Origin of the sequence: Catellatospora chokoriensis, from assembly GCF_011297315.1 — a bacterium.
Classification (GTDB): domain Bacteria; phylum Actinomycetota; class Actinomycetes; order Mycobacteriales; family Micromonosporaceae; genus Catellatospora; species Catellatospora citrea.
Genome location: NZ_JAAOTI010000013.1, coordinates 194,280 through 251,198 on the forward strand (window position 1 = coordinate 194,280; position 56,919 = coordinate 251,198).

Consider the following 56,919-nt stretch of genomic DNA (forward strand, 5'->3'; position numbering starts at 1 on the left):
CGTCACGTGCCTGAGCTGACCCGTGCCGCATGATTCCCTCGCCACGCTCGGTCATGCCCACCCCTCGTTCCGGTTCTGCCGCCCGCTCATGCCGGCGTCTCCTTCGGCTCCTTCGGCGAGGTGACCGCCATGGTCAGCCTGACCTCGGTGCCCTCGCCGACCTCGCTGCGGATCTCCGCGTGGCCGCCGTGCCGCGACATGCGCCCGATGATCGAACCACGGACGCCGTGCCGCCGCTCCTCGACACCGTTGAGGTCGAACCCCGTGCCCCGGTCGCGGACGAACACGCTCAGCATGGTCGGTTCCGCCTCGGCGTACAACGACACGGTCTTGACCTTGGCATGGCGGGCCGCGTTGACCAGCGCCTCGCGCGCTGCGGCCACGATCGCGGACACCTTGTCGTCCACGAGGCGGTCACCGACCACCACCGCCTCCACGGCGATGCCGTAGGTGTCCTCCACCTCCGCGGCGGCCTGCTGGAGCGCCGCGGCGAAATGCTCGGTCGGTGAGCCGGTGGGCTGGTAGAGCCAGTTGCGCAGGCTGCGCTCCTGGCCCCGGGCGATGCGCTGCACGGCGGCCGGATCGCCGGCGTTGCGCTGGATCAGCGCCAGCGTGTGCAGCACCTGGTCGTGCACCATCGCGGCGAGCTCCGCGCGCTCCTGCTCGCGGATGCGGCCCTCGCGCTCGGCGCGCAGCGCGGTCAGCGTGCGCCACAGCACGGGCGCCGCCACGAGGCCGACGCCGGCGAGCGCGACCAGCGCGAACGCGATCGCCCGCCACATGTCGGCCCAGGAGACGTTGGCGACCGGGGAGTAGAGGAAGACCAGGCCGAGGATGCCCACCGCGACCAGCACCCCGCCGGCCAGGAAGCGCAGCAGGTAGATCCGGCGGTCCCCGTCGGAGAGGGCGGCCAGCCAGGGGGCCGACGGCGACTCGTCGGACCAGCGCTGGCGGCGGTCCGGGTCGCTCTGGTGCCAGATGATGCCCGCGCCGACGGCGACCAGGGCGACCAGCCAGCCGACGGTCATCCCGATGCCGCCGTTGTGGTTGATCAGCGTGCTGACCGTCATCAGCGCCAGCCCGGCCAGCACGAAGGGAGCCAGCCGCCACAGCGAGCGGGGACGGGTCTCCCCCGGCCCGGCCGGCAGCACGGCCCAGAACGCGGCATAGAGGAGCGCGCCGAGGCCGTTGATGGGCAGCAGCAGTACGAAGGCGATCCGGATCAGCGTCGGTGACAGCCGTACGTTCGCGGCGATGCCCCCAGCCACCCCGGCGACCAGGCGGTCGGAACGGGAGCGGGTCAGGCGGGGGGAGTCGGGCACGGAGGGCTGCACAGGGTCGATGGTTTCACGAGGTGGACGCCATCGCCCACGGGTGAGGCCCCGGAGATGGGCCGCCGCACATTCTCAGGGTCCGCTCAGGGTCGCCGCCTGAGGCAGGTCAGGCCTGCTCAGCGGGAATATCGACGGCATGAGCGATGAGACCCCGACGCCGCCCGGCGCGGCACCCTCCGGGCAGGCCCCGCCCGCGGCACAGGCTCCGCCCCCTCCACCCCCTCCCCAGGGCGAGTCGTCCCCCTACGTCTCCTGGGCCGCGCCGTACGGCCTGATCCGGCCGCGCCACGGCCGCTACCTGGCCGGCGTGTGCGGCGCGCTGGGCCGCGCCACCAAGACCGACCCGCTGCTGTGGCGGGTGCTGATCGGCGTGCTCGCCGTGTTCGGCGTGGGCATCGTCGTCTACCTGGCGGCCTGGCTGCTCACCCCGGCCGAGGGCGACAGCTCGTCGCCGGTCGAGGCACTGTTCGGCCGCGGCTACTCGGGCACCTCGTCCACGCTGACGCTGGTGATCGGCGTACTCACCGTGATCATGATCGGGGCGGTGACCAACAGCTTCGAGGTCGCCGTCATCGCCGCGATCGGGCTGGTCATCGCCGCGCTCGTGGTGAGCCGCAACGCGGCCGGCGGCCAGCCGCCGCGCAGCCGACCCGGCGCGACCTACCTGCCCCCGGACTACGCCGCGGCGCCGGTCACCGTGCCGGCCGCCGCGCCGATGCCCAGCGGGGTGACGGTGCCCGTGCCGCCGGTGGAGCCCACCGGTTACCGGCCCCCGTTCGCCCCGCACGGCCCGTACGCACCCGCGGCCCCGCCGCCCCCGCCGCCTCCGCTCAAGGCGCCGAAGGTGAAGCGGGAGCCGTCGCGGCTCGGCCGATTGATCTTCGGGTTGGCCATGGTCGCGCTCGGCGGTCTCGCGATGGCCGACATGGCCGGCGTCTCCGTGCCGGGCAGCACGTACGTCGCCGCCGCGCTGGGCGTGGTGGGCCTCGGGCTGGTCATCGGCGCCTGGTTCGGCCGGGCGCGCGGCTACATCCTGATCGGCATCGTGCTCGCCCTGGTGCTGCCGATGGTCGCCGCGACCGGTGACTGGAGCCGGGAGCGCACCCAGGCCGGCAGCGTGACCTGGATGCCGACCTCGCTGGAGGAGCTGCACGACCGGTACGAGCACCGCTTCGGCGAGGCCACGCTCGACCTGACCGGGCTCGACCTGACCGGCCAGGACGTCGAGGTGTCCGCGCAGATCACCGGCGGCGACCTGAAGGTCATCGTGCCGCCGGACGTCGACGTCACCGTCGTCGCGCAGGTCAACCTCGCCGACGCCGACGTCTTCGGCCGCAGCATCAGCGGGGCCGGGCAGCGCGACACCCAGACCAGCCTCGGCGACGACGGCAAGGCGGGCCCCGGCAAGCTGCTCCTCAAACTCGACGTCAACCTCGGTCACGCGGAGGTGATCCGGTGAAGAACCACCGCACCGACTCGGTCTCGCTGTTCTTCGGCCTCGTCTTCCTGCTCGTGGCGGGCGCCTTCCTGGTCGGCGAGGTGACCGACGTCGAGCTGCCCTCGCTTGGCTGGTTCATCGCCGGCGGCCTGATCATCCTGGGCGTGCTGGCCGTGCTCGGGGCGCTGTCGCCCCGGCGGGGCGGCGACCCGGCCGCGGTCGAGCCCGCCCCGGAGGCGGCCGCGACCACCGCCGAGCCGGAGCCCGAACGCGTCGACTGAGCACCGACCCCACCGAGCGCCCCTCACCGCGCGAGTCCGCGGTGAGGGGCGCTCTATGCTGACCGGTGAACCACCGGTCGACGACGACGAGGAGCACCTCCCATGAGCGAGCGTTTCATGAGGCTCAGTCCGGGTCGTGCCGCCGACAAGCGCAGCGAGGAGAAGGCATGAGCCAGCACCCGACCGATCGTCCCGGCACACCGGCGCTGGGCCCGCTCGGCCAGATCCGCATCGGCGACCGCGCCGCCCGCACCCTGACCACCGAGCTGGCCCGCCACGCCGGCCCCAAGACGGCCCTGCTGGTCGGCGCGTCGGCGGACTCGCTGGTGCTGGCCGAGGCGCTGGACGCGCTGCTGCCCGGTGACAAGCTCACCGTGGTCGCGGCCGACGCGAGCGTCGCGGGCCACCTGGCCACCCTGGGCAGCTTCCTGGCCGAGCGGGTCAAGGTCGTCGACGACCTCGCCGCGGCCGAGGCCGCCGAGCTGGTGATCGTCGCCGAGCCGGTGGTCGGCTCCGGCGAGGAGGCGCGCAACACCGTCGAGCAGCTGAGCAAGTACGTCGCCGAGGGCGGTCTGCTGATCATCGCCGCGGTGGCGCTGCCGGGCCTGTCCGGCGGCGCGACCGACGAGCTCGACCGCATCGCGGCCCGCCAGGGCGTCGGCTCCGACCTGGTGCTGCGCAACACCCCGCCGGTGCGCGTGCACCGCCTGCGCTTCACCGACGTCGACCCGGCCGTGGCCGCCAAGCTCAGCCCCGCCTTCCGCCCGTCCAGCGTGCCGCTCTACGGCACGATGAACATCGACTCCAACGGCGTCGCGGCGGCCGGCATCGCGCTGGGCGCGGCCGCGTTCCTCAAGGCCACCCGGCCCAAGTCGAAGGCGTGGGTGCTCCCGGCGCTGCTGGCCGCCCCCGTGGCCGCCTTCTTCCGCGACCCCGAGCGCGAGGTGCCCGCCGACCCGACCGCGGTCGTCGCCTCGGCTGACGGCCGGGTCCTCAGCGTGGAGCACATCTACGACGAGCGTTTCGCCGACGAGGAGTTCCTGCGCATCGCGGTGTTCCTGTCGGTGTTCGACGTGCACGTCAACCGGGCACCGGTGGCCGGCAAGGTCGTCGACTACTTCGTCGAGGACGGCGGGTACGCCAACGCCATGAAGCCGGAGGCGGAGCACAACGTGGCGGCGTACACCGTGCTGGAGACGCCGGACCGCAACCGGGTCGTGGTCGCCCAGCGGACCGGTCTGATCGCCCGGCGCATCGTGCAGCGGGCCCCGATCGGCGCGCTGCTGGCCAAGGGCGAGCGGTTCGGCCTGATCCGCTTCGGCTCCCGCACCGACGTCTACCTGCCCGCCGACAAGGCCGAGGCCCTGGTCGCCCCCGGCGACCGCGTCTCCGGCGGCTCCACGGTCATCGCCCGCCTGCGCTGACCCGCCACCACCCGCACTCCCCCGGACCGGGGCCGACCGCATCACGCGGAGCGGCCCCGGTCCGTTTTTCATAGACGGTGGCCTATTACATCGACTGCACGTAGATCGAACTCGACGTAATAGGCCACCGTCTATGCAGGACAGGCGCGGCGGACCGCCGTGAACGGCGGGCGGGAAGCGGGGTGACCGACCCCGGTGGAACGGGCGGCACACAGAGCGCCGCCCCGGTCCAGTGGACCGGGGCGGCGCTCTGTGGATCTGTGGTCAGGCGATGCGGGCGGCCGTCCGGCGCTGGCGGGCCCAGATGACCGGGCCGCTCAGCAGGTAGACCAGCACCAGCAGGCCGAAGGTGACCTGCGTGTTCCAGACCAGGCCGACCAGCGGCAGCAGGAACAGCGTCGGCGGCAGCTTGACCACCTTCGCGAGCTTGGCGTACGGGAAGCTGGAGACCATCGCGATGGCCAGCAGCACCACCCCGAACACCATCGCCCCGGCCGGCAGCGCGCTGCTCATCGTGGTCTTCAGCAGCACGGTCACCGCCAGCACGGTCGCCGCCATGGTGGTCGGCACGCCGCAGAAGAATCGGCCGTCCTTCGGCGAGACGTTGAACCGGGCCAGCCGGATGGCCGCGCAGCAGGCGACCATGGCGCAGGCCGCGATCAGCACCGGCGTGGGCACGGAGCCCTTCAGCGTGGCGAACACGACGACGGGTGCGGCGATGCCGAACGACGTCATGTCGCCCAGCGAGTCCATCTGCACGCCGAACGGGCTGGCCACGCCGAACTTGCGGGCCAGGGCGCCGTCGAGGCCGTCGAAGGTGATGCAGGCGAGCAGGCACAGTGCGCCGTACATCGGGTTCTGCTGGGTGACCGCGAGGAAGATCGCGGTCATGCCGAGCAGCAGGCTGCTCAGCGTGCAGGCCTGTACCAGGGCGAACTTGATGCGGCGGTCGAGCGTGCGCTCGCCCGGCAGCAGCGGGATCGTCGTCGGGGTCGGCTGCTCCACCGGCTCGGCCGTGGCGGCCTGCTCGATGGCGCGCAGTTCGACCGGGTCAAGGCCAGGCAGCGCGGTGCTCGTCGCAACGGAGTGATCAGCCTTGCGCAGGCGGCCCACCGGCACCAGCAGCATCTGCCGGGCGAAGGAGCCACCGGCACGCAAGCGGCCGGTCCACTGGCGGCCCGCAGGGCGCGGGCTGTCCGTCAAGCGACGCCGACGCCATAAGGCTCTCGGCACGTGTCGTCCCTCCATACCGGTTTCGGTTCCTTTCCGCCGCCTCAGCGGACCGACCGGCTTTTGCGGCCTACACCATCGCACACGTCCGTGTGCCTTGGCGATACCCGGCGCGATCTTCACGCGCCGTCCCTGCTGACGGGGGCAATCCGCCCGTCGGAGGGCAGCAGCGCTCCGGGGGCTGTTCGTCTTGTCAGCGTCCGAGTCTACCCGACAGCGGCAATCAGGAAATATGTCGCAATTCTCGGTGCGCCGACTCGGTCAGCGGAATATCGACCAGCTCATCAGGGGTGAACCAGCGGGCCTGCGCGGTGGACCCGCCGGCCGCCTCGGTGACGGACGGCACTGTGGGCTCCGGCACCACCACCCGGTACACGGCGCGCACGACGTACCAGTCGTAGGGCTCGCCCTCGGGGCCCATCGCGGCGGGGTTGTGCGTCGAGTTGACCCGGATCAGCTCGGTCACCTCGCCGACCTGCCCCGACTCCTCGAAGACCTCGCGGGCCAGGCCGATCGGCGGGGTCTCGCCGAAGTCGGTGCCGCCGCCGGGCAGGTGCCACTTGCCCGCGCCCGGGTAGTTCTCCGCGATCAGCGACAGCAGCACCCGGCCGGCCGGGTCGGTGACCACTCCGTACGCCCCGAAGCGGGCGACCTTGCGGGCGCCGCCGAGGTCACGCCCGTCCGGGCCCATCTCCCCCGCCTCGTCGGGCGACGCCGGACGCAGGCCGCTCGCGGGACCGGTGACGTCCAGGCCCAGCGTGCGAGCCGCGAACGGGATGAGATCCAGCGAGCCCAGCCGGGCCGGCTCGATCCAGGCCGGCAGGTCGGAGGTGCCGTCGGTCTCCACCGTGAGCTCGCCGTCGGTGATCGCCATGTCGTAGATGATGCGGTCGTGGTGCAGCAGCACCCCGCGCCACGGGAACTCGACCAGGTCGGAGGTCACCTCACGCAGGCCCGTGATCCGGGCGGTCAGCCCGGTCTCCTCGCGGAACTCGCGGACCACGGCCGCCGCCGGGTCCTCGCCGTGCTCCAGGCCCCCGCCGGGCAGGAACCAGACACCCGGGAAGTTGGACCTGGCCGACGAGCGGACCAGCAGCAGCCGGCCCTGCTCGTCGTGCGCCACGCCGTAGGCCCCGATACGCCGCCGCTTCTGCATGCCTTCTCCTCGCCGGCGCTCGTCGGCGGCATGACCGAACGTCATGATTCGCTCGCTGCGCTCGCTCACCACGACAGGCTATCGGGCGCCCACGACCCGGCCGTGCTCCTGGTCAGGCCGGTGGCTTCGTCAGCAGGGCCGCCTTCAGGGCCTCGGCGGTGACCTCGGTGACGTCCTCCGGCCCGAGCCCGACCAGCTCGTCCTTGGTGACCCAGCGGGCCTCGGCGGTCGAGCCGCCGACGTCGTACACCTTGGGCTTGGTGGCCCGGTCGACGCGGACCCGGTAGAAGGCCCGCACGCCGTGCCAGTCGATGGGGTAGCCCTCCGGGCCCAGCGAGGCCGGGTCGCGGTGGCTGGCCACCCCGAGCAGCTCGCCGAGCCGGCCGCGCTGGCCCGTCTCCTCGACCAGCTCCCGGATCAGGGCGACGCCGGGCTGCTCGCCGTAGTCGGTGCCGCCGCCGGGCAGGTGCCACTTGCCCGCGCCCGGGTAGTTGGCCGCGATCCGGGTCAGCAGCACCCGCTGCAGGCGGTCGGTGACCACGGCGTACGCCGCGAAGCGCTGCGCGCGGTGCAGCCCGTCCGGGCCCGGTGCGGCGAAGAAGGACGGGAAGTCGGGCACCTCGTCGGGCAGCAGGTCGATCGCCGCCTCGGTGATGCCCAGCGCGCCCGCCGTGAAGGGCCGCAGCGGCAGTTTCGCCGCCTCGTCGGGGGTGAGCCAGCGCACCAGGTCGGTGGGCTGGTCGACGCGCTCCCGCAGCGCGCCGCCGCGAACCCGGGCCGCGTAGATCACGCGGTCGGTGTGGATGGTGACGCCGCGGTGCGGCAGCGCCCGGATGTCGGCAAGGACGTCGCGCAGGCCGGTCACGGCCACGCTCAACCCGGTCTCTGCGGCGGTCTCCCTGACGACGGTGTCATTGGGATGCTCGCCGTGGTCCACTGCCCCGCCAGGCAGGGACCACACGCCCGGCGTACCGGACTGCATGGAGGCCCGGACCAGAAGCACCTGGTCGGCCTCGTTGGTGATGACGGCGTAGGCGGCGATCCGCCGCAACGGCTCCAGCGCGGTGGTCACGAGAAACCATTCTCCCCCGGCGAGAAGATCACGACAAGATGTCCGATTTTACGATCATGTTTCCACCGCTATGCAATAGTTTGCACCGGCCGTTCGGCCTACCCCAGAAGTGATCAAAGGCCCCACCCGGTAAGGGTGAGGCCTCGATCAGCAGATAGCGGGATTCACTCCCATTCGATGGTGCCCGGCGGCTTGCTCGTCACGTCCAGGGTGACCCGGTTGATCTCCCGCACCTCGTTGGTGATCCGGGTCGAGATCCGGGCGATGAGGTCGTACGGCAGGCGCGACCAGTCGGCGGTCATCGCGTCCTCGCTGGAGACCGGGCGCAGCACCACCGGGTGGCCGTAGGTGCGGCCGTCGCCCTGCACGCCGACCGAGCGCACGTCGGCCAGCAGCACCACCGGGAACTGCCACACGTCGCGGTCCAGCCCCGACGCGGTGAGCTCCTGGCGGGCGATCAGGTCGGCCGCGCGCAGGATGTCGAGGTTGTGCCGGTTGACCTCGCCGATGATGCGGATGGCCAGGCCCGGACCCGGGAACGGGTGCCGCCAGACCATCTCCTCGGGCAGGCCCAGGCTCGCGCCGAGTGCCCGCACCTCGTCCTTGAACAGCATGCGCAGCGGCTCGACCAGGTCGAACTTGAGATCGTCGGGCAGCCCGCCCACGTTGTGGTGGCTCTTGATGTTGGCGGTGCCGGTGCCGCCGCCGGACTCCACCACGTCCGGGTAGAGCGTGCCCTGGACCAGGAAGCGCACGTCGCCCGCGGTGGCGATCTCGCGGGCCGCCGCCTCGAAGACCCGGATGAACTCCCGGCCGATGATCTTGCGCTTGGCCTCCGGGTCGGTGACCCCGGCCAGCGCGCCCAGGAAGCGCTCGGTCGCGTCGACCACCTTGAGCTTGATGCCGGTCGCGGCGACGTAGTCCCGCTCGACCTGCTCCGCCTCACCCGCGCGCAGCAGGCCGTGGTCGACGAAGACGCAGGTCAGCTGGTCGCCCACGGCCTTGTGCACGAGCGCCGCGGCCACCGCCGAGTCGACGCCGCCGGACAGGCCGCAGATCACCTCGGCGTCGCCGACCTGGGCGCGGATCGCGGCCACCTGGTCGTCGATGACGTTGCCCATGGTCCACACCGGCTCGATGCCGGCGACCTCGTGCAGGAACTTCTCCAGCAGGCGCTGGCCGTACGGGGTGTGCGCGACCTCGGGGTGGAACTGCACCCCGGCGAAACCGCGGCTGACGTCCTCGAACGCGGCCACCGGCGCGCCCGCCGAGGCGGCGGTGACGGTGAAGCCGGCCGGGGCGGCGCTGACGCAGTCGCCGTGGCTCATCCACACGTCCTGGCGCGCGGGCAGCCCGGCGAACAGCACGCCCGCCTCGGGCTGCGCGTCGACCACGGTGCCGCCGAACTCGCGCAGGCCGGTGTGGCTGACCGTGCCGCCCAGCGCCGCGGCCATCGCCTGGAAGCCGTAGCAGATGCCGAACACCGGCACGCCCTGCTCGAACAGCGTGGCGTCGACCTGCGGCGCGCCCTGCTCGTACACGCTGGACGGGCCGCCGGACAGGATGACCGCGGCCGGGTTCTTCCGCATCATCTCCTCGACCGGCATGGAGTGCGGCACGATCTCGGAGTAGACCCGCGCCTCCCGCACCCGACGGGCGATCAGCTGGGCGTACTGGGCACCGTAGTCAACCACCAGGACGGGGCGAGGCGTCGTCATGACCTCAATCTTAGGGTGCGACGCAGGTCACCCCACGTAGTGGACCCCGTCCGGGTACGGGTACGGGTTGGGCTTGCAGCCCTGCAGCTCCTTGGTCTGCTGCTGCATCACCGGCGCGAGCCTGCCCTTGCCGGGGCAGTTGACGTGCCCGTGCCCGAGGAAGTGACCGACCTCATGGTTGATGACCATGTTGCGGTACACGTCCATGTCGGTGAACCCCTCCGCGCCGTTCGTCCAGCGGCGCAGGTTGATCACCACGTTGTCCCCGTACCGGCAGGAGAAGATGCCGTTGGTCTGCAGCCCGGCCTTGGCGCAGAGCCGGTCCGTGGTGCCGGGGGTGGACAGCATGATGCGGAAGTTCGCCGACGCGCCCGGAGCGACCCGCTGGAAGCGCCACTTCTTGGAGGCGATCCAGCTGTGCTCGTCGGACAGCACCTGCTCGACCACGGCCGCGAACCCGTCCGCGTCGAACGCGGTGATGCCCTCCTCCACCTGCACCTGATACCGCCGCAGGGTGCCGGCGTCGCCGACCACCGGCGAGCTGCCCGCGGCCGTGGTGAAGGTGCCCTCACCGCGCTCCAGCACGGTGGCGTTCCTGGTCGGCTGCGGCGATGGCTCCGTCGAGGGCGACGGTGACGGCTCGGCGGGCGACGGCTCCGCCGAAGGCATCGGCTGCGGCGACGCGGCCTGCTGGAACTGAGGCTGCTCAGGCGTGCCGCCGCAGCCCGCCAGGGCCAGCGCCAGCACCGCGACCGTCGTCATACGAGCGGCGAAGATCCTCCCCATGGCGATCACCTTATGCGGACGGGTGTCGCCGGCGGTCACGCCTCGGCGATTTTGCGGTACGGCTCGCCCAGCGGCGGCCGCCGGTCCGGCTCCCCCTTGACCGGCCACGCCGCGAAAGCCCGTTCGGCCTGCGCGGTGATGGTCAGCGACGGGTTCACGCCCAGGTTGGCCGCGACCGCCGCGCCGTCGGCGACATGCAGCCCCGGATGCCCGAAGACCCGCTGGTACGGGTCCACGACCCCGTGTTCCGCGTCCGCCCCGATCACGGCCCCGCCGAGGATGTGCGCCGTCAGCGGGATGTCGAGCACCTCCGGCAGCGCCCCGCCGGGCAGCCCGCCGATCTCCTCCGCCAGCAGCCGCACCGCCTCGTTGCCCGCCGGGATCCAGGTCGGGTTCGGCGCGCCGTGGCCCTGCGTCGAGCGCAGCCCGCCGCGCCGCAGCCGCACCGTCAGCGAGTTGTCCGCCGACTGCATGACCAGCGCGATGATGGTGCGATTGGACCAGTCCCGCACCGACATGGCCCGCAGGTAGGCGAACGGCCACCGGAACATCGCCTTCGCCCAGCGCCGCCCGCGCCCCGGCCCGCCGTCGGTCAGCGCCGACTGCAGCAGCCCCATCGAGTTGGAGCCCTTGCCGTAGCGCACCGGCTCGATGTGGGTCCGCTCGTCCGGATGGAAGGAACTCGTGATCGCCACGCCCTCGGTGTACTTCAGCCCCTGCTTGCGGGCCTGTCCGGGCAGCACCGTCGCGCCGACCAGCGACTCGGAGTTGGTCCGGGTCAGCGCGCCGACCCGGTCCGACAGCCGCGGCAGGTCGCCGGAGGCCTTCATGGCGTGCAGCAGCCGCTGGGTGCCGAGCGCGCCTGCCGCGAACACCACCTGACCGGCCTCGATCACCCCGCCGCCGGCCGCCCGCCGCCGACGCCCGAACCGCGCCCCGGTCCTGACCACCTCGACCCGGTAGCCGGCCCCCTCGACCGGCTTGACGGCGGTGACCGTCGACATCGGGAAGATCTGCGCCCCGGCCCGCTCGGCGAGCCACAGATAGTTCTTGACCAGGGTGTTCTTCGCGTTGTGGCGGCAGCCGGTCATGCACTCGCCGCAGTGCAGGCAGCCCGCCCGCTCGGGCCCCGCGCCGTCGAAGTACGGGTCCGGCACGGACTGGCCGGGCATCCCGAGGAAGACGCCGACCGGGGTGGGGTGGAACGTGTCGCCGACGCCCATGCGCTCGGCGACCTTGCGCATCGCCTCGTCGGCGGGGGTGGTCCGGTCGTACACGGTCACCCCGAGCATGCGCTCCGCGGTGTCGTAGTGCGGGGCCAGCTCGGCCTTCCAGTCGGTGATGTCGCGCCACTGCGGGTCGGTGTAGAACGGGTCCAGCGGGCGGTACAGCGTGTTGGCGTACACCAGCGAGCCGCCGCCGACGCCCGCGCCCGACAGCACCAGCACGCCCGCGCCCTGGTGCCCCTTGTCCGGGCGCAGCAGGGTGATCCGCTGGATGCCGTAGCAGCCCAGCGCCGGCGCCCACAGGAAGCGCCGCAGCCGCCAGCTCGTCTTGGGGAAGTCGGCGTCGGCGAAGCGCCGCCCCGCCTCCAGCACGGCCACCGAGTAACCCTTCTCGGCCAGCCGCAGCGCCGCCACACTCCCGCCGAACCCGGAGCCGATCACCACCACGTCGTACCGCATGCCGAGATTATTACCGGCCAGTTAACTAAGCGGAAGAGTCTGCCGTCGGCTCAGGCCCCCGTGAAGCGGGCAAGATCGCTGTTTCGTGTCGGGACCTGGGGTCAGACCCGAGGTTTTGACACGAAACAGCGATCTCCACAGAAAAGGGCCGCGGTCACTGGGCGGGGCGGCCGGTTTCGAAGAGCCACTTCTGGAAGAAGTCGGTGAGGTTCTGGCCGCTGATGCGCTCGGCGAGGGTGACGAACTCGGCGGTGTTGGCGTTGCCGTCGCGCTGCTCGGCGGCCCAGGTCTTCAGGATCTCGAAGAACTTGTCGTCGCCGACGAGCTTGCGCAGCGCGTGCAGGGTCATCCCGCCGCGGTCGTAGACGCTGCCGGAGAAGATGTTGTCCGCGCCGGGCGAACCGGGGGCGATGTCCCAGATCCGGCTGCCGGGGTCGTCGTAGCGGGAGTCGAACTCCTCCTGGATGGTGGACACGCCGATCTTCTCGCCCCACATCCACTGGGCGTACGTCGCGAAGCCCTCGTTGAGCCAGATGTGCTCCCAGCGGTCGACCGACACGCTGTCGCCGAACCACTGGTGGGCCAGCTCGTGCGCGACCACGATGGTGTTCTGGCCGCGGCTCCAGAAGGCGTTGGAGTAGACCGGCCGGGTCTGCGTCTCCAGCGCGTAGCGCACCCGCTCGTCGTCGATGACGATGCCGCCGTACGCGTCGAACGGGTAGGGCCCGAAGTACTGCTCCAGGAAGTCGGTGATCTCCGTGGTCTGCGCCATGGCCTTGTCGATGTCGCCCTTGGGCAGCGACTCGGCGACCGCGGTCAGCACCGGCTTGCCCTTGTGCGTGCCCTCGACCGTGCGGTAGTCGCCGATCACGAAGGTGGCCAGGTAGGGCGCCATGGGCGAGGTGACCTTCCAGCGCCAGCTGGTCCAGCCGTCCTGGGTGGACCTGCCTTCGAGCAGGCCGTTGCTGATGGCGTCGAGGTCGCCGGGCACGGTCAGCTCGATGGCGTACAGCGCCTTGTCCCTGGGGTGGTCGTTGACCGGGAACCAGGTGGTCGCCGACTCGGGCTCGCCGAGGGTGAACGCGCCGTCGGGGGTGGTCAGGAAGCCGGTGACGCCGAGGTCGGGCGCGGTGATCGCCTTGGGCACGCCGCCGTAGCTGACCACGGTGACGAACTGCTTGCCGGTGCCGACCGGGGCGGCCGGGGTGATGATCAGCTCGTCGCCCTGCCGGGTCGAGGTCGCCGCCGCGCCGTCCACAGTGATCTTGTCGACGACGAGGCCGTGCAGGTCGAGGTGAAACTTCGACAGGTCGGTGGTCGCGGTGGCGGTCACCGTCGCGACGCCTGCCAGCTTGTCGGTCGCCGGGTCATACTTGATCTTCAAGTCGTACGCGGAGACGTCGTAGCCGCCGTTGCCGTAGCCGGGGAAGTACGGGTCACCGGCACCGGACAGGTTGACCGGCCCCGACACCGGCTCGGGGAACCGGTCCTGCGCACCGGTGAACAGCGGCCTGGTCGGTCCCGAGCAGCCGGCCAGCAGCGCGGCCGTCACCGCCGCCGCGACCCACGTACGCCTGACCATGCGACCTCCCGCCGTAGAGCCTCCACCCTAACCGCCGTCGCCGACGCACGATGGCGACTCGACCCTCATCCCGCACGAAGCCCCGCCGAGCTGCGCGAACAGCAGCGGCGGGGCTTCGGTCAGGCGGTAGCCGGGCTCAGTTGTCGAGCAGCAGGCCGACCTTCTGGAACTCCTTCAGATCGCGGTAGCCGCACTTGGCCATCGCGCGCTTGAGGCCGCCGAACAGGTTCAGCAGGCCGTCGGGGTCGGTGGCCGGGCCGTAGAGCAGCTGCTCCAGCGAGCCCAGCGGCTCCGGGGTCAGCCCGATCGAGCCGCGCGGCAGCTTGGGGTGGCTGGCCGACGGGTGCCACCACAGGCCGTTGCCGGGCATGCCCTCGGCCAGCGACAGCGGCGCGCCGAGCATGACCGCGTCCGCGCCGCAGCCCAGCGCCTTGGCGATGTCGCCGGAGGTGTGCAGGTCGCCGTCGGCGATCAGGTGCACGTACCGGCCGCCGGTCTCGTCGAGGTAGTCGCGGCGGGCCGCGGCCGCGTCGGCGATCGCGCTGGCCATCGGCACCCGGATGCCGAGCACGGCCTCGCTGGTGGTCAGGTGGTCCGCCCCGATGCCGACGATGACGCCCGCCGCGCCGGTGCGCATCAGGTGCAGCGCCGTCTGGTAGTTGGTGCAGCCGCCGACGATGACCGGCAGGTCCAGGTCGGCGATGAACTCCTTGAGGTTCAGCGGCTCGTCCACCGTGGAGACGTGCTCCGCCGACACGATGGTGCCCTGGATGACCAGCAGGTCCACCCCGGAGTCGAGGATGACGGGGGCCAGCGCCAGGGTGTGCTGCGGGGACACCCGCACCGCCACGGTGACGTCGCCGTCGCCGGCCAGCGCGCGCATCTCGCGCACCCGCTCCGCGATCAGCTCCGGCTTGATCGGCTCGGCGGCGTAGAGCTGCTGCAGCCGGGCGGTCAGGTTCTCCTCCTCGCCGGCCTCGGCCAGCGCTTCGAGCTGCTTGCGCGGGTCCTCGTACCGGGTCCACAGGCCCTCGACGTTGAGCACGCCCAGCCCGCCGAGCCGGCCCAGCGCGACCGCACTGGCCGGACTCATGATCGCGTCGGACGGGTGCGCCACGCACGGGATGCCGAACTTGTACGCGTCGAGCTGCCAGTTCGTCGAGACGTCGTCCACATCGCGGGTACGGCGGCTCGGCACGATCGCGATGTCATCCAGGTGGTAGCCGCGCTGGGCGGTCTTCCCCATGCCGATCTCGACGATGTCACGCACAGTGGATCCTCTCCGCGGTTCTCTTCAGCTTCGCAGACGCTACCGCGAGTGGTAGTTCGGCGCTTCCACGGTCATCTGGATGTCGTGCGGGTGGGACTCCTTGAGCCCCGCCGCGGTGATGCGCACCAGCTGGCCCTTGGCGCGCAGCTCGGCGATGTCGGCCGCGCCGCAGTAGAACTGGGCCTGGCGCAGACCGCCGACGAGCTGGTGGGCGACCGTGGCCAGGGTGCCGCGGTAGGGCACCTGGCCCTCGACGCCCTCGGGGATGAGCTTGTCGGCCTGGGTGACGTCGGCCTGGAAGTAGCGGTCCTTGGAGTAGGACTGCGCGGCGGGGCCGCGGGCCAGCATCGCACCGAGCGAGCCCATGCCGCGGTACGCCTTGAACTGCTTGCCGTTCATGAAGACCAGGTCGCCGGGGCTCTCCTCGCAGCCGGCCAGCGCCTGCCCGAGCATGACCGTCTCCGCGCCCGCCACGATCGCCTTCGCGATGTCGCCGGAGTACTGGATGCCGCCGTCGCCGATCACCGGCACGCCCGCGGGGCCGCAGGCCCGGGCCGCCTCCATGATGGCGGTGATCTGCGGCACGCCCACGCCCGCCACGATCCGGGTGGTGCAGATGGCGCCCGGCCCGACACCGACCTTGACCGCGTCCGCGCCCGCCTCGACCAGCGCCTTGGCACCGGCGTAGGTGGCCACGTTGCCGCCGACGATGTCGACCTCGGACTCCTTCTTGAGCCGCGCGACCAGCTCCAGCACGGCCCGGTTGTGGCCGTGCGCGGTGTCCACCATGATCACGTCAACGCCCGCGTCGATCAGCGCGCGGGCCCGCTTGTAGCCGTCGTCGCCGACACCCACCGCGGCGGCGACCCGCAGCCGTCCCGCGGCGTCCTTGGTGGCCAGCGGGAACTGCTCGGTCTTGACGAAGTCCTTGACGGTGATGAGCCCGCGCAGCCGTCCGCTCTCGTCGACCAGCGGCAGCTTCTCCACCTTGTTCGTGCGCAGCAGCGCCAGCGCCTGCTCCTTGGACGCCCCGACCGGCGCGGTGATCAGCGGCATCGGGGTCATCACCTCGCGCACCTTCACCGACATGTCGGTCACGAAGCGCATGTCGCGGTTGGTGACGATGCCGACCAGGGTGCCGTCGGCGTTGGTGACCGGCAGGCCGGAGATGCGGTAGCGCGCGCACGTGGCGTCCACGTCGCGCAGCGTGTCGTCGGGCGAGCAGGTGACCGGGTTGGTGATCATGCCGGACTCGGACCGCTTCACCAGGTCGACCTGGGCCGCCTGGTCCTCCACCGAGAGGTTGCGGTGCAGCACGCCGATGCCGCCCTGGCGGGCCATCGCGATCGCCATCCGGGCCTCGGTGACGGTGTCCATGGCGCTCGACACCAGCGGGATCTGCAGCGTGACGTTCCTGGTCAGCCGCGTCTGCGTGGTCACCTGACTGGGGATCAGGTCCGATTCGCCGGGCACCAGCAGGACGTCGTCGAAGGTGAGGCCGAGTGGAATCTCGCGGGCGGCATCCATCTTTTTGTCCCCCTGGGTCCGGAGCGCGGCATGTGGGTGTGATCGGGCTCCAATGAATCGTACCCAGCGCTCTAGCTGGCCCGAATTCGCCCACACGTGGGGTGGCCCACCTCATGGAGATCTGTCGCTGACGCGCGGGGGACTCATGCCCCCGCTGCCGCGCTCAGGGGTCTAACGTGAAGGGGTGCAGCACGACGAGCCCATTGACCCCTTCCACGGGGACCCGACCGACCCCACGGCCGGCCTGGACGACCCCGAGGGCGACGCGTACGGCGAGCTCTCGACCCAGGAGCGCGCCGACCTGCTCGCCGACCTCGCCGAGCTCGAGGTCTACCAGGTGCTGCTCTCCCCGAAGGGCATCCGCGGCCTCGTCGTCGACTGCGAGGACTGCCGGGAGCCGCACTACTTCGACTGGGACCTGCTCCGGGGCAACCTGCGCCACCTGCTCGACTCCGGCCGGCCGCGGGTGCACGAGCCCGCCTACGACCCCGACCCGGACCACTACGTGACCTGGGAGTACGCCCGCGGCTACGCCGACGCCGTGGACGACATGGTCGAGGAGTAACCGAACGACGCCGATCAGGCCGTGCCGCATCCGCGGCACGGCCTGATCCGTGTTCAGGGCCCCGGCCGAGCGGCTGCCTGGCGCAACTCTTGAAGACTCGCGGCATTCGGGTGGCCCGGAGGCCGCGAGTCTTCAAGAGTTGCGCGACGGCGGGACGGCGGCGCCCGGCGCGGGAGGGGTTCGCGCAGGGCACCGCCGCTGTCAGAAGACCAGGCCGGCCCGGAAGCCGGCCGCCACCGCGTGGGCGCGGTCGCGGGCGCCGAGTTTGCGGAACAGCCGCCGGGCGTGGGTCTTCACGGTGTCCTCGGAGACGAACAGGTCGCGGCCGATCTCGGCGTTGCTCTGCCCGTCGGCCATCCCGCGGAGCACCTGGAGTTCGCGCTCGGTCAGCGTGACCGAGCGGGCCGGGCGCACCGCCCCACCGGGTGGAGCCTCCCCCGGCAGGTCGCCACGCTGGGCGGGCACCACCGCGGAGGACACCGTGCCCGGCGCTCGGTTGGCGTACGGCACCGACATGCCCGGACCGGCGGGCGGCATGGCCCGGCCGGGCCCGGCGGGCGCGCGGGAGGCCCCTGCCATCACCCCGCTGACCGCGGGCCGGATGGCGTCGGCGGTGCGGGTGGCGGGCCGGCTGACCAGCAGCAGCGCCTTGGCGGCGGTGCTCACCGGATCAGGGTCGGTCCCGCCGATCAGCCCTCTGGCCCCGGCCCGGATGGCGGCCTGCGCGGCGGCAGGCTCCTCCGGGCCGAACAGCACCAGCTGGGCGTGCGGCACCGCGGTCATCACCTTTCGGGTGAATCCCACGGTATCGGGCCGGGTGAGCGCGGTGTCGGCCAGCACGATCCCGGCCGGGAACGCGGCGAGCTGCGCGATCGCCTCGGCGGCGCTGGTCACGGTACGCACTCCCGCGGCCACCCCCAGGCGCTCGGCACACGAGGCGATGGTCGCGGCCGCCGCGGCGGTGCGGACGCATACGAGAACGGTCTGCACGGTGATCCCCCTCTCTCCTGCGAAGAAGACCACGAGACACCCAGATCATTACGCACTTTCCGGGGATTCCGTCGAAATCTCGGTCCAGCACTACCTGATCATCCACTGGATGGCGACAAGTGGACGTACGCGGAGTAACGTGCTGACGTTGCCTAAATCTCTTCGCTTGAACTCAAGCCTCCCATCCCCTAGGAGGTCAGATGGCTCACTTCCGCAGACTTCCCGGTCCGATAGCCGACGTTTGGGACTGGCAGCATCACGGCGCGTGCAAAGGCCGTGACAGCTTGCAGTTCTTCCACCCCGATGGTGAAAGAGGCTCATCTCGGGGACGCCGCGAAAGCGCGGCGAAACAGGTATGCAATCGCTGCCCGGTCCGCTCTGAATGCGCCGCGCATGCGTTGACCACCCGCGAGCCATACGGCGTATGGGGCGGCTTCACCGAGCACGAGCGGAGCCAGCTGTTGCAACTGGGCTGGCGCGAATGCGCCGACCGACGCGGTGAGCGCGTCGACGTGCAGCGGCTCGAAGCCCGGCTGTCCTCCGACGTCAGCGCACCTGCACGCTGATCGTGTGCCAGCCGGTCGCCCCGTCCGGGGCCGGATCCGCGCGGGCCTCCGTCTGCACCTGACCACTGGTGTCCGCCGCGCGCACGGCGAGCGTGTGCTCGCCCGGCGCGGCGTCCCAGCGGAAGCTCCACTGCCGCCAGGTGTCCGGTGACACCGTGCCGGCCAGGTCGGCGGGCTGCCACGGGCCGTCGTCGACGCGCACCTCCACCGCGGTGACCCCGCGGTGCTGCGCCCAGGCGACCCCGGCGACGGTGACCGTTCCCGCGGTGACCGCACCGCCCTCGCGCGGCGTGTCGATCCGGGACTCGGTCTTGATCGGGCCCTGCGCCGCCCAGCCCCGGCGCACCCAGTACGCGTCGAAGTCGGCGAAGGAGCTCAGCTCCAGCTCGGTGACCCACTTGGTGGCGCTGACGTAGCCGTAGAGGCCGGGCACCACCATGCGCACCGGGAAGCCGTGCTCGACCGGCAGCGGCTCGCCGTTCATCGCCACGGCCAGCATCGCGTCCCGGCCGTCGCGCAGCGCCGCGGTGGGCGTGCCGCAGTTCCAGCCGTCCACCGAACGGCTGACGACCTGGTCGGCGCCGTCCAGCGGGCCGGCCTCGTCCAGCAGGTCCTTCAGCGGCACGCCGAGCCAGCGGGCGTTGCCGATGAGGTCGCCGCCGACCTCGTTGGAGACGCAGGCCAGCGTCACGTACCGCTCGATCATCGGACGGGCCAGCAGCTGCTCGAAGTTCAGCGTGATCGGCCGGGCCACCCGGCCGTGGATGCGCAGCTGCCAGGTCGCCGGATCGACCTGCGGCACGATCAGCGCCGTGTCGATGCGGTAGAAGTCGCCGTTGGGGGTCACGTACTCGGACAGGCCCGCCACCGGCGGGTTCACCGTGCCGGGCAGGGCGGGCGCGGGGCTCGCGGGCGTCGGCAGCGTGATCGCCTCGCGGGCCAGCTGCACGTCCTTGCGCGAGGCCAGGGCGCGCCCGACGTAGCCCGAGACCAGCGCCACACCGAACCCGGTCGCGCTCAGCCGCAGGAAACGCCGCCGCCCCGCCGCGCGCGACGCCTCGGTCGCCGGGCTGTCGGGCAGCTGCTCCACCCGGGCGGCGACCTCCAGCAGCAGATGCAGCACGCCCACCGCGGCAGCCGCGCCGAGCACGGCGGGCAGGAACGCGGCGGCCCCGGCGTTCGGGCGGGTCAGCGCCGCCGCGGCCCCGATCAGGCCGAACAGCATGATCCCGGCCACGCCCCAGCGGAAGTCACGGCGTGCGGCCAGGCCCACCAGCGCCGCGAAGACCACCAGCAGCAGCGCCGTGCCGACCAGCAGGGCCACCTTGTCGTACACCCCGAAGACGCTGATCGCCGCGGCCTTGACCGGCTCCGGCACCAGGTCGATCACCGCGCCGCCGACCGCGATCAGCGGCGCGCTGCGCGGCCCCGTCCACACCGCGACCAGCTCGCCCAGCCCCACCGCCACCGCGGCCGAGGCCACGCCCGCGATCATCGCCCTGCTCCGACTCACCACGATCGCCAGTCTGCTCCGAACGAGCCCCGAGCGACATCACCCGACGCCTTACCGATGCCTTACCGATGCCTGCGCTCGGTCCCGGCGCGCGCGGCAGTTTCGGGGAAAGTGCAGCCTCGCACCGGCCGGAACGTGCAGATTCCCCGAAACTGCAGGCGTGTGCGCCGGGCGGGGCCAGGGGAAAGGCGACAGCGGGCCCCGGCCGAAGCCGGGACCCGCCGTCGAGGTCAGCTGCTCAGGCTCAGAAGCCCGGGCCGTGCTGGTGACCGTGGCCGTGCGAGTGGCCGTGGCCGCCGTTGCCCGCGGGCTCGGCCTTGGCCGGCTTCTCGACCACCAGGGACTCGGTGGTGAGCAGCAGGCCGGCGATCGACGCGGCGTTGATGGCCGCGTTGCGGGTCACCTTCACCGGGTCGACGATGCCGGACTTGACCAGGTCGACGAACTCGCCCTTGGCCGCGTCGAGGCCGGTGCCCCAGTCGCTGCCCTGGACCTTCTGCACGATGACGTAGCCGTCGTGGCCGGCGTTCTGCGCGATCCAGCGCAGCGGCTCGACCAGCGCCTTGCGCACGATCGAGACGCCGACCTTCTCCTCGCCGGTGAAGCCGAGGTCGTCGTCGAGCACGCTCACGATCTGAGCGAGCGCGGCGCCGCCGCCGGGCACGATGCCCTCCTCGACCGCCGCGCGAGTGGCCGCGATGGCGTCCTCGATGCGGTGCTTGCGCTCCTTCATCTCGACCTCGGTCGCGGCGCCGACCTTGATGACGGCGATGCCGCCGGACAGCTTGGCCAGGCGCTCGCCCAGCTTCTCCTTGTCCCAGTCGGAGTCCGAGGCCTCGATCTCCTTGCGGATCTGCGAGACGCGCGAGTCGACCTCGTCCTGCGAGCCGCCACCGTCCACGATCGTGGTGGTGTCCTTGGTGATGACCGCGCGACGCGCCTGGCCGAGCTGCTCCAGGGTGACGGCGTCGAGCTTGTAGCCCAGCTCGGGCGCGATCAGCTCGCCGCCGGTGAGCACGGCCAGGTCCTGCAGCATCGCCTTGCGGCGGTCGCCGAAGCCGGGGGCCTTCACCGCGGCGACCTTGACGGTCTTGCGGATCGAGTTCACCACCAGCGTGCTCAGCGCCTGGCCGTCGACGTCCTCGGCCACGATCAGCAGCGGCTTGCTGGTCTGGAGCACCTTCTCCAGCAGCGGCAGCAGCTCCTCGATCGAGGAGATCTTGCTGGTGGTGATGAGGATGTACGGGTCGTCCAGCACGGCCTCGCCCGACTCGGGGTCGGTGACGAAGTGCGGCGAGATGAAGCCCTTGTCGAACTGCATGCCCTCGGTGATGTCGAGCTCGGTGGTCATGGTCGAGCCCTCTTCGACGGTGATGACACCGTCCCGGCCGACCTTGTCCATCGCCTCGGCGATCAGCTCACCGATGGTGGAGTCCTGCGCCGAGATCGTCGCGACCTGCGCGATGTCCGACTTGTCGGCGACCGGGGTCGCCTTGGCCAGCAGCGCGTCGCTGATCTTGGTGACGGCCGCGTCGATGCCGCGCTTGATGCCCGCCGGGTTGGTGCCCGCGGTCACGTTGCGCAGGCCCTCGCGGACCATCGCCTGGGCCAGCACGGTGGCCGTGGTGGTGCCGTCACCGGCGACGTCGTTGGTCTTCGTCGCCACCTCCTTGACCAGTTGCGCGCCCAGGTTCTCGTACGGGCTCGACAGCTCGATCTCCTTGGCGATGGTGACGCCGTCGTTGGTGATCGTGGGCGCGCCGAACTTCTTGTCCAGCACCACGTTGCGGCCCTTCGGGCCGAGCGTGACCTTGACAGCGTCGGCGAGCGCGTTGACACCGTGCTCCAGCAGGTGCCGTGCGTCGTCGGAGAAGCTAAGGATCTTAGGCATCAATCGTCTCCCTTAAACGTCACGATGCCCCGGCTCGCCCTCGCGGGCGGGCCGGGGCATCGCACGGATCACTTCTCGACGACCGCGAGGACGTCGCGGGCGGAGAGCAGCAGGTACTCCTCGCCGGCGTACTTGACCTCGGTGCCGCCGTACTTCGAGTAGATGACCTTGTCACCCACCTTGACGTCGACCGGGATGCGGGTGCCCTTGTCGTCGACGCGGCCGGGGCCGACAGCGAGGACGGTGCCCTCCTGCGGCTTCTCCTTGGCGGTGTCGGGGATCACGAGGCCCGACGCGGTGGTGGTCTCAGCCTCGTTCGCCTGGACCAGGATCCGGTCCTCGAGCGGCTTGATCGCAACCTTCGTCGCGGTAGTCACGAGCATACCCTCCTGGGGTATAGCCCCGGGATCTCGCGGCACGAGACCCGGGTGTTGTCTTCTGGTCAAGTCTTCGCCCGAGCGTTGCCGTCGTCGCGGGTGTCGGCCGCGCCGGGCGGGTCATGCGTTAGCACTCTGCATGGCAGGGTGCTAACTCCGAACATTATGCCGCGTCTAGCACTCAGTCAAGGAGAGTGCCAGCCGCCACTAGGTGAATTATCCGATTCACCTGGTGTCCAGCGCTCACCGGGGGCGTGTCGCGCCCGACTGTGACGTCCTCGATCCACCCGCCGCCGCCGGAGTCCGCGCGCGGCCGCTGCCAGAATGAGGGCGTGGACCTCGATCAGCTCGCGCAGCTGCGTACCCCCGACGGTGTGGCGGCGCTGGACCTGGCCGCGAAGCTGGCCGGGACCGACGAGCTGGCCGCCGCCTCGGCGCTGCGGGCCCGCGGCGTGCCACCCGGCCTCGCCGCCGCCGCCCTCACCCAGGTCGCGCTGCGCGGTCGGGCCGCCGCCAAGTTCGGTGCGGACGCCGGGCGGGTCTTCCTCACCCGCGCCGGGCTGGAGCAGGCCACCCGCGAGATCGTCGCGACCCGGCGCGCGGCCCGGCTGCGTGCCGCCGGGGCGACGGTCCTGGCCGACCTGGGCTGCGGCCTCGGCGCCGACCTGCGCGCCGTCGCCGCCACCGGCATCCGGGCGTACGGCGTCGACGCCGACCCGCTCACCGCCGCCTGCGCCGCGCTCAACGCCCCCCAGGCGACCGTGACCTGCGGCGACGCGCGCGACTTCGACCTGAGCCAGGTCGACGCGGTGTTCTGCGACCCGGCTCGGCGCAGCGGGGGCCGGCGCGTGTTCCGGCCCGAGGACTACTCGCCGCCGTGGGACTGGGTGGTGTCGCTGCCGCAGCGGGTGCCGCACACGGTGCTCAAGCTCGCCCCCGGCATCGACCAGGCGCTGCTGCCCCCGGGTTGCGAGCTGGAACTGGTGTCGGTCGACGGCGACGTGGTCGAGGCCGCCGCCTGGTGCGGCCCGCTGGCGTCGTCGCCGCGCCGGGCCACGGTGTTCCGCGACGGCGTCCCGCACGAGCTCACCGGCACCGGCGAGCAGACCGCGCCGGTCGCCCCGCCCGGCCGCTACGTGACCGACCCCGACGGCGCGGTGGTCCGCGCCCACCTGGTCGCCGAGTTCGCCGCCGCCCATGACGGCTGGCTGGCCGACCCGAACATCGCCTACATCTGGTCCGACACCCCGATCGCCTCCCCGTTCGGCCGCTGCTTCGCCGTCGACGAGGTCGTCCCGTTCTCCCTCAAGCGCCTGCGCGCCACGCTGCGCGACCGCGGTGTGGGCCGCCTGGAGATCCTCAAACGCGGCAGCGCCCTCGACGTCGAACAGCTCCGCCGAGACCTCCGCCTCGCCGGCCCCCGCCCCGCCTCCCTCCTCCTCACCCGCACCGGCACCGCCCCCCTCGCCATCCTCGCCACCCCCCTCCCCCCACCGGGTTGATCATGAACCTGTGGACGTGTTCGACGGCGTGTCGTGTCCACAAGTCCCTGATCGATTCCCGTGCCCGCGGCGGCGGTAGCATCGCGGCGTGGCCAGCCAGGGGACTCCCGCGACAGCACTGCTCACCAAGCAGAAGGTGAAGCACACGCTGCACCCGTACGAGGTCTCGCCCGACTCTCCCAACTACGGCGCGCTGGTCGCCGAGGCCATCGGCGCCGACCCGGCGAGCGTGTTCAAGACGCTGGTCACCGAGGTCGACGGCGCGCTCACGGTGGCTGTGGTGCCGGTGACCGGCGAGATCGACCTCAAGGCGCTCGCCGCGGCGGCCGGCGGCAAGAAGGCGGCCATGGCCGACCGTGACCTCGCCGAGAAGACCACCGGCTACGTCCGCGGCGGCATCAGCCCGCTCGGCCAGCGCAAACGCCTGCCCACGGTGATCGACCGGTCGGCCCTCGACAGCGATCTGATCTACGTCTCCGCCGGCAAGCGCGGCCTCCAGCTCCGCCTGGCACCGACCGATCTGGTCCGCCTCACCTCGGCCACCCTCGCCCCCATCGCCCGCGCCTGACCCGCACCCGCCTTCGGGCCGCCGGCGCACGTCGCGCAGCGGGCGAGCCGCCGGGCGGCCCCGGGCCCACGGTGGGCCGACGCCACGGATCATCCTCGGTGCCATCACCGATACATCCCGGTTTGTCATCGCCTGCGCGCCACCACGGGCCTGCCCTCGCCCCCGGCCGCCACGACGCGGAAGAGCCCAGCTGACCAAAATGCCCGGCCGAGCACCCTTCGCCGCCCCGCTCACCCCACCACCCCCGTGCCCCCCCCGGACCCACCACGCCAAGATCACGAAGATCTTGCGCGAACGGTTGTCCAATTGCCGGGATTGAGTGTGTCGTACCCACAGTTCACGCAAGATCGGCGGTTCGGGAAAGGGCAGCGAGCGGGCGGGTTACGGGGACGTTGCTGAATTGTTATTGCCAACAACAAACCTTGGGCTTGCGCGTTTGTATTTGTTGCGCATACGTTGTCGCACACAACAAAACCCCGTGTGACCGGCCTCACGCACTGATGAACGCTGTTGGACTCGCCTGGTCCCGGAACCCGGCGGGGCCGCCCGCACCACCTGAATACACACCCCTGAATCCGAGAGGATTTGAGCAACGATGCGCAAAGGGATCCTGGCTGTAGCCATGACCGGCCTGATGGCCGTCAGCGGCTTGGCCGCCTGTGCGGAAGACGCCCAGCCCGCCGACTCGAAGACGCCGTTCGTCGGCGTCATCCTGCCGGACAGCAAGTCCTCGGCCCGCTGGGAGACCGCGGACCGCAAGTACCTGGAGGAGGCCTTCAAGGCCGCCAACGTCAAGTACGACATCCAGAACGCCCAGGGTGACAAGACCCAGTTCCAGAGCCTGGCCGACCAGATGATCACCAAGGGCGTCACCGTCCTGGTCATCGTCAACCTCGACTCCGGCACCGGCAAGGCCGTGCTGGACAAGGCCGCGGCGCAGGGCATCCCGACCATCGACTACGACCGGCTCACGCTGGGCGGCAACGCGAAGTACTACGTGTCCTTCGACAACGTCGCGGTCGGCCGCCTGCAGGGTGAGGGCCTGGTCAAGTGCCTCACCGAGAAGGGCGCCAAGAACCCGGCCATCGCGCAGCTGAACGGCTCGCCGACCGACAACAACGCGACCCTCTTCAAGGAGGGCGGCGTGTCGGTGCTGAAGCCGAAGTACGACGCCAAGGAGTACACCCTCGTCGACGACCAGGCCGTGCCGGACTGGGACAACGCGCAGGGCGGCGTGATCTTCGAGCAGATGATGACCAAGGCCAACCTCAAGATCGACGGCGTGCTCGCCGCGAACGACGGCCTGGGCAACGCGGCGATCTCGATCCTGAAGAAGAACAAGATGAACGGCAAGGTCCCGGTCACCGGCCAGGACGCGACCGTGCAGGGCCTGCAGAACATCCTCCTCGGCGACCAGTGCATGACCGTGTACAAGGCCGTCAAGAAGGAGGCCACCGCGACCGCCGAGCTGGCGATCGCCCTGGCCCAGGGTCAGACCAAGTCCGTCTCGCAGACCACCAAGGACTCCGAGACCGGCAAGGACGTGCCCTCGGTCCTGCTGGAGCCGCAGGCGATCTACTTCAACAACGTGAAGGACGTCGTCACCGACGGCTACGTCACCAAGGCAGAGCTGTGCACCGCCGACTTCGCGGCCAAGTGCACCGAGGCCGGCATCAGCTGACCTGATTGCTCAACCGAATGTGGTCCCTGGGGGTCGCAAGACGCCCCAGGGACCACATCTGTGGAACAGGCAGTAACCCCTCGAACGGAGCGCCCAGATGGGAACCCCTCTACTCGAACTGCGTGGGATCAACAAGAGCTTCGGCCCGGTGCAGGTGCTGCGGGACGTCGCTTTCACGGTCCACCCAGGCGAGGTAACCGCACTCGTCGGCGACAACGGCGCCGGCAAGTCAACGCTGGTCAAGTGCATCGGCGGTATCTACCCCATCGACTCAGGCGAATACCTGATGGAGGGTAAGCCCGTCCACGTGCACAACCCGCGCGACGCCGCGAGCCACGGCGTCGAGATCGTCTACCAGGATCTCGCTCTCTGCGACAACCTCGACATCGTCCAGAACATGTTCCTGGGCCGCGAGAAGAAGAGCGGCATGATCCTCGACGAGCCGACCATGGAGCAGCTCGCCCAGCAGACCCTGGCCGGCCTGTCCGTGCGTACCGTCAAGTCGGTGCGCCAGCAGGTGTCCAGCCTCTCCGGCGGCCAGCGGCAGACCGTGGCCATCGCCAAGGCCGTGCTCTGGAACAGCAAGCTGGTCATCCTCGACGAGCCGACCGCCGCCCTCGGCGTGGCGCAGACCCAGCAGGTGCTGGAGCTGGTCCGCCGCCTGGCCGACAACGGTCTGGCCGTTGTCCTGATCTCCCACAACATGAACGACGTGTTCGCTGTCTCCGACCGGATCGCCGCGCTCTACCTGGGCCGGATGGCGGCCCAGGTGAAGACGTCGGACGTCACCCACTCGCAGGTGGTCGAGCTGATCACCTCCGGCCGCAGCGGCACGCTGGGCCTCGTCGAGGAAGGAGCCGCAGCGTGAGCGCCACCACCACGAACCCCTACGAGACCGGGGAGAAGGCCGCGGTCCCGGTCAAGGACGACGGCGGGCTCTGGGCATACCTGCGCAGCTACGGCCAGCGGGTCCGCGGCGGCGACATGGGCGCGCTGCCGGCCGTGCTCGGCATCATCGTGCTGACGATCGTCTTCTCGGCCGCCCGGCCCTCCTTCCTCACCCCGTTGAACTTCGCCAACCTGCTGACGCAGGCGGGCCCGATCGTCGTGCTCGGCATGGGCCTGGTCTTCGTGCTGCTGCTCGGCGAGATCGACCTCAGCGCCGGCTTCGCGTCGGGCGTCTGCGCCGCGGTGCTCGCGATCATGCTGACCACGAACGGCTACCCCTGGTACGTCGGGGTGGCCGCGGCGATCGCCACCGGTGTCGTGATCGGCCTGCTGCTGGGCTTCCTGGTGGCCAAGGTCGGCATCCCCTCCTTCGTGGTCACCCTCGCCGGGTTCCTGGCCTTCCAGGGCACGGTGCTGTGGCTGCTCAAGGAGGGCACCAACATCTCGGTCCGCGACGAGGTCATCATCTCGCTGGAGAACGAGTACATGCCGCCGATGGTCGGCTGGGCCCTGGGCGGCCTGACCGTGCTCGGCTTCGCCGCCACGCAGCTGATCCAGCAGCGCAACCGCCGCCGCCGCGGCCTGCCCGCGATGCTGTGGCAGGTCGTCGCCTTCCGGGTGGTCGGCCTCGCGGTCCTGGTGGGCGTCGCGGTCTCCGTGCTGAACGAGGAGCGCAGCCGCAACGCGCTGTTCTCGCTCAAGGGTGTGCCGATCGTGGTGCCCGTGATCGGCGTGCTCCTGCTGCTGTGGACGTTCGTGCTGCGCCGCACCGCCTTCGGCCGCCACATCTACGCCGTCGGCGGCAACCGCGAGGCGGCCCGCCGGGCCGGTATCGCGGTGGACCGCATCCGCATCTCCGCGTTCGTCATCTGCTCCGCGATGGCGGCGGTCAGCGGCATCCTGGCCGCCAGCATGGCGCGCTCCGTCGACCCGAACACCGGCGGCTCGAACGTGCTGCTGTACGGCGTCGCCGCGGCGGTCATCGGCGGCACCAGCCTCTTCGGCGGCAAGGGCCGCGTGCTCGACGCGGTGCTCGGCGGCCTGGTGATCACAATGATCATCAACGGCATGGGCCTGGTCGGCTGGAGTTCGGCGTACAAGTACGTCGCCACCGGCGTCGTGCTGCTGCTGGCGGCGAGCGTGGATGCTTTCTCGCGCAGGCGTTCCGCCGCGAGCAGCTGAACCGACGTACGCCTGTCTACGGGAGAATCATGCGAGCGGGACCGAGCCAGGAGGAGATCCGGCGGCAGAACCTCGGCGCGTTGCTGCGGTTCGTGCACGTGCGCGGCTCTATCTCCCGTGCCGAGCTCACCTCCGAACTCGGTCTCAACCGCTCCACCATCGGCGCCCTCACCGCTGACCTGGCCGCTGTCGGCCTGGTCAGCGAGGAGGCGCCGCGGGAGACCGGCCGCGCCGGCCGCCCGTCACTGGTGGTGCGCCCCTCCTCCGAACTGGTCTACTCCTACGCCGCGAGCGTGGAGGTGGACCGGATCCGGGTGGCCCGGGTCGGGCTGGGCGGCGTCATCCTCGACCAGCGGGAGGCGCCGCGCCCGCGCGGCGAGGCCATCGAAGCGGTTCGCCCCGTCGCGGAGTTCGTCGCGCAGATGTCCGAGCAGGTGAAGCCGCAGGCGCGGTGCATCGGGGCCGGCATCGCCGTGTGCGGGCTGGTCCGCCGCGAGGACGGCCTGGTCCGGCTCGGCCCGCACCTGGGCTGGCTGGACGAGCCGCTCGGGCACGCCCTGCAGGACCGGCTGCCCGACCTGCTGCCGCAGGTCGTCGTCGGCAACGTGGCGGACCTGTGCGCGCTGGCCGAGCACACCCGCGGCGTCGCCGTGGGCTGCGACAACATCATCTACATGTACGGCGACGTCGGCGTCGGCGCGGGCATCATCGCCGGCGGTCGCCGGGTCACCGGGCACGGCGGATACGGCGGCGAGGTCGGCCACATGGTGGTCAACCCGCACGGCCGTCCCTGCGGCTGCGGCTCCCGCGGCTGCTGGGAGACCGAGATCGGTGAGCACGCGCTGCTGCACGCCGCCGGGCGCGACACCGCGCAGGGCAGCGACGCGGTGCTGGCCGTCGTCGACGCGGCCGCACGCGGCGATGCCACCGCCCAGGTCGCGGTGCGCCAGGTCGGCGACTGGCTCGGCTTCGGCGTGGCCAACCTGGTCAACATCTTCAACCCGGAACTGGTCATCTTCGGCGGCACGCTGCGCGATGTGTACCTGGCCGCGGCGGCGCAGGTGCGCAGCCGCCTGAACAGCATCGGCCTGCCCGCCACCCGCGAGCACGTCCGGCTGCGCACGCCCAAGCTGGGCGGGGACGCGGCCCTGCTGGGCGCGGCGGAACTCGCCTTCGAGCAGTTGCTGGCCGACCCGCTGGGGTGAATACCGGCCGGTAGCCCCGAACCATCCAGCACAATGGATGGTTGTGCCGGCCCCTTTCCCGCCCCGCCGTCTGCCCGGCCTCGCCGACGCGCCCCACGCGATCCCCTACCAGGGCAGCAAGCGGCAGCTCGCGCACGCCATCGTGCCGCTGCTCCCGCCGGACACCGTCCGGCTGCTGGAGCCGTTCGCGGGGTCGGCCGCCGTCGCCATCGCCGCCCGGCACCTGCGCATCGGCGAGACCGCCGAGATCAGCGACGTGAACGAGCCGCTGATGCGGCTGTGGCAGCGGGTGCTGGCCGAGCCGCTGGCGCTGGCCGCCGACTACGAGCGGCTGTGGCACGAGCAGCTCAGCGACCCGAAGGCGTACTACGACGCGGTGCGCACCCGCTTCAACGAGACCCACGAGCCGCACTGCCTGCTCTACCTGCTCGCCCGCTGTGTCAAGGCGGCGGTGCGGTACAACCGCGAGGGCGGCTTCAACCAGGGCCCGGACCGTCGGCGGCTGGGTGCCCGCCCCGACGCGATGCGCGCCCGGCTGGCCGCCACCGCCCGGGTGCTGACAGGCTGCCGGGCGCACACCGCCGACTACGCCGACGTGCTGAGCCGGGCGCTACCCGGGGACGTGGTCTACCTCGACCCTCCCTACCAGGGCGTGAGCCAGGCCCGGGACCACCGATACATGGCCGGGCTGCCGCGCGAGGCGTTCGTGACCCGGCTGCGCGAGGCGGTCGGGCGGGGCACGTCGTTCCTGCTGTCGTACGACGGACTGTCCCGCGAGGGCAGCACCGGCGAACGCAGCTACGGCGACCCGCTCCCCGCCGACCTGGGCCTGCTCCACCTGCACCTGGACGCCGGCACGTCCTCACAGGGCACCCTGAACGGCCGCCCCGCGCGCACGATCGAGTCCCTCTACCTCTCCCCCGCCCTGGCCACCCGCCTCGGCGGCCCCGAAGCGGTCCACGCGATCCTCCGCCCACCGTCGGAGGCGCCCACCGCCGCGCGCTTCCGCACGCCTCACCCCCAATAGACGCTGGCCTATGACATCGAATCCGATCCACGTTTTTTCGATGTCATAGGCCAGCGTCCATGCGAAACCGGCGCGAGGTGGCGGGCCGACCGCGGTCAGGATTGCCAGGAGCGCCAGAGGGCGGCGTAGGAGCCGTCGGCGGCGACGAGTTCGTCGTGGGAGCCGAGTTCGGCGATGCGGCCGTCCTCGACCACGGCGACCCGGTCGGCGTCGTGCGCCGAGAACAGCCGGTGCGCGATGGCGATCACCGTGCGCCCGTCCAGCACCGCCGCCAGCGAGCGTTCCAGGTGCCGGGCCGCGCGCGGGTCGATCAGCGAGGTGGCCTCGTCCAGCACCAGCGTGTGCGGATCGGCCAGCACGAGACGGGCCAGCGCGAGCTGCTGGGCCTGCGCGGGCGAGATCTCGTGCCGCCCGCCGCCGACCTCGGTGTCGAGGCCCTCGGGCAGCTCGTCGACCCAGTCCAGGGCGTCCACCGCGGCCAGCGCCTCGCGCAGCCGCGCCTCGGACGCGTCCGGCCGGGCCAGCGCCAGGTTGTCGCGCAGCGTGCCGACGAAGACGTGGTGCTCCTGGGTGACCAGCGCGACGTGGCCGCGCAGCTCCTCCAGCGGCAGCTCGACCAGCGGCGCGCCGCCGACGGCGACGGTGCCGGTGCGCGGGCCGTCGATGCCGGCCAGCAGGCGGCCCAGGGTCGACTTGCCTGCCCCGGACGGGCCCACCATGGCCAGCCGCTCGCCGGGCGCGATGGACAGGTCCACGCCGTGCAGCACATCGCGGCCCGCGGTGTACGCGTAGCGCACGTCGGTCGCGGTGAGCCGCTCCGAGTCGGGCCGCACGCCGGTGACCTCGCGGTCGTCGGCGATCTCGGCCACGCCCAGCAGCCGGGCCAGCGACGTCGCGCCGACCTGCAGCTCGTCGGCCCAGCCGAGGAGCCGGTCGATCGGCTCGATCAGCTGCTGCACGTAGAACACGGCCGTGACGACCAGTGCCAGCGGCACCCAGCCCTGGATGTAGAACCAGCCGCCCAGGAACAGCGTCGCCGCCACCGGCAACGTGAAGCCCAGGTCAACGACCGGCCAGAAGAAGGTGCGCAGCCGCAGCGTGCCCCGCTCGGCCCGGTACTGCTCGCGCAGGTCGTGGTCGGTGCGCGCGATCCGGCGCGCGCCGGTGCGCAGCGCCTCGGTGGTGCGCGCGCCGTCGAAGGTCTCCGTCAGCCCGTCGATGACCTCGGAGGAGGCCGCGTTCTCGCGCAGGTACGCCTTGGGCGCGCGGCGCAGGTACCAGCGGGCGCCGCCGACGATGATCGGCGCGCCGATCAGGCAGGGCAGCGCCAGCAGCGGGGACAGCCAGACCAGCGCGGCCGCCGTCAGCACGAGCGTGATCAGGGCGATCAGCGTCTCCGGCACGCCGCGGCGCATGCTGTGCGACAGTTGCGCGACATCCCGGCTGGTACGCGTGACGAGGTCGCCGGTGCCCGCCCGCTCCACCGTGGACAGCGGGATGGCCAGCACCCGGTCGACGAACTCCTCGCGCAGCTCGGCCAGCACCCGCTCGCCCAGCGTCGCCGAGGCGAACGCGGCGAACCGGGTCAGCACGGCCTGCACCAGCACGAACGTCACCAGCGCGAGGGCGATGCCGTCGACGGCCGACAGCGTCATGCCGTGCTCGATGCCGCCGATGAGCTTGCCCAGCAGGTATGGCGTGACCAGGCCCGCCAGCGCGGCGAGCCCGTGCAGCACCACCACCCGGGCGAGCGCGCCGGGGTGCCGGCCGAGCAGTTGCCGGGCATACCGGCGCACCGCGACCGCATCCGCGACCGGCAGCTGCACCCTGCTCATGCCTTCTCCTCGCTGCGCTCGTCGGCGGCATCACGAAGGGTCATGATTCGCTCGCTCACGCGTCCACGCTCCTCGTCACCACGGCGCGGTAGCGGGGTTCGCCCGCCAGCAGCTCGCGGTGGGCGCCCTCGGCGATGACCTTGCCGTCGTCGACGAAGACGACGTGATCGGCCTGGTCCAGCAGCAGCGGGCTGGTGCTGGTGAGCAGCGTCGTACGGCCCTGGCGGGCGGGGCCGATGCGGCGCGCGATACGGGCCTCGGTGTGCGCGTCGACGGCGCTGGTCGGCTCGACCATGATCAGGATCGGTGCGTCGGCCAGCAGCGCGCGGGCCAGCCGCAGGCGCTGCTGCTGCCCGCCGGAGAACTCCCGGCCACGCTCGGCGACGAACGCGGCGAGCCCGTCCGGCAGCGCGTCGAGGACCTCCTCGGCGCTGGCCGCGCGCAGCGCCGCCAGGATCTGCTCGTCACTCGCCGTCCCCGCCGGGTCCAGCTCCTCGCGCAGCGGGCCGCTGAACAGCCGGGCGTTGTTGTCCGCGACCAGGATGCGCCCCCGCACCTCGTCCCGGGTCGCGGCCGACAGCGGCACCTCCCCGAGGGTCACCTCGCCCTCGGTGTACCGGCCGAGCCGGTCGGCGATCTCGATGGCGTCCTCGGGCCGGTCCGCGGCCAGCACGGTCAGCACGCCGGGCCGCAGGGTCAGGCCGGACTTCACGTCCACCAGCGCGCCGTGCTCGGGCAGCGCCTGCGGGGCTGCCGGGGCGGCGATCTCCGGCTCCAGCCGCAGCACCTTGAGCACCCGGCCCGCCGAGACGTGGCCGCGCGTCATCTTCTCCAGCATCTCCGCGAGCGTGCGCAGCGGCATGATCAGGAACGCGGCGTACCCGTAGAAGCTGGCCAGCTCGCCGGGCTGGATCTCGCCGCCGACCGCGAGCCGCGCGCCGAGCCAGGTGACCAGGGCCAGGAACAGTCCGGGCATCAGCACCTGGATCGACTCCAGCAGGGAGTCGATGCGCGCCGCCCGCACCCCGGCCTCGCGCAGCTGCTGCGACTGGGTCCGGTAGCGGTCGGCGAAGACCTGCTCGCCGCCGATGCCGCGCAGCACGCGCAGGCCGGCGACGATGTCCACGGCCCGGCCGGTGAGCGCGCCCTGCTGGTCGCGATACGCCTGCTGGCGACGGTGCAGCGGCTTGATGAGCAGGCTGACCACGGCCATCTGCACGGGCACGCCGAGCAGCACCACCAGGCCGAGCTTGACCGACGCGGTCAGCAGGATGACGGTGACGGTGACCAGGCTGACGATCGCGGCCGAGCCGCGCGCGGTGATGTCGAGCGCGTTGCCGATGTGGCTGGTGTCGGCGGCGCCGATGGCGACGACCTCGCCGGTGGCCATGCGCTTGGGCAGCGTCGCGCCGAGGCGGTTGGCGTGCCGCACCACGGCCTGCACGGTGCGGAAGTTCGCCGACATCCAGTTGAACACCGCGTTGCGGTGGCGCATGATGCCGCTGCCCGCCTGCACCAGCCCCAGCAGCAGGAACGCCCCGGCCCAGCGGGCCAGGGCGGAGGTGTCCTTGGTGGTGATGCCGGCGTCGATCGCCTTGCCGATGACCATGGGTATCAGCGCGCCCACCAGCATCCAGGTAATGCCGAAGAACATGCCGAAGCTGAGGGTCCGGAACTGGTGCGAGGCCAGCCACCACAGATACCGGGTGGCTGACCTGCTGTCGGGAGTGCCGGGATCGGCCAGAGGTAAGGAACGCATAGCGCGGCTGAACTTACTAGGCCGCCCTGTCGAGCGCCAGCGGTTTTCCCGGCATTCAGGCAGCCAGCAGCCCCGGCAGGTCACCCAGACGGTGGATGGTCTCCCCGGTCCAGTGCGGATCGCTGTCGGCGTGCTCGACCGTGCGCACCACCCGCATGCCCAGCGCCGCGGCGGCCGCGAGCTCGCCCCCGTGCCCGTCGCCGACGAAGACGCACTCCTGCGGCGTGACCCCCAGGTCGCCGCAGACCTTGAGGAACAGCACCGGGTCGGGCTTGGTCACCCCGAGCAGGCAGGAGAAGCCCGCGACGTCGAAGCGCGGCGCCAGCGGCTGCTCCCGCCACAGCGTCACGGTCTCCGTCGAGCAGTTGGTGACCAGCCCCAGCGGGTGCCCCGCCGCGCGCAGCCCGTCCAGCACCGACAGCACGGCGGCCGAGGGCCAGAGCAGCTCGCGGGTGAACCGCAGCCGGGCCACCTCCGCGAACCGCACGCCCGTGTCCGTCGGCTCGCCCCCCAGCCGGTAGGCCAGCGTGCGGATGGTCTCGCCCAGCGTGCCGAACTCGCCGCGCATGCGGGCCTGCACCGTGCCCCGGAACAGGGTGGCGAACCGGTCCGGATCCACACCCAGCGCCCCGGCCATCTGTCGGCTGACCTCGTCGCGCTGCGCCGACGTCCGATCCGGGATCAGGGTCTGGTAGAGGTCGAACAGGATCGCGCCACGCCGACGCGCCCTCCGGATGTCCAGCACGCGCAGAGGTTACCGGAGTATGGGACGCGCACGGCACCTCCGCACGGCCCGTAAATCGTCACGGGCGCTCGGTTTCCGACCACACCGTCCGGTCGGCCTGCTCCTGCGGCGACAGCCCCTGCGGCCCGGTGAACGGACGCAGGTAACGCCGCTGGAGGCCGGGCACCCCGTCGGCGATCACGAAACTCGCCTTGCGCTGGGCGGGCGCTCCGGCGCGGTGCACGTACGGCAGGGTCATGAAGTCCGCGGTCAGCTCGGCGGGCCCGACGGTGGCCCGCACGTAGCCGCGCTGGCCGTTGTACAGGTGCAGGTGCTTGTTGTGGGCCAGGAACGGGTGCGTCGCCGGGTCCGAGTCGAGCCCGTCGCCGCCCGTGGTCAGCGAGGTGCAGATCAGCTCCGAACCCACCACCGGCGCATGCGGGTCGGCGAAGTCCAGCTTCACGTCGGCTGCCCAGTGCGCGTGCACGTCCCCGGTGAGCACGACCGCGTTGCGCACCTTCGCGTCGAGCCAGCCCTGCACCACCCGCTGCCGCGAGGCCGCGTACCCGTCCCAGGCGTCCTGGCTCGTGCTCAGCGCCGGCCCCGGATCCCGGTCGCGCTGCGCGAAGAAGACCTGCTGGGCCAGGACGTCCCAGGTGGCGCCGCTGCGGCGGAACCCGTCGAGCAGCCACTTCTCCTGCGCCGCGCCGAGGATGGAGCGGGCCGGATCGGCCGCCGCCGGGCAGTCCCGGTAGCCGTCGCCGCAGCCCTGGTCGTCGCGGTACTGGCGGGTGTCGAGCAGGTGGAAGGTGGCCAGGCTGCCCCAGTGCACGCGGCGGTGCAGCGGCAGCGCCGTGCCGCGCGGCTGCCGGGCGTTGCGCAGCGGCATGTTCTCCCAGTACGCCCGCATCGCCGCGGTGCGCCGCTGCGCGAAGCGCGGGTTCGGCCGCTCCGGCACCGGGCCCGCCCAGTTGTTGTCCACCTCGTGGTCGTCGAAGACCACCGCCCACGGCGCGACCGCGTGCGCCGCCTGCAGGTCCGGGTCCAGCTTGTACTGCGCGAACCGCTGCCGGTAGTGCGCCAGCGTCTGCGTCTCCGGGCCGGCGTGGTCGCGCACGTTGCCGCTCGGCGCGTTGTAGACGTGGGCCGCGTACTCGTACACGTAGTCGCCCAGGTGCACGATCAGCTCCGGCTCGGACTCCGCGATGCGGCGGTAACCGGTGAAGAAGCCGTGCTCGTACTGCGCGCAGGACAGGAACGCCAGCCCGAGGGCAGTCGGCAGCGAGGCCCGGGCCGGCGCGGTGCGGGTGCGCCCGACGGGTGAGGTCCAGCGGTCCACGCCGAAGCGGTAGAAGTACTCCCGGCCGGGCTCCAGGCCCTGCGGCTCGACGTGCACGCTGTGCGCCCAGGACGGCTCCGCCCAGGTCATGCCGGACGCGGCCGGCCGGGTGAAGCGCTGGTCGTGGGCGACCTGCCACCAGACCTCGTACGCCCGGTCGGCCATGCCCCCGCGACCGTCCTCGGCCATCGGCGCCACCGCCAGCCTGGTCCAGATCACGAAGCCGTCCGGGGACGGATCCCCCGAGGCCACCCCCAGCGTGAACGGATCGGTCGCCGGGCCCTCCGCGCTCGCCGGCCGCCCGAACAACCCGGCGACGACAGCAGCGCCGCCACCCACCAGCACACCCCGACGAGAAACCACGCGCACCCCACCTGGCCAGGGGGTGACCCCCATAGTCACCGGCCACGCCACCACCGGCCGCACGCCACGCCGCCGCCTTGTCAAGATCGGCGCTTGGTGTCACTTGCCGCGGTGAGACCGCAGTTCTTGACACGGGACAGCGATCATCGCGGGGAGCGGGGAGCCGGTCGGCGGGTCAGCGGTCGACGGGGGCGAAATCCCAGACGTGGGGCGAGCGGGCGGCCAGGCCCTCGGGCGGGTCGGCCAGCGGGCGGGGCTCGCCGCGCCAGCGCGAGATCACCACGACGCGCAGGTCGGTGGAGGAGAACACCTCGCTCGCGATGTGCAGCGGCTCCACCTCCAGCCGCGGCACCGCCTCGTCGCAGACCCAGGCCAGCAGATCCGTGAAGGTACGCGGATACGCGCGCACCTCCCACATACGCACGATCACGTCGTCGCCCTCAGCACCGGGCAAAGCTACACCCCGACAAGCGTGAGCGGCATCGCGGAGTCGGCCGCGAAGTCCAGCTTGGACGGTGCGTTCCCGGCGGCGACCAGATGCGACCCGAGTGCGGCGACCATGGCCCCGTTGTCGGTGCACAGCTTGGGCCGCGGCACGCGCACGGTGATGCCGAACTGCGCCGCGCGCTCGGCCGCCATCGCCTTCAGCCGCGAGTTCGCCGCCACGCCGCCACCGATGACCAGCGTCTCGATGCCCTGGCTCCGGCAGGCGTCGATCGCCTTGCGGACCAGCACGTCGCAGACCGCGTCCTGGAAGCTCGCCGCCACGTCGTTGACCGGCACGGGCTCGCCCGAACGCTCCCGCGCCTCGACCCAGCGCGCCACGGCGGTCTTCAACCCGGAGAAGGAGAAGTCGAACCGGTGCTCGACCAGGTCTTTCGGCCCGGTGAGGCCGCGCGGGAAGGTGATCGCCAGCGGGTCGCCGTCGCGGGCCGCCCGGTCGATCGGCGGGCCGCCCGGGAACGGCATGCCCAGCAGCCGGGCCACCTTGTCGAAGGCCTCACCGGCCGCGTCGTCGATGGTCGCGCCGAGCGGGGTCACGCCGCGGGCCAGGTCGTCGACCCGCAGCAGCGACGAGTGCCCACCCGAGACCAGCAGCGCGATCGCGGGCTCCGGCAGCGGGCCGTGCTCGAGGGTGTCCACCGCGACGTGGGCCGCGAGGTGGTTCACGCCGTAGATCGGCTTCTCGGTGGCCAACGCCAGGCCCTTGGCCCCGGCGACGCCGACCAGCAGCGCCCCGGCCAGGCCGGGCCCGGCGGTGACGGCGATGGCGTCGATGTCGGCCAGGGTCACCCCGGCCTCGTCCAGCGCCCGGTGCAGCGTCGGCACCAGTGCCTGCAGGTGCGCGCGGCTGGCCACCTCCGGCACCACCCCGCCGAAGCGGGCGTGCTCGTCCACGCTCGACGCCAGCGCGTCGGCCAGCAGGGTGTGCCCCCGCACAATGCCCACGCCGGTCTCGTCGCAGCTGCTCTCGATCCCCAGAACCAGGGGTTCGCTGGTGCTCACGCCTTCTCCTCGCTGCGCTCGCGCACGCCTTCTTCTCGCCGCATCACCAGTGCGTCGGTGTTGCTCGGCTGGTAGTAGCCCTTGCGGATGCCGATCACCTCGAAGCCGTAGCCGGCATACAGCCGCTGCGCGGCCGCGTTGTCCGACGCGACCTCCAACAGCACCTGCTTGACCTGGTGCCGGCGGCCCTCGGCGAGCAGCGCCTCCAGCAGCGCCCGGCCGATGCCGCGCCGCTGGGCGTCCCGGCGCACCGCGATGTTGTTGACCCAGCCCTCGCCCTGGCCCACGGCCAGGCCGGCGTAGCCGAGCACGGTGCCGTCGTCCTCGGTGGCGATCAGGTAATGGTGGCCGTTGGCCAGCTCGTTCCAGAACATCGCGGCGGTCCACGCCTCCGCGCCGAACAGGTCGGCCTCGACCGGCAGCAGATCCTCGATCTGCCACCAGCGCAGCCGCTCGATCTTCATCGCTCGCTCGCGGACAGCGCGGGCTTGCGGGCGGACGGTTCGACCGCGTCCGGCCGGCGCAGGTAGAGCGGCGTCAGCGGCTCGCTCGGAGCGCCGTCGCGCACGCGCTGCGCGGCGAGTTCCACGATCGCCGACGGCTCCGGGTAGAGCGCGGCACCGGCGGGCAGGCCGAGCACGTCGGCGTACTTCGCCGCGCCCTCGCCCACCGCGGCGGTCACCGCGAACTCGGCCAGCCGCGGCGCGACGTCGGCGGGCTTGTCCACGGCGGGGCCGGTCAGCGGGCTGCCGTCGGCGTACACCGCCCAGTAGACCTCGCGCCGCCGCGCGTCGGTCGCCACCAGCGCCCGGCCCGCGGTGCGCAGACCGAGCGCGTCCAGCGTGCAGACGCCGTACGCCGGGATGTTCAGCACCATGGTCAGCGAGGCTGCCGTCACCAGGCCCACGCGCAGCCCGGTGAACGGGCCCGGCCCGACCCCGGCGACCACCGCGGCCAGGTCGCGGGGTTTGACCCCGGCCTCGGCCAGCAGCTCGTCGATCTGCGGAGCGAGCAGCTCCCCGTGCGCCCGACCGTCCACCGTCGCCCGCTGCGCCAACACGGCGTGCCCGGACGGCTGGACCTCGGCCAACGCCGCCGTCACCGCAGGCGTAGCGGTATCCAACACCAGCACCAACACGCCCCCCACCCTACTGTGCCACCCCAGCCACCCTGATGATCATGAACTTGTGGCGCGGTTCGGCGGCGTGTCGTTGACATACCTTCATGATCGACTTTGAAGGGGCGCGCGCCGCATCAGGTGGGACCGGGCGCGGCCCTCGGGGGTCCGCCGCGTACTGCTGGGTAGGCTGGGACTCATGTGGCAGGCCGACGCTCAGTCCCAGGTCGTGGTGGACCTCGACGCGATCCGTGCCAACGTGCGCACGCTGCGGTCGAACACCCCCGCCGAGGTCATGGCGGTGGTCAAGGCCGACGGTTACGGGCACGGCATGGTCGCCTCGGCGCGGGCCGCGCTGTCCGGCGGCGCGACCTGGCTCGGCGTCTGCACCCTGGACGAGGCGTTCGGGCTGCGCGAAGCGGGCCTGGTCACACCGGTGCTGGCCTGGCTGTGGCTGCCCGGCCAGCCGGTCGGCCGGGCGATCGGGTGTGACGTGGACCTCAGCGTGGCCAGCCTGTCGCAGCTCGCGGCGGTCACCGCCGGCGCGCGTGAGGCGGGGCGGGCCGCGCGGATCCACCTCAAAATCGACACCGGGCTGTCCCGCAGCGGCGCGGCCGCGCCGGAGTGGCCGCAGCTCGTCGAGGCCGCGAGCAAGGCCCAGGCCGACGGATACGCCGAGGTCATCGGCGTGTGGAGCCACTTCGCCTGCGCCGACGCGCCCGGCCACGAGACCGTCGACCGTCAGCTGGCCGGCTTCGCCGACGCCCTCGACGTCGCCAAGCGCCTCGGCGTCGAGCCGCAGCTGCGCCACATGGCCAACTCCGCGGCGACGCTCACCCGGCCCGACACCCACTTCGACCTGGTCCGCCCCGGCATCGCCATGTACGGCCTGTCGCCGCTGGACAACCCCGCGGTGCGCGCCACGCTGCGCCCGGCGATGACCGCCCGCGCCCGGGTGCTGCTGGCCAAGCGCGTGCCCGCCGGCCAGGGCGTCTCCTACGGGCACACCTACGTCACGCAGCGGGCGTCCACCGTCGCGCTGGTGCCGCTCGGCTACGCCGACGGGGTGCCGCGGCACGCCTCCAACCTGGGCCCGGTGCTGCTCAACGGCGGCCGGTACACCGTCGCCGGGCGGGTCTGCATGGACCAGTTCGTGGTCGACGTCGGCGACGCCGAGGTCGCCGAGGGCGACGAGGTGGTGCTGTTCGGGCCCGGTGACGGCGGCGAGCCCACCGCCGACGACTGGGCCGAGGCCGTCGGCACCATCAACTACGAGATCGTGACGCGCTTCGGCAGCGCCCGGGTGCCGCGGATCTACCGCGGTGATGCCGCGTGAGCGAGCGTCACCCGCGGCCGCACCCGGCCGGGCACGGCAGGCACATCGACGGGGTGATCTCGTGAGCGACGCGGTGGCCGAGGACAAGGCCGTGGCCAAGGACAAACCCGCGGCGGGTACGCGCCGCAAGGCCGGGCTGATCGGCGCCGTCATCGGTGTCGCCGCGGCCGGTGTCGCCGCGGGCGTCGCCGTCGAGCGGCTGGTCGTCAAGCGCACCCGGCGCCAGGACACCGACCCGTTCGCCGACGAGCCGTTCGGCCGGCTGCCCTACGACGAGACGCTGACCGTCACCACCGACGACGGCGTACAGCTGCACGTGGAGATCGTCGAGCCGGTGGACGGGATCGCGGTCGAGTTCGGCAAGCCCGGCCCGCCCGAGCCGACCATCATCTTCGTCCACGGCTTCTGCCTCGACCAGGGCACCTTCCACTTCCAGCGCAAGGCCCTGGACGCCCTCGGCGAGCACCGGATGGTCTTCTACGACCAGCCCGGCCACGGCCTGTCCAGCGCCCTGCACGAGGGCGAGTACGAGCTGCCCGCGCTCGGCGACGCCCTCTACGACGTCATCAAGGCCACCACCCCGGTCGGCCCGATCGTCCTGGTCGGCCACTCGATGGGCGGCATGGCCATCATGGCCTGCGCCGAGCAGCACCCGGACCTGTTCGCCGACCGCGTCGCCGGGGCCGTGCTCATCGCCACCTCGGGCGGCCAGCTCGACGGCGTCAGTTACGGCAACCTGCCCGAGATCCTCAACCGCACCAGCGGGCCGCTGCTCGCCCTGCTCACCGGCGCGGCCCGGTTCACCGGCCCGATGATCGACAAGGCCCGGCAGGCCAGCACCGACCTCGCCTGGCTGCTGACCCGGCGGTACGGCTTCGGCGGCGACCAGCCCAGCCCCGCGCTGGTGTCGTACGTGGAGCAGATGAACTCGCGCACCACCACCGAGACCGTCGCCCGCTACCTGCGCACCATCAACAGCCACGCCCGCTACCCGGCCCTGCGCGCCCTGAACCAGGTGCCCGTCATGGTCGTCGTCGGCGACGCCGACCTGATCACGCCGGTGTCCCACTCCGAGGAGATCTGCCGGCTGCTGCCCCACGCGAAGCTGGTGCTGATCCCCGACAGCGGCCACGTGGTGATGCTGGAGCACGCCGACGAGGTCAACCAGGCGCTCATCACCTTCCTGGACGAGCTGGAGCTTCTATGATCCTCAAGACCGTCGACGACACCCGTGACTTCGGCGCCCGGCTGGCGGCCGTGCTGCGCGCGGGTGACCTGCTCGTGCTGAGCGGCCCGCTCGGCGCCGGCAAGACCGCGCTGGCCCAGGGCATCGGGCGCGGGCTGCGGGTGCGGGGCGACGTCACCTCGCCGACGTTCGTCATCGCCCGGGTGCACCGCCCCGACCCGGCGGCGGGCGGCACGGTGCCGATGGTGCACGTCGACGCGTACCGGCTGGGCAACGTCACCGACCCCCGAGCCCAGGTGGACGATCTGGACCTGGACGCGTCCGTCGAGGACTCGGTGACCCTGGTCGAGTGGGGCGAGGGCATGGTCGAACAACTCGCCGACGCCTACCTCGAGGTCCGCATCGACCGCCGCGACGACGACGCCCGCGTGGTCGAGCTGATCGGCCACGCCGGCGACTGGCCCACCCGCATCACCGCCCTCCCCGAGGCCACCGCCACCCACCCCTGAACCGCGCCATGCCGTGACGGCTCTGCAGTTTCGGGGAAACTGCACGAACCCACCGGCTCGTAGCTGCACTTTCCCTGAAATTGCAAGGGCGCCCGGGGGTACGGGGTCAGCGGGCGCGCCAGCCGCGGGCGCGGAGGGCGGCACGGACTTCGGCAGTGAAGGCGTCGAGGTCGTCTCGTAGGCGTTGTGCGGTCAGGTGAAGGACGATCCAGTCCTGGCCGACCAGTCGGTGGAGTCGCTGCCGGTCGCGGTGGAACTGACCCGCTTCCGCGTGCCAGACACCGTCGTACTCGACCGCGACGCGATACTCCGGCCAGGCCAGATCGACGCGTGCGACAAAGCGGCCGCGATCTTCGATGACGTGCTGGGTGACCGGCCGCGGCATCCCGCCCAGCACCAGGGCGACCCGTGTCCGGGACTCCGGTGGCGACTCGGCACCCGGATCGGCGAGGCCGACCACACGGACGAAGCGCTTCCCGCCCCGCCGCCCGGAGCGGGTAAGCGCATACCGCTCCAGCTCGGCCGGTTTGACCACGCCCCTGCCGAGCAGCGAGTCGATCAGCGCGACGGCCTCGGTGAGCTCGCACCATTGCGCCAGATCCCAGCAGGTACGCAGCGGAGTGGTGACGCGTAGCCCGCCATGTGTCACCAACTCGGCTGCATCGACCTCTGCCGTGTGCACGCGGAGTCCCCGAACCGGCCCGAATCTGGCCGGCGGTGGCGTCACCACCTCTACCGGATCATCCTCGCGCGGCACCGGCCCGCCATAGTGCGCCACCGCAGACCGCCCGGCGACGGCAGCCGCCGGGGGCAGCAACCACCGAGTGGCGGCCTCGCACCGGGCCAGGTGCGAAACGTCCATCCGAGCGTCGGCATAGACGCCGCGAAACACCGGCCGCCAAGCGGCGCTACGCAGCTCCCCGAGCGTGACGACACCCCGCTCGAGCGCTTCCCGCGCGGAGAAGATCCTGTTCACCAGCTGACGCGGCCGCCGCGGAATCCGAGACACCCGCACACCCTGCCCCAAACCCCCAAACCTCGCTCCGCCCCTTGTGGATAACCCTCCTCGCGGCCGCAGTTTCGGGGAAACTGCACGAACTCCCACCCGAATTACTGCAGTTTCCCCGAAACTGCAGTGCCGTCGAGTGGGCGCGTTCGGTAGGGGCGGGGTGGGTGTGGGTCAGGTGGGGCGGACGGGGGCGGTGCCGGTGAGGGTGCGGGTGAGGGAGGCTACGGCGGCGCGCAGGGAGGCAGCGACGTCGACGGCGGTGACCGGGCCGGATTCGGCGGCGATGCGGCCGGCCAGGCCGTGCACGTAGGCCGCCGCGACCGCCGCGCGGATCGCCGGCAGTCCGGCTGCGAGCAGGGAGCCGAGCAGGCCGGACAGCACGTCGCCGGTGCCGCCGGTGGCGAGCACGGGTGTGCCGGTCGGGTTGACCCAGGCCTCGCCGGACGGTCCGGCCACGACGGTGCGGTCGCCCTTGAGCAGCACCACCGAGCGGGTCCACGAGGCGAGCTTCTGGGCGGCGGCGACCCGGTCCTCGCCGGGGTCCGATCCGGCGAGCCGGGCGTACTCCCGGTCGTGCGGGGTGAGCACGGTCGGCGCGTCGCGGCGGCGCAGCTCACCGGCCATCGAGCCGTCGACCAGCAGGGTGATCGCGTCGGCGTCGAGCAGCGCGGGCACCGGCGCGGCCAGCACGGCGCGCACCTCGCCCGCGGCCCGCTCGTCGGTGCCCAGGCCGCTGCCGCAGACCCAGGCCTGCACCCGGCCCGCCTCGGCCACCCGCGGCGCGGCGATGACGCTGGGGTGCGCCGGCACCACGAGCTCGTGTGCCGACCCGGCATACCGGACCAGCCCGGCGGGTCCGGCCAGCGCGCCGGACAGGGAGAGCAGGGCAGCGCCGGGATAGCCGGCCGAACCGGTCGCCACGCCGACGACGCCACGGGTGTACTTGTCCGAGATCGGCCCGGGGTGCGGCCACCAGGCGGCGATGTCGGCGGTGTCGGCGACGCGCAGTGCCGGGTCGCCGACCAGGTGCGGGACCAGCCCGATGTCGACGAGTTCGACCTGCCCGGCCAGCACCGCGGCCGGGCCGACCACGTGTGCGGGTTTGAGGCAGCCGAAGGCGACGGTGACGTCGGCGCGGATCGCGACACCGGGCACGTCGCCGGTGTCCACGGCGACCCCGGAGGGCACGTCGACCGCGATCACGGGCGGGCGCGGGGCCTGCGCGGCGAGCTGCTCGGCCAGGGTCAGCGCGGTGCCGCGCAGCGCGCCGGTCGCACCGATGCCGAGCAGTCCGTCGACGACCAGGTCGATGCGCTTCGGCCAGTCGGTCAGCACCCGGCCGCCCGCACCGCGCAGCGCGGCCAGGCCCTCGGCGTGCGCACGGGCCGGATCGCTCAGCAGCGCGCCGACCTGGACGCCCTGCCGCGCGAGCAGCGCCCCGGCGTACAGCGCGTCACCGCCGTTGTCGCCGGGGCCGACCAGGAGCACGACCCGGGAGGCGTACACCCCGGCCCGCCCGCGCAGGGTGACCGCGCAGCGGCGGGCGAGCCCCGCGGCCGCGCGCTGCATCAGCGTGCCCGCGGGCAGCATCGTCATCAGCGCGGACTCGGCGGCCCGTACCTGTGCCACCCGGTGGACCGGCCTCATGCGGCGACTCCGTTCCGCTCGTCTGCGCCTGAGTGTCGTCTGCCCCGGCCGCCGTCCGTGCCCGAATCCGGGAGGACCGCCGCGCCGGACCCGGCCGGCGCACGAACCGCAGTCGAGGCCGGATCGCCGCAGGCCGGGGCGAACGGCCGGGCCGGGCCCGGCGTGCGGTCCGCGCTCACCGGCCCGCCTCGGCGATGACCATGGCGGCGGCGATGCCGCCGTCGTGCGACAGGGACAGGTGCCAGCGCTCGATGCCGCGTTCGGCGGCGACCGCGGCGACGGTGCCGGAGACGGTCAGCCAGGGGCGTCCGTCGGCGTCGACGACGATCTCGCAGTCGTGCCACTGCATGCCGGCCGGCGCGCCCAGCGCCTTGGCGACGGCCTCCTTGGCCGCGAACCGGGCCGCCAGCGACTCGGGCGAGCGCGGGTTGCCGCTGCGCGTGGTGCGCTCGGCCTCGGTGAACAGGCGCTCGGTCAGCTGCGGGGTGCGCCGCAGCGCCTGTGCGAAGCGGTCGACCAGGACGACGTCGTTGCCCACCGAGACAATCACGTGTTGACCTTAAGGTCTCAGGTGTGGATCTGGTACTTCGCTCCGGGAACGTGTACGGGTCGCCGGGCGCGACCGCCGTGGCGGTGGACCGCGGCGTGATCGTCGCCGTCGGCCCCGACGACGCGGTGGGAGAGCTGGTCACGGCGCGTACCGAGGTGGTCGACCTGGCCGGCCGGCTGCTGCTGCCGGGCTTCCAGGACGCGCACGTGCACCCGGTCTTCGCCGGGTTGAATCTGCTGCGCTGCGAGCTGACCGAGCAGCACGACGCGGCGGCCTACCTGGGCGAGGTCGCGCGGTATGCCGGGGCGCATCCCGACCAGGCGTGGGTGATGGGCGCGGGCTGGTCCTACGACGCCTTCGGCGGCGGCCAGCCGGACCGGGCCATGCTCGACCGGGTGGTCCCGGACCGCCCGGTCTACCTCGCGGTGCGCGACGCGCACAGTGCCTGGTGCAACTCCCGCGCGCTGGAGCTGGCCGGGATCGACCGGCACACCCCCGACCCCGAGGGCGGCCGGATCGAGCGCGACGCCGACGGCGAGCCCACCGGGGTGCTGCACGAGAGCGCGATGGAGCTGGTCGGGGAGGTCGCGCCGCGACCGGACGCGGCCGAGATCCGGCGGGCCCTGCTGCTGGCCCAGGCGCGGCTGCACGCGTTGGGCGTGACCGCCTGGCAGGACGCGATCCTCGGCGACTATGGCGGCTGGCCGGACGCGTTCGAGGCGTACCTGGCCGCTGACGCCGAGGGGCTGCTCACCGCGCGGGTGCGCGGCGCGCTGTGGTGGGAGCCGTCGCGTGGCCTGGAGCAGCTCGACGAGCTGCGGGCACGCCGGGAGCGGGCGCGGACCGCGGGCGGGCCGAACTTCCGCGCCGAGACCGTGAAGATCATGCAGGACGGGGTGGCGGAGAACTTCACCGCCGCGATGATCGAGCCCTACCTGGACGGCTGCGGCTGCGCCACCGACCGCCGCGGCTTCTCCCGGGTCGACCCGGCACACCTGACCGAGGTGGTGTCGGCGCTGGACGCGGCCGGGTTCCAGGTCCACTTCCACGCCATCGGCGATCGCGCCACCCGCGAGGTGCTGGACGCGGTGCGGCCGGTCGCGGGCTCGCCGCTGCGCCACCACGTGGCCCACGTGCAGGTCGTGCATCCTGCCGACGTGCCGCGCTTCGGCCGGCTCGGGCTGACCGTGACCATGCAGGCGCTGTGGGCCGCGCACGAACCGGCGATGGACGAGCTGACCATCCCGTTCCTCGGGCCGGAGCGCACGACCTGGCAGTATCCGTTCGGCGCGGTGCGCAGCGCCGGGGGCCGGCTGGCCGCGGGCAGCGACTGGCCGGTGTCCGACCCCGACCCGATGCGCGCGATCCACGTGGCGGTGAACCGGGTCGGCTACCGGTTCGACGAGCCGCCGCTGGGCCCCGAGCAGGCGATCGACCTGGACTCGGCACTGGCGGCGTACACCGCGGGCTCGGCGTACGTGAACCACTTCGACGACGCCGGGCGTATCGCGCCGGGCCTGCGCGCGGACCTGACCGTGCTCGACCGGGACCCGTTCGCGGGGCCGCCCTCGGAGATCGGGGCCGCACACGCCGAGCTGACCTGGGTGGCCGGCCGGCTGGTCCACGGCGGCTGACCCGCCCCGGAGTTGTCCACAGGCCCTCTACCAGCACCGTCACCTGTGGACAAGGGCTGTGGACAACCTGTGGGCAACCCGGCCCCGAGTTATCCACAGGGCTGGCCGGAGGCGGGACGGGACAGGAAGCATCAACGGCATGGATGCCGAGAATCCTTCCGGGACAGTGCCCGAGACGGTGCACGTCGAGCCGGACGAGCTGATCAGATTGGGTGGCGGGCTGGCACGGCTGGCCGACGCGGTCGCGCGCGAGGTGCCGTACGCCAACGGGCTCACCAGCGGGCCGTCGGGCTGGGCCGTGAGCGGGGCGCAGGTCCGGCTGGCCCATGAGGTGGGCGCCCACCTGGCCGGCTTCTCCGACGACCTGGGCGTCTTCGGTGACCGGTTGTGCCTGGCCGGGGCGAGCTACGCCGACCGTGACTCAGGGCTGGCTCGCAAGATCGCCGCGCTGGGAACGCGCCGATGACCGTCTCGTACGCGATGCTGCTGGCGGCCGATCCGGCGCGCTGGGTCGACAGCGCGAGCGCCTGGCGGCGGCTGAGCCGCGCGCTGGACGACCACCACGACGACCTGGCGCACCGGCTCACCAGGCAGGAGCAGGTCTGGCACGGTGGCACCGCCGCCGTCGCGGCCCGCGAGTCCGGGGCGGCGCTGGTCCGGCGGCTCGCCACCGCGCCGCCCGCGCTGCTGGAGGTCGATCAGCTGCTGTGGCGGCACGCCGAACGGATCCGGCTGCTGCAGCGGCGGCTCGCCGCGGCGCTGTCCTCGGCGCACGGCACCGCCGTGCAGGTGACCGCGGACGGGCAGGTCAGCGTGGTCGTGCCGGACGCGCCACGGCCGGGACCGCCCGGGGTGGCCGGCGGTCACGGCAGCGTCCCGGCGGGGCCGGGCGGTGGCCGGGGCGCCGTCCTGGAAGGTGCCGGGCGGGGCGGCGTCCCGGCGGGAGCCGTCGGGTGGGCCGACGCCGCGACACGCGGCGGGGCGTCCGGAGGCCCGAGCTCAGGACGGGCTCCCGGCGCGTCCGACGTGGCGCTGGCGGTGCGGGTCGCGGCCGAGATCGACGCGGTGGTGCGGGAGGCCCGAGCGAGCGACGAGGACATCGCCCGACGCCTCACCGCGCTGGCCAAGGCAGCCGCGCAGGCGTGGTCCGGCACGCCCGTGCCGCTGCCCGCGACCGGCGCCCCGGCGGACGTCGCGCGCTGGTGGGCCGGGCTGACCGAGGCCGAGCGGGCCTGGCTGGTGGCGCTGCGGCCGGCGGAGCTCGGCAGGCTCGACGGGGTGCCCGCGGCGGTGCGCGACCGCGCCAACCGGGAACTGCTCGACCGGGAGCTGGACCGGCTGCGCGACGCCGTCGCGGCCCACCCGCCAGAGCCGGGTGCGCGGCAGCGGCTGACCGCGCTGACCGGCCTGGCCGAGCGGCTCGACCAGGGCCCGACCCGGTCCTACCTGCTGCGGCTGGACCCGGACGGGGACGGCCGGCTGGTGCTGGCCCTGGGCGACCCCGACGGCAGCGACAACGTGGCCACGTACGTGCCGGGCGTGGGTGCGTCGCTCGACCGCTTCGCGGGTGAGGTGGACCGGGCCGCGGCGGTGCAGGCTCGCGCAGCGGCCCTGGCCCCGGACGCCACCACGGCCACGGTGATGTGGCTGGGTTACGACCCGCCGGACGGCGTCGACGCGATGAGCGAGCGGGCCGCGCTGGCCGCCCGCGACGACCTGGGCTCGTTCCAGGCCGGGCTGGCCGCCGCGCACGAGGACGGTCCCGCGCGGCTCAGCCTGATCGGGCACTCGTACGGCAGTCTCGCGATCGGGGTGGCCGAGCGGGAAGGCACCGTGCTCGCCGACGAGATCGTCGCCCTGGGCAGCCCCGGGATGGGCGTGGACAGCGCCGCCGACCTCAGGCACCCGGGCCACGTGTGGGCGTCCACGACCGGCAACGACATCGTGCTGTACGCGTCCTCGAAGGGCGAGCTGGCGCTCGATGCGCTCGGCGGTCCCGCGTTCGTCCTCGCGGGTTCCGCGACGGACGCGGTAGTGCGCGGCAACGCCGATCTGTGGCACGGCGTCGACCCGTCGTCGGAGCAGTTCGGCGCGCGGGTGTTCACCACGGCCCGCGGCACCGACCCGTTCGACGCGCACGCCGCCTACTTCCACGAGGACAACCCGGCCCTGCAGAGCCTGGCCGAGATCGTCACCGGCGAGCACGGCACCGCCACCGGCACCGCACCGTGACCGGCCCTGCCCCGGGTGCGAGGCAGAACTGGGACGGCCCCGGCGGGCTGCCGTGACGGGCAGGCCACCGGGGCCGGGGCAGGTCGTGCGGGCTACTCGACCGTGACGGACTTGGCGAGGTTGCGCGGCTGGTCGACGTCGTGCCCGCGCGCGTCGGCGATCGCCGCGGCGAGCACCTGCAACGGCACCGTGGTCACGAACGGCGCCAGCAGCGTGGGCGTGCGGGGCACCCGCACCAGCACGTCGGCGTACGGGATGACCGCGTCGTCGCCCTCTTCGGCGATCACGATGGTGTGCGCGCCACGGGCCCGCACCTCCTGGATGTTGCTGACGATCTTGTCGTGCAGCAGGCCGCGACCTGCCGGCGACGGCACGATGCAGATCACGGGCGTGCCGTGGCCGACGGGGTTGCCCGACTCGTCGTCGGCGGGGCCGGCGATCAGCGCGATCGGGCCGTGCTTGAGCTCGCCCGCGGCGAAGCCCTCGGCGTGCATGTATGCCAGCTCCTTGAGCTTCAGCGCGCCCTCCAGCGCCACCGGGTAACCGACGTGGCGGCCGATGAACAGCACCGTGGACGCCTTGTTGTCGGCCAGCTCCCGGCCCAGCTCGCGGACCGGATCCATGCCGGCCAGCACCTTCTCGATCTTCGCGGGCATCTCCTGCAGCTGCGCCACGACCGCGGCCACCTCGTCGGCGTACTTCACGCCGCGCACCTGGGCCAGGTGCAGGCCGACCAGGAAGCAGGCGGCGAGCTGGGTCAGGAACGCCTTGGTCGAGGCGACGGCGATCTCGGGACCGCCGTGGGTGTAGAGCACGGCGTCGGACTCGCGCGGGATGGTGGAGCCGTTGGTGTTGCAGATGGCCAGCACCCGGGCCTTCTGCTCCTTGGCGTGCCGCAGCGCCATCAGGGTGTCCATGGTCTCGCCGGACTGGGAGATGACCACGACCAGCGTGGAGCGGTCGAGCACCGGGTCGCGGTAGCGGAACTCGCTGGCCAGCTCGACCTCGCACGGAATCCGCGTCCAGTGCTCGATGGCGTACTTGGCGACCAGGCCGGCGTGGTAGGAGGTGCCGCAGGAGACGATGAAGACCTTGTCCACGTCGCGCAGGTCCTGGTCGGTGAGCCGGACCTCGTCGAGCATGATCTCGCCGGTCTCGCCGATGCGGCCGCGCAGCGTGTCGGCCACGGCCTGCGGCTGCTCGGCGATCTCCTTGAGCATGAACCAGGCGTGGCCGTCCTTCTCGGCGGCACGCGCGTCCCAGTCGACGTGGTAGTCGCGGCCCTCGGCGGGGTTGCCGAAGAAGTCGGTGATCTCGATGGCGTCGGCGGTGATCAGCACGACCTGGTCCTGGCCCAGCTCGACCGCCTCGCGGGTGTGCTCGATGAACGCGCTGACGTCGCTGGCCAGGAAGTTCTCGCCGTTGCCGCGGCCCACCACGAGCGGGGAGTTGCGGCGCGCGCCGACCACCGCGCCGGGCGCCTGCGAGTCGACGGCCAGCAGGGTGAACGCGCCCTCCAGGCGGCCGCAGACCCGGCGCATCGCGTCGGCGAGCGCCTGCGGGCTGCCCGCGATGCCGGCCAGCTCGGCGGCCAGCAGGTGCGCGACGCACTCGGTGTCGGTGTCGCTGGCGAATTCGATGCCTTCGGCCTGCAATTCGGCCCGCAGCTTCGCGAAGTTCTCGATAATGCCGTTGTGGATCACCGCGATGCGGCCGTCGGTCGACAGGTGCGGGTGCGCGTTGCGATCGGTGGGACCGCCGTGGGTGGCCCAGCGGGTGTGACCGATGCCCGTGGTCCCCGCGCGCAGATCCGCCTCGGCGGCCTCGGCCAGCATCTTCTCCAGATTCGACAGCTTGCCGGCCTTCTTGGCCAGCAGCAGCCTGCTGTTCGCCAGCACGGCGACACCGGCGGAGTCGTAACCCCGGTATTCCAGCCGCCGCAGCCCGTCCAACACCACACCGAGCGCCTGCTGGCCGCCCACGTATCCCACGATCCCGCACATGCCCGTTACCTTAGCGGAGTTTCGCTCACATTGCATGTTCGGAACCCGGTCAATCACGCACAGGATTTGCTTGCAACCTGGACGGACCTCGGCCTGCCCGATTAGTGACGGATTGCTGCCACCGTGTGTCGCGGGTGAGCGCGGGGGGCCTACCATCCGCGGGTGAGCGAGCGGAGCGGGTCCCGGCCCGACGCGCCGCCTCCCCCGCCGACGATCGCAGCCAGGAGAAGAAGGCATGAGCTACCCCCCTCCGTACGACCCGAACCAGGCACAGCCGCCCGCGTACGACCCGAACCAGCCGTCGCCGCCCCCGTGGCAGCCCAACCAGCCGCCCGCCTACGGCACTCCCGCCTACGGCACCCCGGCCTACCAGCCCTCGCCGGTCCAGCCGCCGAAGAAGAGCAAGACCGGCCTGATCGTGGGCATCATCCTGGGCGTCGTGCTGCTGCTGTGCGCGGTCTGCGGCGTCGGCGGCTACTACCTCTTCTACAAGGCCGGTGAGGCGATCGAGGACCTGCCGAACATGATCCCCAGCGTCGGCGTGGCGACCGGTGACGCCACCGGCTCGCACTCGGTGCGCTACGCCGTCGAGGGCACCGGCCAGGCGCTGATCACGTACTCGGAGGGGCCGGGCAAGACGCAGAACGAGACGGTGACCCTGCCCTGGACGAAGAACTTCACGCTCAACACCGACTCGTTCGGCCTCTCGGTGATCGCCTTCCGCTCGCCGGGCGGCGACGCGAACGTGACCGGCTGCTCCATCTCCGTCGACGGCACCGAGCGGCAGAAGCGCGCCGGCTCGGGCTCGTCGGCGACCTGCGTCAGCGTGTTCGTGGGCGGCTGACACCGCAGAACGGATCAGGGGCGTCTCCGCGATCGCGGAGACGCCCCTGATTCATGTGACGCGGAAGCTCACGCCGCCGGGCTGGCCGCCCGCACGTCGGCGGCGATGTCCTCGGCGATCTTCTGCGCGATGTCCTCACCGGAGGCCTCGACCATCACCCGGACCAACTGCTCGGTGCCCGACGGGCGCAGCAGCACCCGGCCGGTGCCGCTGAGCTGCGCCTCGGCCGCGGCGACCGCGGCGAGGATCTCCGGGGCGCGGGCCACGGCCTTGTCGGCCACCCGTACGTTGATCAGCACCTGCGGCAGCCGGTTCACCACGGCGGCCAGCTCGGCCAGGGACTTGCCGGTCTGCGCCACCCGGGCCAGCAGCCGCAGGCCGGTGAGCACACCGTCGCCCGTGGTCGCGTGCTCGGTGAAGACGACGTGGCCGCTCTGCTCGCCACCCAGGCTGAAGCCGCCGGCCCGCAGCTCCTCCAGCACGTACCGGTCGCCGACCTTCGTCTCGACCAGGGTGATGCCGGCCTCGCGCATGGCGATGCGCAGCCCGAGGTTGCTCATGACCGTCGCGACCAGGGTGTCGTTGACCAGCGTGCCGGCGTCGCGCATGGCCAGCGCGAGGATCGCCATGATCTGGTCGCCGTCCACCTCGGTCCCGGACGCGTCGACCGCCAGGCACCGGTCGGCGTCACCGTCGACCGCGATGCCCAGGTGCGCGCCGTGCTCGACCACGGCCGCCATCAGCGGCCCCAGGTGCGTGGCGCCGCACTCGTCGTTGATGTTGAGCCCGTCCGGCTCGGCGTTGATGGCGATCACCTCGGCCCCGGCCCCGCGGAAGGCGTCGGGCGCCACGTCGCTGGCCGCGCCGTGCGCGCAGTCGACCACTACCTTGAGCCCGGCGAGCGGGTGGCCGGTGGCCTCCACCAGGTGCGTCGTGTAGTGCTCGGCGCCGTCGAGCAGGTCGTGCACCCGGCCGACCGCCGCGCCGGTGGGGCGCGTCCAGGTCGCGCCGAGCGCGGCCTCGATGGCGTCCTCCTGCTCGTCGGTCAGCTTGTGCCCACCGGCGGCGAAGAACTTGATGCCGTTGTCCGGCATCGGGTTGTGGCTGGCGGAGATCATCACGCCGAAGTCGGCCCGCACCTCGGCGGTGAGGTACGCCACGCCGGGCGTCGGCAGCACGCCGACCCGCACCACGTTCGCACCGGCGCTGGCCAGGCCCGCGACCACGGCCGCCTCGAGCATCTCCCCGCTGGCGCGGGGGTCGCGGCCGACCACCACCAGCGGCGGCTGCTCACGGTCGGGGTCGGGCAGGGTGTGCGCCGCGGCGACAGCCAGCGAGAGGGCGAGTTCGGGGCTGAGGTCCGCGTTGGCCAGACCGCGTACGCCGTCGGTGCCGAAAAGGCGTGCCATTCGGTGGCCCTTTCTGTGGGGTGCGAAAGGAGGGGTTCAAGCCGACCCGGACCCCGGATGAGGGACCAAAGTCGAAAGGCCGGGCACGCCACCCCGCCGTGAAGCAGGAGCGTGCCCGGCCGATCAGTAGACAGCGATCAACGCTTGGAGTACTGCGGGGCCTTACGGGCCTTCTTCAGACCGTACTTCTTGCTCTCGGTGACGCGGGCGTCACGAGTGAGGAAGCCGGCCTTCTTCAGCGCCGGGCGGTCGTCGATGTCGAGCTCGCACAGCGCCCGCGCGATGGCCAGACGCAGCGCGCCGGCCTGGCCGCTGATACCGCCACCGGTCAGGTTGGCGATGATGTCGAGGCCCTCGGTCTTCTCCGCGGTCACCAGCGGCTCCCGCACCGACTGCTGCGCGACCTTGCTGGGGAAGTACTTCTCCAGGTCACGGCCGTTGCAGGTGATCTTGCCGGAGCCGGGGATCAGGCGCACCCGGACGATGGCCTGCTTGCGGCGGCCAACGGTCTGGATCGGCCGGTCGCCCTTGAACTTCGGGGTGGCCGGCTTGACAGCGACGGCGGTGGCGACCGAGGCCTCGGCCTCGGCCTCGACCACGGCCTGGGTCGGCACGGAAGTGTCGGTCATGGTGATTCCTTCGTCCGCGCTCACTGCGCGATCTGCTTGATCTCGAACGGCACCGGCTGCTGAGCCGCGTGCGGGTGCTCCGCGCCAGCGTAGACCTTCAGCTTGGACATGATCTGACGGCCCAGCCGGTTGTGGGGGATCATTCCCTTGACGGCCAGCTCGATCGCCTTCTCGGGGCGCTTGGTGAGCAGCTCCTCGTAGCCGACCTGCTTCAGACCACCCGGGTAACCGGAGTGCCGGTAAGCGATCTTGGTCGCGCGCTTGTTGCCGGTCAGGGCAACCTTGCCGGCGTTGATGATGACCACAAAGTCGCCGGTGTCGACGTGCGGCGCGAAAGTCGGCTTGTGCTTACCGCGCAGAAGATTGGCGGTGTGGGTGGCGAGCCGGCCCAGCACGACGTCAGAAGCGTCGATAACGTGCCACTGACGCTCGATCTCACCCGGCTTCGGGCTGTACGTACGCACAGGTCTACCTTGTCTCGTCGTAGGTCTGTGTGACCGCGGGCGAACCTGCCCACGATCAACGGATTCTGCGATGCCGGCCGGTCGCAAACGGACCGGCGCGCGAACGACAAGCCTACCTGAGCATCAGGACTACCGGCTCGACGCCACCTCTCGCACAACAGCCGCTAACGATACCCGGTGCCTCCCGGCGAGGTCAAAACGGCCTGCATACCCTGTGATATGCCGTTCGATGTCCGTTTCCGCGCCCGCTGCTCACAGCGATCGAGGTCGCGCGGTGCGGCAGGGTTCACACCACGGGTACGGGCATCGGAACATCATGGCAATCACACGTTCGTAATTTGCTGGTCATGACCGCCATCGCGCCTGCGCCGCCGGCATCGAAGCCCGCCGCGATCAGCAACTGGGACCCCGAGGACCCGCAGTTCTGGGCCTCCACCGGCCGCCGTGTCGCCCGGCGGAACCTGGTCTTCTCCATCTTCGCCGAGCACCTGGGCTTCTCGGTGTGGACGCTCTGGAGCGTCGTGGTGGTGGCGATGCCCGCCACCACCTTCCCGTTCACCGTCGACCAGAAGTTCTGGCTGGTCGCGCTGCCGAACCTGATCGGGGCGCTGATGCGCATCCCGTACACCTTCGCGGTGACCCGGTTCGGCGGGCGCACCTGGACCATGATCAGCGCGCTGCTGCTGCTGATCCCGATCGCGGGCATGGTGTTCGCGGTCACCGCCAAGCCGCCGTACTGGGCGGTGCTGCTCGTCGCCGCCACCGCCGGCCTGGGCGGCGGCAACTTCGCCTCCTCCATGACGAACATCTCCTTCTTCTACCCGGAGAAGGAGAAGGGCGTCGCGCTCGGCCTGAACGCGGCCGGCGGCAACCTCGGCATCAGCGTGATGCAGCTGGTGGTGCCGATCGCACTGTCGTTCGGGCTGGTGTACGGCGGGCTCATGTGGCTGCCGCTGGTGCTGGCCGCCGCGCTCTGCGCCCGCCTGTTCATGAACAACCTCGAGGTGGCGAAGTCGCCGCTGAAGGCGCAGTTCGCCACGGTCAAGCGGGCGCACACGTGGATCATGTCCTTCCTCTACATCGGCACCTTCGGCTCGTTCCTGGGTTACTCCGCCGCCTTCCCGCTCGTGCTCAAGCTGCAGTTCCCGCAGGCACCCACCGCTCACCTGGGCGCGGCGACGATCACCCTGGCGTTCACCGGCCCGATGGTCGGCTCGCTGGCCCGCCCGTTCGGCGGCTGGCTGTCGGACAAGATCGGCGGCGCCCGGGTCACCGCGGCCTGCTTCGTGGTGATGGGCCTCGGCTCGTACGGCGTCATCACGGCGGTCCAGGCCAAGAGCATGGCCGGCTTCCTCGGCGCGTTCCTGCTGCTGTTCACGGCGGCCGGCGCGGGCAACGGGTCGACCTACCGCATGATCCCGGCGATCTTCGCGGCCACCTCGGCCGACCTCGCCACCGCGAAGCGGGAGTCCGCGGCCACGCTGGGCATCGCCGGCGCGGTCGGCGCGCTGGGCGGCTTCTACCTGCCCCGGGCCATCAGCGACTCGATCAACGCGACCGGCGGCATCGGCACCGCCTTCGGCTGGTTCGCCGTGATGTACGGCACCTGCCTGGCCGTCACCTGGTGGTGCTACCTGCGCCGGCGCGTCCTGGTGACCCAGTCCCCCAGCCTCGCCCACGCGGGCGTCTGACCCTTCCACCCCTGCCCCCGACCCCGGCCGCCTCCGGGGTCGGGGCATTCTCATCCACTACCGGATGGATTTTCCGTCTGTCAGAATTTCAGAATGAGCGATGTCCAGCACGAACAGGCCGCCGAATCCGACCGCGCCGGGACGAGCCGAGCCGAGCGGCGTGCCGCCCGCACGCGCGGCCTCACCGCCACCCTGCGGGCCAAAGGCGGCGTCACCATCCCGCAGGCGGTACGCGATCAGCTGGACCTGGCGGAGGGCGACCAGGTGATCGTCTCCGTGCGTGACGGCAGCATCGTGCTCACACCCGCCGCTCTGGTCCCGCGTGATCAGGAGTGGTTCCACTCACCGCAGTGGCAGGCCCGCGAGGCCGAGGCCGACGCCGACCTCGCGGCGGGGCGGTACACCCGGTTCGGCAGCGACGAGGAGTTCCTGGCCTCGCTGGACGACGCCTGATGCCGACGCACGACCAGCTGGACAGCTTCTTCCACGACTACAAGCGCCTGACCGAGGCCGAGAAGGCGCTCTTCCGGCAGGCGGTCGGCCACTTCGTGCACGACCTGAGGACCGGGGAGTTCCGCAAAGGGCTGCGGGTGAAGAAGATGGTCGGCCACGACG

51 protein-coding genes (1 of these 51 cut by a window edge) are annotated in these 56,919 nt (G+C 72.2%); 22 read left to right on the forward strand and 29 right to left on the reverse strand.

Annotation, left to right across the window (positions count from 1 at the left end; genetic code table 11):
- Positions 1-86: 86 nt before the first annotated feature.
- On the reverse strand, positions 87-1,322 hold the full coding sequence (locus HAV39_RS20930) for an ATP-binding protein (RefSeq protein ID WP_191840939.1): 1,236 nt from the start codon (positions 1,320-1,322) through the stop codon (positions 87-89).
- Positions 1,323-1,470: 148 nt separating this feature from the next.
- Here HAV39_RS20930 and HAV39_RS20935 point away from each other — a divergent pair, with 148 nt between their 5' ends.
- The 3 genes from HAV39_RS20935 (at position 1,471) to HAV39_RS20945 (ending at position 4,477) form a co-directional block, all read left to right on the forward strand.
- Positions 1,471-2,793 (forward strand): PspC domain-containing protein, encoded by a 1,323-nt coding sequence (locus HAV39_RS20935; protein ID WP_191840864.1) that lies wholly within the window; start codon positions 1,471-1,473, stop codon positions 2,791-2,793.
- Entirely contained in the window at positions 2,790-3,053 is a 264-nt protein-coding gene (locus HAV39_RS20940) for a hypothetical protein (protein WP_191840865.1), read from the forward strand. The genes HAV39_RS20935 and HAV39_RS20940 overlap by 4 nt, the downstream gene beginning before the upstream one ends.
- 167 nt (positions 3,054-3,220) lie before the next feature.
- Positions 3,221-4,477 carry a phosphatidylserine decarboxylase gene (locus HAV39_RS20945; RefSeq protein WP_191840866.1) on the forward strand — a complete coding sequence of 419 codons (1,257 nt, stop codon included), beginning with the start codon at positions 3,221-3,223 and terminating at the stop codon, positions 4,475-4,477.
- 264 nt (positions 4,478-4,741) lie between these two features.
- Here the strand turns inward: HAV39_RS20945 and HAV39_RS20950 are convergent, their stop codons facing one another.
- The 9 genes from HAV39_RS20950 to guaB all read right to left on the reverse strand — a co-directional run bounded on the left by HAV39_RS20950 (position 4,742) and on the right by guaB (position 16,503).
- Positions 4,742-5,635, reverse strand: a complete 894-nt coding sequence (locus HAV39_RS20950; RefSeq protein WP_239120615.1) for a CDP-alcohol phosphatidyltransferase family protein — start codon at positions 5,633-5,635, stop codon at positions 4,742-4,744.
- Positions 5,636-5,930: 295 nt separating this feature from the next.
- On the reverse strand, positions 5,931-6,932 hold the full coding sequence (locus HAV39_RS20955; protein ID WP_308440877.1) for an NUDIX domain-containing protein: 1,002 nt from the start codon (positions 6,930-6,932) through the stop codon (positions 5,931-5,933).
- Between the two features lie 43 nt (positions 6,933-6,975).
- The gene (locus HAV39_RS20960) at positions 6,976-7,935 is read right to left on the reverse strand and encodes an NUDIX hydrolase (protein ID WP_120317061.1); all 960 of its coding nucleotides are present in this window, start codon (positions 7,933-7,935) and stop codon (positions 6,976-6,978) included.
- A 164-nt stretch (positions 7,936-8,099) separates the two neighbouring features.
- Entirely contained in the window at positions 8,100-9,653 is a 1,554-nt protein-coding gene (gene guaA / locus HAV39_RS20965) for a glutamine-hydrolyzing GMP synthase (RefSeq protein WP_191840867.1), read from the reverse strand.
- 27 nt (positions 9,654-9,680) lie between these two features.
- On the reverse strand, positions 9,681-10,439 hold the full coding sequence (locus HAV39_RS20970; protein ID WP_191840868.1) for a DUF3152 domain-containing protein: 759 nt from the start codon (positions 10,437-10,439) through the stop codon (positions 9,681-9,683).
- Positions 10,440-10,474: 35 nt separating this feature from the next.
- Entirely contained in the window at positions 10,475-12,124 is a 1,650-nt protein-coding gene (locus HAV39_RS20975; RefSeq protein WP_191840869.1) for an FAD-dependent oxidoreductase, read from the reverse strand.
- Between the two features lie 154 nt (positions 12,125-12,278).
- A complete protein-coding gene (locus HAV39_RS20980; protein ID WP_191840870.1) occupies positions 12,279-13,706 on the reverse strand; it encodes a M1 family metallopeptidase in 1,428 nt (475 codons plus the stop codon).
- Between the two features lie 136 nt (positions 13,707-13,842).
- The gene (locus HAV39_RS20985; RefSeq protein ID WP_191840871.1) at positions 13,843-14,976 is read right to left on the reverse strand and encodes a GuaB3 family IMP dehydrogenase-related protein; all 1,134 of its coding nucleotides are present in this window, start codon (positions 14,974-14,976) and stop codon (positions 13,843-13,845) included.
- Between the two features lie 39 nt (positions 14,977-15,015).
- Complete coding sequence (guaB, locus tag HAV39_RS20990; protein WP_191840872.1) at positions 15,016-16,503, reverse strand: IMP dehydrogenase; 1,488 nt, start codon at positions 16,501-16,503, stop codon at positions 15,016-15,018.
- 184 nt (positions 16,504-16,687) lie between these two features.
- Here guaB and HAV39_RS20995 point away from each other — a divergent pair, with 184 nt between their 5' ends.
- Positions 16,688-17,068, forward strand: coding sequence for a DUF5319 domain-containing protein (locus HAV39_RS20995; protein ID WP_120317068.1), 381 nt, complete (start codon positions 16,688-16,690; stop codon positions 17,066-17,068).
- A gap of 201 nt (positions 17,069-17,269) precedes the next feature.
- Here the strand turns inward: HAV39_RS20995 and HAV39_RS21000 are convergent, their stop codons facing one another.
- Positions 17,270-18,058 (reverse strand): response regulator transcription factor, encoded by a 789-nt coding sequence (locus tag HAV39_RS21000; protein WP_120321513.1) that lies wholly within the window; start codon positions 18,056-18,058, stop codon positions 17,270-17,272.
- A 200-nt stretch (positions 18,059-18,258) separates the two neighbouring features.
- Here HAV39_RS21000 and HAV39_RS21005 point away from each other — a divergent pair, with 200 nt between their 5' ends.
- Complete coding sequence (locus HAV39_RS21005) at positions 18,259-18,624, forward strand: WhiB family transcriptional regulator (RefSeq protein ID WP_191840873.1); 366 nt, start codon at positions 18,259-18,261, stop codon at positions 18,622-18,624.
- Here HAV39_RS21005 and HAV39_RS21010 read toward each other — a convergent pair.
- The 3 genes from HAV39_RS21010 to groES all read right to left on the reverse strand — a co-directional run bounded on the left by HAV39_RS21010 (position 18,605) and on the right by groES (position 22,411).
- A complete protein-coding gene (locus HAV39_RS21010; protein ID WP_191840942.1) occupies positions 18,605-20,119 on the reverse strand; it encodes a molybdopterin-dependent oxidoreductase in 1,515 nt (504 codons plus the stop codon). The two genes, HAV39_RS21005 and HAV39_RS21010, sit on opposite strands and share 20 nt — an antisense overlap.
- A gap of 262 nt (positions 20,120-20,381) precedes the next feature.
- Positions 20,382-22,028: a chaperonin GroEL gene (groL, locus tag HAV39_RS21015; protein ID WP_191840874.1), complete on the reverse strand. Its 1,647-nt coding sequence runs from the start codon at positions 22,026-22,028 to the stop codon at positions 20,382-20,384.
- 68 nt (positions 22,029-22,096) lie between these two features.
- On the reverse strand, positions 22,097-22,411 hold the full coding sequence (groES, locus tag HAV39_RS21020) for a co-chaperone GroES (RefSeq protein ID WP_186315790.1): 315 nt from the start codon (positions 22,409-22,411) through the stop codon (positions 22,097-22,099).
- A 326-nt stretch (positions 22,412-22,737) separates the two neighbouring features.
- On the opposite strand from groES, the gene HAV39_RS21025 reads away from it, so the two are divergent.
- The 7 genes from HAV39_RS21025 to HAV39_RS21055 all read left to right on the forward strand — a co-directional run bounded on the left by HAV39_RS21025 (position 22,738) and on the right by HAV39_RS21055 (position 30,518).
- Positions 22,738-23,907: a class I SAM-dependent methyltransferase gene (locus HAV39_RS21025; RefSeq protein WP_191840875.1), complete on the forward strand. Its 1,170-nt coding sequence runs from the start codon at positions 22,738-22,740 to the stop codon at positions 23,905-23,907.
- Between the two features lie 88 nt (positions 23,908-23,995).
- Positions 23,996-24,475 carry a Cys-tRNA(Pro) deacylase gene (ybaK, locus tag HAV39_RS21030; protein ID WP_191840876.1) on the forward strand — a complete coding sequence of 160 codons (480 nt, stop codon included), beginning with the start codon at positions 23,996-23,998 and terminating at the stop codon, positions 24,473-24,475.
- Positions 24,476-25,070: 595 nt separating this feature from the next.
- Positions 25,071-26,156, forward strand: a complete 1,086-nt coding sequence (locus HAV39_RS21035) for a sugar ABC transporter substrate-binding protein (RefSeq protein ID WP_191840877.1) — start codon at positions 25,071-25,073, stop codon at positions 26,154-26,156.
- 97 nt (positions 26,157-26,253) lie between these two features.
- Entirely contained in the window at positions 26,254-27,024 is a 771-nt protein-coding gene (locus HAV39_RS21040; protein WP_120317075.1) for an ATP-binding cassette domain-containing protein, read from the forward strand.
- A gap of 116 nt (positions 27,025-27,140) precedes the next feature.
- Positions 27,141-28,286: a sugar ABC transporter permease gene (locus HAV39_RS21045; protein ID WP_191840943.1), complete on the forward strand. Its 1,146-nt coding sequence runs from the start codon at positions 27,141-27,143 to the stop codon at positions 28,284-28,286.
- Positions 28,287-28,315: 29 nt separating this feature from the next.
- Entirely contained in the window at positions 28,316-29,491 is a 1,176-nt protein-coding gene (locus HAV39_RS21050; RefSeq protein ID WP_191840878.1) for an ROK family transcriptional regulator, read from the forward strand.
- A 43-nt stretch (positions 29,492-29,534) separates the two neighbouring features.
- Positions 29,535-30,518: a DNA adenine methylase gene (locus HAV39_RS21055; RefSeq protein ID WP_191840879.1), complete on the forward strand. Its 984-nt coding sequence runs from the start codon at positions 29,535-29,537 to the stop codon at positions 30,516-30,518.
- 95 nt (positions 30,519-30,613) lie between these two features.
- Here the strand turns inward: HAV39_RS21055 and HAV39_RS21060 are convergent, their stop codons facing one another.
- The 8 genes from HAV39_RS21060 to tsaB all read right to left on the reverse strand — a co-directional run bounded on the left by HAV39_RS21060 (position 30,614) and on the right by tsaB (position 39,182).
- Positions 30,614-32,353, reverse strand: coding sequence for an ABC transporter ATP-binding protein (locus HAV39_RS21060; protein ID WP_191840880.1), 1,740 nt, complete (start codon positions 32,351-32,353; stop codon positions 30,614-30,616).
- A 55-nt stretch (positions 32,354-32,408) separates the two neighbouring features.
- On the reverse strand, positions 32,409-34,112 hold the full coding sequence (locus HAV39_RS21065; RefSeq protein ID WP_191840881.1) for an ABC transporter transmembrane domain-containing protein: 1,704 nt from the start codon (positions 34,110-34,112) through the stop codon (positions 32,409-32,411).
- 55 nt (positions 34,113-34,167) lie between these two features.
- On the reverse strand, positions 34,168-34,857 hold the full coding sequence (locus HAV39_RS21070; RefSeq protein WP_191840882.1) for an HAD family hydrolase: 690 nt from the start codon (positions 34,855-34,857) through the stop codon (positions 34,168-34,170).
- A 58-nt stretch (positions 34,858-34,915) separates the two neighbouring features.
- Positions 34,916-36,571 (reverse strand): alkaline phosphatase D family protein, encoded by a 1,656-nt coding sequence (locus HAV39_RS21075; protein ID WP_191840944.1) that lies wholly within the window; start codon positions 36,569-36,571, stop codon positions 34,916-34,918.
- A 142-nt stretch (positions 36,572-36,713) separates the two neighbouring features.
- The gene (locus HAV39_RS21080; protein ID WP_191840883.1) at positions 36,714-36,968 is read right to left on the reverse strand and encodes a hypothetical protein; all 255 of its coding nucleotides are present in this window, start codon (positions 36,966-36,968) and stop codon (positions 36,714-36,716) included.
- 26 nt (positions 36,969-36,994) lie between these two features.
- On the reverse strand, positions 36,995-38,044 hold the full coding sequence (gene tsaD / locus HAV39_RS21085) for a tRNA (adenosine(37)-N6)-threonylcarbamoyltransferase complex transferase subunit TsaD (protein ID WP_191840884.1): 1,050 nt from the start codon (positions 38,042-38,044) through the stop codon (positions 36,995-36,997).
- Positions 38,041-38,508, reverse strand: a complete 468-nt coding sequence (rimI, locus tag HAV39_RS21090; RefSeq protein ID WP_191840885.1) for a ribosomal protein S18-alanine N-acetyltransferase — start codon at positions 38,506-38,508, stop codon at positions 38,041-38,043. Before rimI ends, tsaD begins: the two co-directional genes overlap by 4 nt.
- Complete coding sequence (gene tsaB / locus HAV39_RS21095) at positions 38,505-39,182, reverse strand: tRNA (adenosine(37)-N6)-threonylcarbamoyltransferase complex dimerization subunit type 1 TsaB (RefSeq protein ID WP_191840886.1); 678 nt, start codon at positions 39,180-39,182, stop codon at positions 38,505-38,507. Before tsaB ends, rimI begins: the two co-directional genes overlap by 4 nt.
- A 178-nt stretch (positions 39,183-39,360) precedes the next feature.
- Here tsaB and alr point away from each other — a divergent pair, with 178 nt between their 5' ends.
- The 3 genes from alr to tsaE all read left to right on the forward strand — a co-directional run bounded on the left by alr (position 39,361) and on the right by tsaE (position 42,192).
- On the forward strand, positions 39,361-40,497 hold the full coding sequence (gene alr / locus HAV39_RS21100) for an alanine racemase (RefSeq protein ID WP_191840887.1): 1,137 nt from the start codon (positions 39,361-39,363) through the stop codon (positions 40,495-40,497).
- 61 nt (positions 40,498-40,558) lie between these two features.
- Entirely contained in the window at positions 40,559-41,704 is a 1,146-nt protein-coding gene (locus HAV39_RS21105) for an alpha/beta fold hydrolase (RefSeq protein ID WP_373311773.1), read from the forward strand.
- The gene (tsaE, locus tag HAV39_RS21110) at positions 41,701-42,192 is read left to right on the forward strand and encodes a tRNA (adenosine(37)-N6)-threonylcarbamoyltransferase complex ATPase subunit type 1 TsaE (RefSeq protein WP_191840889.1); all 492 of its coding nucleotides are present in this window, start codon (positions 41,701-41,703) and stop codon (positions 42,190-42,192) included. Before HAV39_RS21105 ends, tsaE begins: the two co-directional genes overlap by 4 nt.
- 106 nt (positions 42,193-42,298) lie before the next feature.
- Here the strand turns inward: tsaE and HAV39_RS21115 are convergent, their stop codons facing one another.
- The 3 genes from HAV39_RS21115 to HAV39_RS21125 form a co-directional block, all read right to left on the reverse strand.
- Positions 42,299-43,168, reverse strand: coding sequence for an endonuclease domain-containing protein (locus HAV39_RS21115; protein WP_191840890.1), 870 nt, complete (start codon positions 43,166-43,168; stop codon positions 42,299-42,301).
- 204 nt (positions 43,169-43,372) lie between these two features.
- Positions 43,373-44,848 (reverse strand): NAD(P)H-hydrate dehydratase, encoded by a 1,476-nt coding sequence (locus HAV39_RS21120; RefSeq protein ID WP_191840891.1) that lies wholly within the window; start codon positions 44,846-44,848, stop codon positions 43,373-43,375.
- A gap of 175 nt (positions 44,849-45,023) precedes the next feature.
- Positions 45,024-45,398, reverse strand: a complete 375-nt coding sequence (locus HAV39_RS21125) for a holo-ACP synthase (protein ID WP_155391391.1) — start codon at positions 45,396-45,398, stop codon at positions 45,024-45,026.
- A gap of 23 nt (positions 45,399-45,421) precedes the next feature.
- Between HAV39_RS21125 and HAV39_RS21130 the strand changes: the two genes are divergently transcribed.
- The 3 genes from HAV39_RS21130 (at position 45,422) to HAV39_RS21140 (ending at position 49,264) form a co-directional block, all read left to right on the forward strand.
- The gene (locus tag HAV39_RS21130) at positions 45,422-47,032 is read left to right on the forward strand and encodes an amidohydrolase (RefSeq protein ID WP_191840892.1); all 1,611 of its coding nucleotides are present in this window, start codon (positions 45,422-45,424) and stop codon (positions 47,030-47,032) included.
- Between the two features lie 139 nt (positions 47,033-47,171).
- Positions 47,172-47,498 carry a hypothetical protein gene (locus tag HAV39_RS21135; protein ID WP_191840893.1) on the forward strand — a complete coding sequence of 109 codons (327 nt, stop codon included), beginning with the start codon at positions 47,172-47,174 and terminating at the stop codon, positions 47,496-47,498.
- On the forward strand, positions 47,495-49,264 hold the full coding sequence (locus HAV39_RS21140) for an alpha/beta hydrolase (RefSeq protein ID WP_191840894.1): 1,770 nt from the start codon (positions 47,495-47,497) through the stop codon (positions 49,262-49,264). Before HAV39_RS21135 ends, HAV39_RS21140 begins: the two co-directional genes overlap by 4 nt.
- 92 nt (positions 49,265-49,356) lie before the next feature.
- Here the strand turns inward: HAV39_RS21140 and glmS are convergent, their stop codons facing one another.
- Positions 49,357-51,267 (reverse strand): glutamine--fructose-6-phosphate transaminase (isomerizing), encoded by a 1,911-nt coding sequence (glmS, locus tag HAV39_RS21145; protein ID WP_191840895.1) that lies wholly within the window; start codon positions 51,265-51,267, stop codon positions 49,357-49,359.
- 235 nt (positions 51,268-51,502) lie between these two features.
- On the opposite strand from glmS, the gene HAV39_RS21150 reads away from it, so the two are divergent.
- Positions 51,503-52,111 carry an MmpS family transport accessory protein gene (locus HAV39_RS21150; protein WP_191840896.1) on the forward strand — a complete coding sequence of 203 codons (609 nt, stop codon included), beginning with the start codon at positions 51,503-51,505 and terminating at the stop codon, positions 52,109-52,111.
- 68 nt (positions 52,112-52,179) lie between these two features.
- Here HAV39_RS21150 and glmM read toward each other — a convergent pair whose 3' ends face one another.
- The 3 genes from glmM to rplM all read right to left on the reverse strand — a co-directional run bounded on the left by glmM (position 52,180) and on the right by rplM (position 54,613).
- The gene (gene glmM / locus HAV39_RS21155; RefSeq protein WP_191840897.1) at positions 52,180-53,520 is read right to left on the reverse strand and encodes a phosphoglucosamine mutase; all 1,341 of its coding nucleotides are present in this window, start codon (positions 53,518-53,520) and stop codon (positions 52,180-52,182) included.
- 137 nt (positions 53,521-53,657) lie between these two features.
- The gene (rpsI, locus tag HAV39_RS21160; protein ID WP_120317095.1) at positions 53,658-54,149 is read right to left on the reverse strand and encodes a 30S ribosomal protein S9; all 492 of its coding nucleotides are present in this window, start codon (positions 54,147-54,149) and stop codon (positions 53,658-53,660) included.
- Between the two features lie 20 nt (positions 54,150-54,169).
- Positions 54,170-54,613, reverse strand: a complete 444-nt coding sequence (gene rplM, locus HAV39_RS21165; protein WP_120317096.1) for a 50S ribosomal protein L13 — start codon at positions 54,611-54,613, stop codon at positions 54,170-54,172.
- 347 nt (positions 54,614-54,960) lie between these two features.
- Between rplM and HAV39_RS21170 the strand changes: the two genes are divergently transcribed.
- The 3 genes from HAV39_RS21170 to HAV39_RS21180 form a co-directional block, all read left to right on the forward strand.
- Positions 54,961-56,304, forward strand: coding sequence for an MFS transporter (locus HAV39_RS21170; RefSeq protein WP_191840898.1), 1,344 nt, complete (start codon positions 54,961-54,963; stop codon positions 56,302-56,304).
- A 93-nt stretch (positions 56,305-56,397) separates the two neighbouring features.
- Positions 56,398-56,757, forward strand: a complete 360-nt coding sequence (locus HAV39_RS21175) for an AbrB/MazE/SpoVT family DNA-binding domain-containing protein (RefSeq protein ID WP_191840899.1) — start codon at positions 56,398-56,400, stop codon at positions 56,755-56,757.
- On the forward strand, positions 56,757-56,919 hold the 5' portion of the coding sequence (locus HAV39_RS21180) for a hypothetical protein (protein WP_191840900.1). The gene runs 131 nt beyond the window's last position; only the first 163 of its 294 coding nucleotides appear in the window; its start codon is at positions 56,757-56,759; its stop codon lies beyond the right edge, outside the window. Before HAV39_RS21175 ends, HAV39_RS21180 begins: the two co-directional genes overlap by 1 nt.

What these genes read in the sequence shown, in the direction of transcription:
- HAV39_RS20935 (WP_191840864.1), top strand. Translation starts at nt 1,471, where the DNA reads ATGAGCGATGAGACCCCGACGCCGCCCGGCGCGGCACCCTCCGGGCAG.
- HAV39_RS20945 (WP_191840866.1), top strand. Translation starts at nt 3,221, where the DNA reads ATGAGCCAGCACCCGACCGATCGTCCCGGCACACCGGCGCTGGGCCCG.
- guaA (WP_191840867.1), bottom strand. Translation starts at nt 9,653, where the DNA reads ATGACGACGCCTCGCCCCGTCCTGGTGGTTGACTACGGTGCCCAGTAC.
- HAV39_RS20970 (WP_191840868.1), bottom strand. Translation starts at nt 10,439, where the DNA reads ATGGGGAGGATCTTCGCCGCTCGTATGACGACGGTCGCGGTGCTGGCG.
- HAV39_RS20975 (WP_191840869.1), bottom strand. Translation starts at nt 12,124, where the DNA reads ATGCGGTACGACGTGGTGGTGATCGGCTCCGGGTTCGGCGGGAGTGTG.
- HAV39_RS20980 (WP_191840870.1), bottom strand. Translation starts at nt 13,706, where the DNA reads ATGGTCAGGCGTACGTGGGTCGCGGCGGCGGTGACGGCCGCGCTGCTG.
- guaB (WP_191840872.1), bottom strand. Translation starts at nt 16,503, where the DNA reads ATGGATGCCGCCCGCGAGATTCCACTCGGCCTCACCTTCGACGACGTC.
- HAV39_RS21005 (WP_191840873.1), top strand. Translation starts at nt 18,259, where the DNA reads ATGGCTCACTTCCGCAGACTTCCCGGTCCGATAGCCGACGTTTGGGAC.
- HAV39_RS21010 (WP_191840942.1), bottom strand. Translation starts at nt 20,119, where the DNA reads ATGATCGCGGGCGTGGCCTCGGCCGCGGTGGCGGTGGGGCTGGGCGAG.
- groL (WP_191840874.1), bottom strand. Translation starts at nt 22,028, where the DNA reads ATGCCTAAGATCCTTAGCTTCTCCGACGACGCACGGCACCTGCTGGAG.
- groES (WP_186315790.1), bottom strand. Translation starts at nt 22,411, where the DNA reads ATGCTCGTGACTACCGCGACGAAGGTTGCGATCAAGCCGCTCGAGGAC.
- HAV39_RS21035 (WP_191840877.1), top strand. Translation starts at nt 25,071, where the DNA reads ATGCGCAAAGGGATCCTGGCTGTAGCCATGACCGGCCTGATGGCCGTC.
- HAV39_RS21040 (WP_120317075.1), top strand. Translation starts at nt 26,254, where the DNA reads ATGGGAACCCCTCTACTCGAACTGCGTGGGATCAACAAGAGCTTCGGC.
- HAV39_RS21045 (WP_191840943.1), top strand. Translation starts at nt 27,141, where the DNA reads ATGGGCGCGCTGCCGGCCGTGCTCGGCATCATCGTGCTGACGATCGTC.
- HAV39_RS21050 (WP_191840878.1), top strand. Translation starts at nt 28,316, where the DNA reads ATGCGAGCGGGACCGAGCCAGGAGGAGATCCGGCGGCAGAACCTCGGC.
- HAV39_RS21060 (WP_191840880.1), bottom strand. Translation starts at nt 32,353, where the DNA reads ATGAGCAGGGTGCAGCTGCCGGTCGCGGATGCGGTCGCGGTGCGCCGG.
- HAV39_RS21065 (WP_191840881.1), bottom strand. Translation starts at nt 34,112, where the DNA reads ATGCGTTCCTTACCTCTGGCCGATCCCGGCACTCCCGACAGCAGGTCA.
- HAV39_RS21075 (WP_191840944.1), bottom strand. Translation starts at nt 36,571, where the DNA reads ATGGGGGTCACCCCCTGGCCAGGTGGGGTGCGCGTGGTTTCTCGTCGG.
- rimI (WP_191840885.1), bottom strand. Translation starts at nt 38,508, where the DNA reads ATGAAGATCGAGCGGCTGCGCTGGTGGCAGATCGAGGATCTGCTGCCG.
- alr (WP_191840887.1), top strand. Translation starts at nt 39,361, where the DNA reads ATGTGGCAGGCCGACGCTCAGTCCCAGGTCGTGGTGGACCTCGACGCG.
- tsaE (WP_191840889.1), top strand. Translation starts at nt 41,701, where the DNA reads ATGATCCTCAAGACCGTCGACGACACCCGTGACTTCGGCGCCCGGCTG.
- HAV39_RS21120 (WP_191840891.1), bottom strand. Translation starts at nt 44,848, where the DNA reads ATGAGGCCGGTCCACCGGGTGGCACAGGTACGGGCCGCCGAGTCCGCG.
- HAV39_RS21135 (WP_191840893.1), top strand. Translation starts at nt 47,172, where the DNA reads ATGGATGCCGAGAATCCTTCCGGGACAGTGCCCGAGACGGTGCACGTC.
- HAV39_RS21140 (WP_191840894.1), top strand. Translation starts at nt 47,495, where the DNA reads ATGACCGTCTCGTACGCGATGCTGCTGGCGGCCGATCCGGCGCGCTGG.
- glmS (WP_191840895.1), bottom strand. Translation starts at nt 51,267, where the DNA reads ATGTGCGGGATCGTGGGATACGTGGGCGGCCAGCAGGCGCTCGGTGTG.
- HAV39_RS21150 (WP_191840896.1), top strand. Translation starts at nt 51,503, where the DNA reads ATGAGCTACCCCCCTCCGTACGACCCGAACCAGGCACAGCCGCCCGCG.
- glmM (WP_191840897.1), bottom strand. Translation starts at nt 53,520, where the DNA reads ATGGCACGCCTTTTCGGCACCGACGGCGTACGCGGTCTGGCCAACGCG.
- rpsI (WP_120317095.1), bottom strand. Translation starts at nt 54,149, where the DNA reads ATGACCGACACTTCCGTGCCGACCCAGGCCGTGGTCGAGGCCGAGGCC.
- HAV39_RS21170 (WP_191840898.1), top strand. Translation starts at nt 54,961, where the DNA reads ATGACCGCCATCGCGCCTGCGCCGCCGGCATCGAAGCCCGCCGCGATC.
- HAV39_RS21175 (WP_191840899.1), top strand. Translation starts at nt 56,398, where the DNA reads ATGAGCGATGTCCAGCACGAACAGGCCGCCGAATCCGACCGCGCCGGG.